Annotated in this window: 48 protein-coding genes and 1 tRNA gene (1 of these 49 running past the window's edge); 28 read left to right on the forward strand and 21 right to left on the reverse strand. The window is 68.6% G+C overall.

What is annotated here, in order from left to right; translation table 11 throughout:
* Nucleotides 1-172 precede the first annotated feature (172 nt).
* Together VGI12_10775 and VGI12_10780 are read left to right on the forward strand one after the other, a co-directional pair.
* On the forward strand, nt 173-331 hold the full coding sequence (locus VGI12_10775) for a hypothetical protein (GenBank protein HEY2433145.1): 159 nt from the start codon (nt 173-175) through the stop codon (nt 329-331).
* Nucleotides 331-819 carry a hypothetical protein gene (locus VGI12_10780; GenBank protein ID HEY2433146.1) on the forward strand — a complete coding sequence of 163 codons (489 nt, stop codon included), beginning with the start codon at nt 331-333 and terminating at the stop codon, nt 817-819. The genes VGI12_10775 and VGI12_10780 overlap by 1 nt, the downstream gene beginning before the upstream one ends.
* Nucleotides 820-1,683: 864 nt before the next feature.
* Here the strand turns inward: VGI12_10780 and VGI12_10785 are convergent.
* Nucleotides 1,684-2,136, reverse strand: coding sequence for a hypothetical protein (locus tag VGI12_10785; protein ID HEY2433147.1), 453 nt, complete (start codon nt 2,134-2,136; stop codon nt 1,684-1,686).
* A 211-nt stretch (nt 2,137-2,347) separates the two neighbouring features.
* Here VGI12_10785 and VGI12_10790 point away from each other — a divergent pair, with 211 nt between their 5' ends.
* The 4 genes from VGI12_10790 (at nt 2,348) to VGI12_10805 (ending at nt 6,340) form a co-directional block, all read left to right on the forward strand.
* Nucleotides 2,348-2,719 (forward strand): hypothetical protein, encoded by a 372-nt coding sequence (locus tag VGI12_10790; protein HEY2433148.1) that lies wholly within the window; start codon nt 2,348-2,350, stop codon nt 2,717-2,719.
* Nucleotides 2,720-2,764: 45 nt separating this feature from the next.
* The gene (locus VGI12_10795; GenBank protein ID HEY2433149.1) at nt 2,765-4,033 is read left to right on the forward strand and encodes an MFS transporter; all 1,269 of its coding nucleotides are present in this window, start codon (nt 2,765-2,767) and stop codon (nt 4,031-4,033) included.
* A 230-nt stretch (nt 4,034-4,263) separates the two neighbouring features.
* Nucleotides 4,264-5,595: a hypothetical protein gene (locus VGI12_10800; protein HEY2433150.1), complete on the forward strand. Its 1,332-nt coding sequence runs from the start codon at nt 4,264-4,266 to the stop codon at nt 5,593-5,595.
* Between the two features lie 103 nt (nt 5,596-5,698).
* Entirely contained in the window at nt 5,699-6,340 is a 642-nt protein-coding gene (locus VGI12_10805) for a class I SAM-dependent methyltransferase (protein HEY2433151.1), read from the forward strand.
* A gap of 20 nt (nt 6,341-6,360) precedes the next feature.
* On the opposite strand, the gene VGI12_10810 is transcribed toward VGI12_10805, so the two are convergent.
* Entirely contained in the window at nt 6,361-6,828 is a 468-nt protein-coding gene (locus tag VGI12_10810) for a cupin domain-containing protein (protein HEY2433152.1), read from the reverse strand.
* 104 nt (nt 6,829-6,932) lie between these two features.
* On the opposite strand from VGI12_10810, the gene VGI12_10815 reads away from it, so the two are divergent.
* Both VGI12_10815 and sigJ read left to right on the forward strand, forming a co-directional pair.
* Nucleotides 6,933-7,571: a hypothetical protein gene (locus tag VGI12_10815; protein ID HEY2433153.1), complete on the forward strand. Its 639-nt coding sequence runs from the start codon at nt 6,933-6,935 to the stop codon at nt 7,569-7,571.
* The gene (gene sigJ, locus VGI12_10820; GenBank protein ID HEY2433154.1) at nt 7,568-8,518 is read left to right on the forward strand and encodes an RNA polymerase sigma factor SigJ; all 951 of its coding nucleotides are present in this window, start codon (nt 7,568-7,570) and stop codon (nt 8,516-8,518) included. The genes VGI12_10815 and sigJ overlap by 4 nt, the downstream gene beginning before the upstream one ends.
* 36 nt (nt 8,519-8,554) lie before the next feature.
* Here the strand turns inward: sigJ and VGI12_10825 are convergent, their stop codons facing one another.
* From VGI12_10825 to VGI12_10835, 3 genes are read right to left on the reverse strand one after another with little or no spacing between them, the layout of a single operon-like run.
* Nucleotides 8,555-14,950, reverse strand: a complete 6,396-nt coding sequence (locus VGI12_10825; protein HEY2433155.1) for a hypothetical protein — start codon at nt 14,948-14,950, stop codon at nt 8,555-8,557.
* A 12-nt stretch (nt 14,951-14,962) separates the two neighbouring features.
* Nucleotides 14,963-15,580 (reverse strand): hypothetical protein, encoded by a 618-nt coding sequence (locus tag VGI12_10830; GenBank protein ID HEY2433156.1) that lies wholly within the window; start codon nt 15,578-15,580, stop codon nt 14,963-14,965.
* A gap of 28 nt (nt 15,581-15,608) precedes the next feature.
* On the reverse strand, nt 15,609-16,211 hold the full coding sequence (locus tag VGI12_10835; GenBank protein ID HEY2433157.1) for a hypothetical protein: 603 nt from the start codon (nt 16,209-16,211) through the stop codon (nt 15,609-15,611).
* Between the two features lie 94 nt (nt 16,212-16,305).
* Between VGI12_10835 and VGI12_10840 the strand changes: the two genes are divergently transcribed.
* From VGI12_10840 to VGI12_10870, 7 genes are all read left to right on the forward strand, one after another.
* Nucleotides 16,306-16,899, forward strand: a complete 594-nt coding sequence (locus VGI12_10840; protein ID HEY2433158.1) for a sigma-70 family RNA polymerase sigma factor — start codon at nt 16,306-16,308, stop codon at nt 16,897-16,899.
* Nucleotides 16,900-16,945: 46 nt separating this feature from the next.
* Nucleotides 16,946-19,444, forward strand: coding sequence for a serine/threonine-protein kinase (locus tag VGI12_10845; GenBank protein HEY2433159.1), 2,499 nt, complete (start codon nt 16,946-16,948; stop codon nt 19,442-19,444).
* 90 nt (nt 19,445-19,534) lie between these two features.
* Nucleotides 19,535-21,034, forward strand: a complete 1,500-nt coding sequence (locus tag VGI12_10850; protein HEY2433160.1) for an N-acetylmuramoyl-L-alanine amidase — start codon at nt 19,535-19,537, stop codon at nt 21,032-21,034.
* On the forward strand, nt 21,031-21,636 hold the full coding sequence (locus tag VGI12_10855) for a GerMN domain-containing protein (protein ID HEY2433161.1): 606 nt from the start codon (nt 21,031-21,033) through the stop codon (nt 21,634-21,636). The genes VGI12_10850 and VGI12_10855 overlap by 4 nt, the downstream gene beginning before the upstream one ends.
* A 44-nt stretch (nt 21,637-21,680) precedes the next feature.
* Nucleotides 21,681-22,412: a ribonuclease PH gene (rph, locus tag VGI12_10860; GenBank protein HEY2433162.1), complete on the forward strand. Its 732-nt coding sequence runs from the start codon at nt 21,681-21,683 to the stop codon at nt 22,410-22,412.
* A complete protein-coding gene (gene rdgB, locus VGI12_10865) occupies nt 22,409-23,014 on the forward strand; it encodes an RdgB/HAM1 family non-canonical purine NTP pyrophosphatase (protein HEY2433163.1) in 606 nt (201 codons plus the stop codon). The genes rph and rdgB overlap by 4 nt, the downstream gene beginning before the upstream one ends.
* A gap of 55 nt (nt 23,015-23,069) precedes the next feature.
* The gene (locus VGI12_10870) at nt 23,070-24,023 is read left to right on the forward strand and encodes a hypothetical protein (GenBank protein HEY2433164.1); all 954 of its coding nucleotides are present in this window, start codon (nt 23,070-23,072) and stop codon (nt 24,021-24,023) included.
* Nucleotides 24,024-24,029: 6 nt separating this feature from the next.
* On the opposite strand, the gene VGI12_10875 is transcribed toward VGI12_10870, so the two are convergent.
* On the reverse strand, nt 24,030-24,503 hold the full coding sequence (locus tag VGI12_10875) for a DinB family protein (protein HEY2433165.1): 474 nt from the start codon (nt 24,501-24,503) through the stop codon (nt 24,030-24,032).
* Nucleotides 24,504-24,601: 98 nt separating this feature from the next.
* Between VGI12_10875 and VGI12_10880 the strand changes: the two genes are divergently transcribed.
* Genes VGI12_10880 through VGI12_10890 form a run of 3 tightly spaced genes read left to right on the forward strand, consistent with a single transcriptional unit; the run spans nt 24,602 to nt 28,123 of the window.
* A complete protein-coding gene (locus tag VGI12_10880) occupies nt 24,602-25,555 on the forward strand; it encodes a hypothetical protein (protein HEY2433166.1) in 954 nt (317 codons plus the stop codon).
* Nucleotides 25,552-26,838: a BamA/TamA family outer membrane protein gene (locus VGI12_10885; GenBank protein ID HEY2433167.1), complete on the forward strand. Its 1,287-nt coding sequence runs from the start codon at nt 25,552-25,554 to the stop codon at nt 26,836-26,838. Before VGI12_10880 ends, VGI12_10885 begins: the two co-directional genes overlap by 4 nt.
* A 55-nt stretch (nt 26,839-26,893) precedes the next feature.
* A complete protein-coding gene (locus VGI12_10890) occupies nt 26,894-28,123 on the forward strand; it encodes an MFS transporter (protein ID HEY2433168.1) in 1,230 nt (409 codons plus the stop codon).
* 28 nt (nt 28,124-28,151) lie between these two features.
* Here VGI12_10890 and VGI12_10895 read toward each other — a convergent pair whose 3' ends face one another.
* On the reverse strand, nt 28,152-29,465 hold the full coding sequence (locus VGI12_10895) for an alpha-L-fucosidase (GenBank protein HEY2433169.1): 1,314 nt from the start codon (nt 29,463-29,465) through the stop codon (nt 28,152-28,154).
* 74 nt (nt 29,466-29,539) lie between these two features.
* Here VGI12_10895 and VGI12_10900 point away from each other — a divergent pair.
* Nucleotides 29,540-29,616, forward strand: a tRNA-Pro gene (locus VGI12_10900).
* A 58-nt stretch (nt 29,617-29,674) separates the two neighbouring features.
* On the opposite strand, the gene VGI12_10905 is transcribed toward VGI12_10900, so the two are convergent.
* Nucleotides 29,675-30,355, reverse strand: a complete 681-nt coding sequence (locus VGI12_10905; GenBank protein HEY2433170.1) for a hypothetical protein — start codon at nt 30,353-30,355, stop codon at nt 29,675-29,677.
* A 140-nt stretch (nt 30,356-30,495) separates the two neighbouring features.
* Here VGI12_10905 and VGI12_10910 point away from each other — a divergent pair, with 140 nt between their 5' ends.
* Nucleotides 30,496-30,708: a hypothetical protein gene (locus tag VGI12_10910; protein ID HEY2433171.1), complete on the forward strand. Its 213-nt coding sequence runs from the start codon at nt 30,496-30,498 to the stop codon at nt 30,706-30,708.
* Here VGI12_10910 and VGI12_10915 read toward each other — a convergent pair.
* Nucleotides 30,705-31,754: a hypothetical protein gene (locus tag VGI12_10915; protein HEY2433172.1), complete on the reverse strand. Its 1,050-nt coding sequence runs from the start codon at nt 31,752-31,754 to the stop codon at nt 30,705-30,707. The genes VGI12_10910 and VGI12_10915 overlap by 4 nt on opposite strands.
* Before the next feature lie 21 nt (nt 31,755-31,775).
* Here VGI12_10915 and VGI12_10920 point away from each other — a divergent pair, with 21 nt between their 5' ends.
* A complete protein-coding gene (locus VGI12_10920) occupies nt 31,776-32,111 on the forward strand; it encodes a hypothetical protein (protein ID HEY2433173.1) in 336 nt (111 codons plus the stop codon).
* 24 nt (nt 32,112-32,135) lie between these two features.
* On the opposite strand, the gene VGI12_10925 is transcribed toward VGI12_10920, so the two are convergent.
* Nucleotides 32,136-34,409, reverse strand: coding sequence for a heavy metal translocating P-type ATPase (locus VGI12_10925; protein ID HEY2433174.1), 2,274 nt, complete (start codon nt 34,407-34,409; stop codon nt 32,136-32,138).
* Between the two features lie 34 nt (nt 34,410-34,443).
* On the opposite strand from VGI12_10925, the gene VGI12_10930 reads away from it, so the two are divergent.
* The gene (locus VGI12_10930) at nt 34,444-36,945 is read left to right on the forward strand and encodes an ABC transporter permease (GenBank protein ID HEY2433175.1); all 2,502 of its coding nucleotides are present in this window, start codon (nt 34,444-34,446) and stop codon (nt 36,943-36,945) included.
* A gap of 127 nt (nt 36,946-37,072) precedes the next feature.
* Here the strand turns inward: VGI12_10930 and VGI12_10935 are convergent, their stop codons facing one another.
* The 4 genes from VGI12_10935 to VGI12_10950 form a co-directional block, all read right to left on the reverse strand.
* A complete protein-coding gene (locus VGI12_10935; protein ID HEY2433176.1) occupies nt 37,073-38,011 on the reverse strand; it encodes a DUF1835 domain-containing protein in 939 nt (312 codons plus the stop codon).
* Between the two features lie 202 nt (nt 38,012-38,213).
* Entirely contained in the window at nt 38,214-40,250 is a 2,037-nt protein-coding gene (locus VGI12_10940) for a sulfatase-like hydrolase/transferase (protein HEY2433177.1), read from the reverse strand.
* 57 nt (nt 40,251-40,307) lie between these two features.
* The gene (locus VGI12_10945; protein HEY2433178.1) at nt 40,308-42,878 is read right to left on the reverse strand and encodes an ABC transporter permease; all 2,571 of its coding nucleotides are present in this window, start codon (nt 42,876-42,878) and stop codon (nt 40,308-40,310) included.
* Nucleotides 42,871-43,173 carry a helix-turn-helix transcriptional regulator gene (locus VGI12_10950; GenBank protein HEY2433179.1) on the reverse strand — a complete coding sequence of 101 codons (303 nt, stop codon included), beginning with the start codon at nt 43,171-43,173 and terminating at the stop codon, nt 42,871-42,873. The genes VGI12_10945 and VGI12_10950 overlap by 8 nt, the downstream gene beginning before the upstream one ends.
* A 128-nt stretch (nt 43,174-43,301) precedes the next feature.
* On the opposite strand from VGI12_10950, the gene VGI12_10955 reads away from it, so the two are divergent.
* Nucleotides 43,302-44,144, forward strand: a complete 843-nt coding sequence (locus tag VGI12_10955) for an alpha/beta fold hydrolase (GenBank protein HEY2433180.1) — start codon at nt 43,302-43,304, stop codon at nt 44,142-44,144.
* Nucleotides 44,145-44,185: 41 nt separating this feature from the next.
* Nucleotides 44,186-44,938 (forward strand): DUF2461 domain-containing protein, encoded by a 753-nt coding sequence (locus tag VGI12_10960; GenBank protein HEY2433181.1) that lies wholly within the window; start codon nt 44,186-44,188, stop codon nt 44,936-44,938.
* 82 nt (nt 44,939-45,020) lie between these two features.
* Here the strand turns inward: VGI12_10960 and VGI12_10965 are convergent, their stop codons facing one another.
* From VGI12_10965 to VGI12_10975, 3 genes are all read right to left on the reverse strand, one after another.
* On the reverse strand, nt 45,021-47,363 hold the full coding sequence (locus tag VGI12_10965) for a DPP IV N-terminal domain-containing protein (protein ID HEY2433182.1): 2,343 nt from the start codon (nt 47,361-47,363) through the stop codon (nt 45,021-45,023).
* A 117-nt stretch (nt 47,364-47,480) separates the two neighbouring features.
* Nucleotides 47,481-48,974 (reverse strand): adenosylhomocysteinase, encoded by a 1,494-nt coding sequence (ahcY, locus tag VGI12_10970; protein HEY2433183.1) that lies wholly within the window; start codon nt 48,972-48,974, stop codon nt 47,481-47,483.
* A gap of 34 nt (nt 48,975-49,008) precedes the next feature.
* Nucleotides 49,009-49,977: a metalloregulator ArsR/SmtB family transcription factor gene (locus VGI12_10975; GenBank protein ID HEY2433184.1), complete on the reverse strand. Its 969-nt coding sequence runs from the start codon at nt 49,975-49,977 to the stop codon at nt 49,009-49,011.
* 202 nt (nt 49,978-50,179) lie between these two features.
* Here VGI12_10975 and VGI12_10980 point away from each other — a divergent pair, with 202 nt between their 5' ends.
* Entirely contained in the window at nt 50,180-50,548 is a 369-nt protein-coding gene (locus VGI12_10980; GenBank protein HEY2433185.1) for a hypothetical protein, read from the forward strand.
* A gap of 13 nt (nt 50,549-50,561) precedes the next feature.
* A complete protein-coding gene (locus VGI12_10985; GenBank protein ID HEY2433186.1) occupies nt 50,562-51,284 on the forward strand; it encodes an SRPBCC family protein in 723 nt (240 codons plus the stop codon).
* 18 nt (nt 51,285-51,302) lie between these two features.
* Here VGI12_10985 and VGI12_10990 read toward each other — a convergent pair whose 3' ends face one another.
* Genes VGI12_10990 through VGI12_11000 form a run of 3 tightly spaced genes read right to left on the reverse strand, consistent with a single transcriptional unit; the run spans nt 51,303 to nt 53,160 of the window.
* The gene (locus tag VGI12_10990; GenBank protein ID HEY2433187.1) at nt 51,303-52,331 is read right to left on the reverse strand and encodes an SDR family oxidoreductase; all 1,029 of its coding nucleotides are present in this window, start codon (nt 52,329-52,331) and stop codon (nt 51,303-51,305) included.
* Nucleotides 52,332-52,351: 20 nt separating this feature from the next.
* Complete coding sequence (locus VGI12_10995; GenBank protein ID HEY2433188.1) at nt 52,352-52,957, reverse strand: response regulator; 606 nt, start codon at nt 52,955-52,957, stop codon at nt 52,352-52,354.
* On the reverse strand, nt 52,954-53,160 hold the full coding sequence (locus tag VGI12_11000) for a DUF2934 domain-containing protein (protein HEY2433189.1): 207 nt from the start codon (nt 53,158-53,160) through the stop codon (nt 52,954-52,956). The genes VGI12_10995 and VGI12_11000 overlap by 4 nt, the downstream gene beginning before the upstream one ends.
* Nucleotides 53,161-53,417: 257 nt before the next feature.
* On the opposite strand from VGI12_11000, the gene VGI12_11005 reads away from it, so the two are divergent.
* Nucleotides 53,418-54,449, forward strand: a complete 1,032-nt coding sequence (locus VGI12_11005) for an aldo/keto reductase (protein ID HEY2433190.1) — start codon at nt 53,418-53,420, stop codon at nt 54,447-54,449.
* 59 nt (nt 54,450-54,508) lie between these two features.
* Here the strand turns inward: VGI12_11005 and VGI12_11010 are convergent, their stop codons facing one another.
* On the reverse strand, nt 54,509-56,767 hold the full coding sequence (locus VGI12_11010) for a DUF885 family protein (protein HEY2433191.1): 2,259 nt from the start codon (nt 56,765-56,767) through the stop codon (nt 54,509-54,511).
* A 130-nt stretch (nt 56,768-56,897) separates the two neighbouring features.
* Between VGI12_11010 and VGI12_11015 the strand changes: the two genes are divergently transcribed.
* Nucleotides 56,898-57,671, forward strand: the 5' portion of a protein-coding gene (locus VGI12_11015) for a hypothetical protein (GenBank protein HEY2433192.1). The gene runs 567 nt beyond the window's last position; only the first 774 of its 1,341 coding nucleotides appear in the window; its start codon is at nt 56,898-56,900; the stop codon falls past the right edge of the window.

Here is a 57,671-nt window from a genome sequence, read left to right on the forward strand (position 1 = left end):
CGAACGCTCCGAGGGAAGCGCAAGTAGAGGAAAAGACATGCCGCCAGGGCGAAGAGGCGCGACGCCACCGTCGCCGTGCTGCTCGTCATTGGTGCGGTGAACGTCGCCAGATGCTGGTCCAGGCGACGGCGCGGCGGCGCGAAAATCCGTGACGCTCTGGCGGATCCGCGCCATGGACGATCTGATGGACGACTATCTGGCGCCGCGGCGGTTGTCGCTTCGGCCCGTCCAGGGTTTTGCCGCGGTCGCGCTCGCGCTCATCGGCATCTACGGAGTCCTCATCTACACCGTGTCGCAGCGCGTGCCGGAAATCGGCGGCCGGCCAGCGTGATGATCGCGATCGTCACCGCGAGTCCCGAGAGCCCGGACGGGCGAAACCACCGAGGAAGGATGCTGGACGTCCTCGTGAGTGCCGCTACCTTCGCGATCTGTTACAGCCTCGTCGGGTCCCTGCGTCACCACTCCACGGGAGGATTCGGGATCCTGAATTCGGTCAGTTGGGGTGTATTTCTGGGCTTCTTCTTTGTCCTGGTGTCCGCCGTCGTCTATCTGCCGATCCTGGTGTCGTCCCGACGACTCTTCGATCCACGCTCGAGAGTGCCGCTTGCAGTCGTGGGGGCGTTCCTCTTCCCAGTCCCGATGCTGGCGTTCCCGCTCCTGCAAGGGCGGCTGGAACCTGTCGGTCGGCTGCTGCTCCGCGATCCCGTCACGCTCGTATCAACCGCGTTCCCGTACGTCATTGCGGGAGCAATTCTCGGATGGCTGATCGCGGCGCCGCGGCACGACGTGCCGCACGGAATCGAGCCCGCAGCAGTCTGACCACCGGGCAAGAACCTATCCGATCACATTACGGCTTGCTGACCGGCAGTGACGCCGGCTGCAACGGCGGGTTGGATGGGGGTTCTCCTATTCGGATGCGGCGCTCGACGTAACGCCTTACGTACGCCGTGATTGCAAGGCGCGCTGGGAACGCGCCGAGACCGGCAATCGCGCCAGCGAGCAGGGCTCGGAACCAGGCGCTGTCGGGAGGCAGGGAATAGGCACGTGCGACGACCGCCGCGGTCGCGCCAAGAGTCATGGCGAGGGCAACCGCCAGCGCTGGAATCCCGATGCGCCATCCACGGAACGCCTCGCGTTGACTCTCGCGCAGAAGAGCCTCCCGCTGGTCAGGACTCCGGGCAAGTAGACTCGGAATCCGACGAGGATCCACGAGTCCCGTCTCGCGGCGGTGACGCCGAAGCGCCTGGGCCAATACCGCGCCCGCCAGGGAACCGCAGAGTACGACGGCGACCTCGACGACAATCGACCCGGTGGTGTCCAGCCGCATCATCTCCCTCCACGTGACCGAGAGCAGGCCGGCATGTCGCGCCGACCCTGCGAGGCTCGCAGCATAACGCGAGACGCGCAGAGCCGCGAAGCATCCCCGCAGCGGGGGGTCGCGCCGTCAGCGATGTCCGATGCGCGCGAAGAACCGGTCGCGATAGGTGTCGGAGATCGGCACGTCGAGGCCGCCGATGGCGATGCGTCCGCGCTCGATCGTCTCGATGCGAGCGAGCGCGACCATGTAGGACTGTGGACACGGCAGATCGAGTGCGCCGCAAGCTGCCGCTCGAAATCCGCAAGGTCTGCAGTGTCATGAGCCGCCGCGTCGGTGCGTGGATCCAGCGAAAATCGCTCGCGCGGTTACTTGACCTTCATTTTCACCGCCCAGATCGGACTGGCTTTGTACCCCGCATCCACCGCAATGCCGAAGTATTCGTGCGTGGATTCGGGCCTCCACCGCCCCTGAGCGTCGGCGGCGGTGACGAGCACCTTGAAGATGCCCGGGACGTTCGTCGGCACCTTCTCGATCGGCACGACTTTCCAGTCCTGCGGAGTCGCGGTACTCGGGGTGTCCGGCGAAGCGTTCCCGCCGAGCCGATAGCCGTGCCACTCGAGGCCCTTCAGCGGCGCCGTGGCCAGTTCGGGAAGGTTCAGATAGATCGGACTGACCCTGGCGACGGAGGGAACGCTGTACTCCGGCAGTTCCGGGTACAGGCGCGGCCCGTAGGTCGTGCCCAGCGTTCCCAGTTTCGGTATTTCCACGAGGTAGCCGTCGGCCTCGATGAAGACGCCTGGCTGCTTGATTTCCGGCATCCCGCCACCACAGCCGGTTGACCCCAGCAAGATCACGAGCGCGGACAGAAGCCAGCGGGCCTGTGACGACATGCGCTCAATCGTATCCTCACACGGGCGTGGCGCTTGCGCATCAGCGGCTGCCCCATGCCATCGTCGAGCCGTGCAACCGTGGCCGGCGATGAGAGATAATCGCGGCCGGAACTGACGGATTCACACTGAGGAGCACCCCATGCCTGTTCGTCGACTCTCGGTATTGATCGTCGCGATGCTCGCTCTGGCCGGGACCGTGTTCGGGGCAGACATCAGCGGTAAGTGGACCGCCAGCTTCGACACGCAGATCGGCCAGCAGAACTACACCTATGAGTTCACCACCAAAGGCGACGTGGTGACCGGCACGGCCAAATCGGAGAATGGGGAATCGGTCCTGCGCAACGTCAAGGTCGACGGCAACAAGCTGACCTTCGTCGAGATGCTGAAGTTCCAGGACATGGACATCGAGATCACGTACACCGGCACGATCGTCTCCGCTGACGAGATCAAGTTCACGCGGCAGGTCGGCGAGTTTGCCACCGAGGAGCTGGTCGCGAAACGCGCGAAGTGATCCCTGGCCCACGGCCAGGGATTCGGCGCCGCGGAGCCTGCCTGCGTGTACCAGATCGACAGTTCCGAGGACGCTCTCCGCGGCGCCACCGAGATGGTGCGCCGTCCCTCGCGGCTGCAGGTCAGCCGCCGGGTGTGGCTGCTCGGCCTGACCAGCCTGTTCACCGATGTCTCGTCCGAGATGGTGGCCTCGGTGCTGCCGCTCTATGCCCTCGTCAAGCTCAAGCTCGATCCGTGGGCCGTCGGGCTGATCGGCGGTGTCTATGTGGGCGGCGCGTCGTTCGTCCGGCTCGTCGGGGGTGGCGTCGCAGACAGCACGGGATCGTACAAGGCTGTCGCGGTCACCGGCTATACCCTGTCGGTGGCATCGCGCATCGGCCTCGTCGTGTTCGGAGGATCCTGGACGAACCTGCTCTGGGTGGTGGCGATCGACCGGCTCGGGAAGGGACTGCGCAGCGATGCGCGCGATGCCTTGATTTCATTTAGCGCAACGCCTGAGCGGCTGGCGACGGCATTCGGCGTCCATCGCGCCCTCGACACCGCGGGCGCCATGCTCGGACCGCTGGTCGCATTTGGATTGCTGTGGGCGGCACCCGATGCCTACGACGCGGTCTTCGTGGTGAGCGCGTGCACGGCGGTGGTCGGCCTCGCCATCCTGGTGCTGTTCGTCGAGGATGTCGGCGCCGACGCTCCCGCGGCGGGACGCCGGGAGCGTCCGACGCGGCGCCTCGTGATGCAGACGCTTCAACTCGCGGGCATCCGCCCGCTGCTCGCTGCCGGCGTCCTGCTGAACGTCGCGATCATCAGCGATGCGTTCTTCTTCCTCACGCTGCAGCGCCGTTTTGCCTTGTCGTCGAGCTCCTTTCCCCTGTTGTACGTGGCCACCTCGGCGGTCTACATGGTGCTGGCTTTGCCAGCCGGCCTGCTTGCCGATCGCGCCGGACGGCTGCGCGTCTTTCTCGGGAGCCACGCGGTGCTCCTGATGGCGTACGCCGCACTGCTCCTCCCCTCACGAGGCCGTGTCGAGATCGCCGGCTTCGTGGTGCTCTTCGGAGCGTACTATGCCGGAACGGATGGCGTGCTGATGGCGCTGGTCGGCAGCCGGCTCCCAAGCGCGCTCCGCGGGACCGGCATGGCCTCGATGACCACGCTCACGGGCCTGGCCCGTTTCGGCGCCTCGCTGCTGTTTGGATGGCTGTGGACGTGGGGAGGGCTCAATCGCGCCGTGGGCATCACCGCAGCGTCATTCCTCGTCGCAGTCGTGCTGAGCACGTTCCTGCTGCAATCGAGGCAAACCCGGACCTCCTTCAGTTGACGACACGCCACGATCCTGACGCTGCCGCTGGCGAAACGCCTCAGCCGCCCCGGCTCTCGACGCCTGGCGGCCGGAGCGGCCGTCGTGCGCTGTTCGCCCTCATCGCTCTGGCCTGCGCGCTCGTCAGCGTCCTCTACGTACACAACGTTCTGGATCGACAGCGGGCGAGGCGAATCTCGCGTGCGGGCAGTCGTGCCGTCGAGGCTCGCACCGGCGACTCCCTCGCAACCGTGCCGGGTTCGCTGGTGCTGTTCAGCAGTCTCGTTCCGGGCGACGGTCTCCGCTACCGAGTGGCGCTGGCATCGATCGCGGAGCCGACCGGTCCCCGCGCGCTATCGGGCCTGGTGTGCGAGCAGGTGTACTTCGCCGGCGCACACGGCGTCTGCCTTGGCGAAGGGGGCGGCCGGACGGCGCTCGACTATGGGGTCACCGACACCCACGCTTACGTCTTCGGATCCGATTTCCAGATCCGCTACGACATTCCACTGGGCGGCGTCCCGAGCCGTGTGCGTGTTTCGCGCGACGGACGCGTCGGCGCCGCGACGGTCTTCGTGATCGGCCATTCGTATGCGGACGCCGCCTTTTCGACCGCCACGACGCTGATGGACCTGACGACCGGGCGCACGATAGGCAATCTCGAGACGTTTGCGGTGTGGCGCGACGGACGCCCTTTCCAGTCCGTCGACTTCAACTTCTGGGGCGTCACCTTCGCGCCCGACGGCGATCGCTTCTATGCATCGCTCCGGAGCGGCGGCCACACCTACCTGGTGGAAGGCTCCATTGCCGCGCGCCGGATGCAGACGCTCCGCGAGAACGTCGAGTGTCCCTCGCTGTCTCCGGATGGAACCCGCCTGGCGTTCAAGACACGCATCAGGAGTACGGTCACTTCCGACTGGCGCTTCCACGTGCTCGATCTCGCGTCGATGCGGGACACGGTACTGGCCGAACCGCGCAGCATGGACGATCAGATCGAGTGGCTCGACGACCGCCACGTCCTCTACGGTGACGGGAACACGATCTGGATGTCCAATGCCGACGGCACCGGATCCCCCCGCCGCGTCCTGAGCCAGGCGATGTCAATGTCCGTGCTCCGCGATGCAGCGGTCGGCAGGACGCTTGCCGGTTCCGCCACGACCGCCCTGACGCTGCCCGTGGCGGATCTGGCCGTCGCGATTCGGGCGTCCGGGCCCGAGGGTTCCGTCGGAGCGACGGTGCCTTACACGGTGACGGTGGCCAACAACGGCCCGGCCGATGCCACCGCATTGAAGATCGACCAGATCCTGACGGCGGGTCTGACGCTCGCTGGTCCGCTGAGAATCACGACCGCCGGCGAGAGCTACGGGTGCTCGCAGTATGACGAGGGGCACACGTCCTGCGACACCGCGAAACTGGCGCGAGGCGACGTCTGGACCATCTCGTTCGACGTGCGCGTCAACGCTCCCGGACCTCAGCGCGTGCAGGTGTTCGTCAGCGGCGCCGAATCCGACCCCGACGGGACGAACGACAGCGCCGAAGTCAGTACGACGGTCGGGAACGTCCCGCCGACGGCACCGCGGCGGTAGTTGGACCGGCCGCTCCTGTTCTGTATATTCAGGGCAGGAGGAGACCGTCACAATCCCGCCGACGCTCGCCCTGATCATCAAGCTGGCGGCCAGCAGCGCCGCCATGGCGCTCCTCATCGGACAGTGCCGCAGACCTCGATGGTGGATCGGCCGCGTCTATCTCGACGTCATGAACCGCACCCACTCTGGCGTCACAGACTGGGGCCTCGGCCGCGTCTCGATCTCGCCCGGCGCGACGATTCTGGACGTCGGGTGCGGCGGCGGTCGCACGATCCAGAAGCTCGCCGAAGCGAGTGGCGGCCGCGTCTGCGGCGTGGACTATTCCGCGGCGAGCGTTGCGGCGGCGCGGCGCACCAATGCCGCCGCCATCGCCGCCGGGCGCGTCGAGATCGTCGAAGGCTCGGTGTCGCGCCTGCCGTATCCCGACGCCAGCTTCGATGTCGTCACCGCCGTCGAGACGCACTACTACTGGCCGAACCTCGGTGAGGATCTCCGGGAAGTCCGGCGCGTGCTCGAGCCCGGCGGCCAGGTCGTCGTCATCGCCGAAGTGTACCGGCGGAAAAAGCCGGCCTCGGCGTTGTTCGGCCCGATCATGCGGTTGCTCGGCGGCAGATACGTCACGGCCGACGAGCATCGCGCCGCCCTGATGCAGGCGGGCTTTGTCGAGGTCGCAGTCCACGAAGACCGCCGGGGCTGGATCTGCGCGACCGGCCGCTCCCCCATGTCGCCGTCGCCCGCCGCCTGATCGTCGTCGCGGCCGGACCGCTATTCCGACTGCTTGCTCACCGAAAAGACGATGTAGGCGGCGTCGGTCGTCCCCACGTTGTGCAGGCCGTGGGTGAGGTTCGAGGCGCTGAAGATGATGTCGCCCGGACCGACGGGGATGATGGTGCCGTTGTCGTCGTATTCCAGCGAGCCCGACTGGATAAAGAGCCATTCGCTGTTGGGATGATGGTGGGGCGGGTGCGGCATCTTGCCGGCAGGCAGCACCGTCTCGTGGATCTCGACGAACTCGCCGGTGGGCAGCGTTCCCGACATCACGCGCCGCTGGATGCCGCCGTTGTCGAGCTTGACGGCCGGCAAGTCCTTGAAGCGAACGACACGCGATTTCGAGAGCTCGGCAGTGGTGAGTCTCCCCTGCGGCGGCGTCTGGGCAGAGGCCTCGTTGGCCGCCATCAGTATCGCCAGGGCCGGGAAGAGCGCGAACAGTTGGCGACGATCCAGATCGGACATCGGCATTCCTCCTCCAAAAAGTGAGCACAACCATACACGTCTTTGACCGTATGTCACATTTCTCCGGCCTGTCGCGTCTCACCAGGAGAGACTGGAGCACTGAGATGATCAAGTGGACACTGCACAGCGCCATTGCCAGGTTCGAGCGGGCGTGGGGCTACGACGCCAGCTATATGCACGAGATGATCGACGCGAGTCCGCGCGCCGCGTGGCTCTTCTCCCGCGTCGCCGCCCTCGGTCGATTCCGGCGTGACGTCCCGATCGACGCGTGGTGCGCGGCCGGCCTCACGGCGGTGCGCCACGAAGACTGCGGCCCGTGCACGCAGCTGGCCGTCGAGATGGCGGAGCGCGCCGGCGTCAGTTCCGCGGTGCTGCGGGCGGTGCTCACCGACAACGCCGCCGCGATGCCGCCGGACGTGGCGCTCGCCTGGAGCTTCACGCGCGCCGCGCTCGCGCACGATCCGCGCGCCGACGAATACCGCGAGGCGATCGTGCGGCTGTGGGGACGCCGGGCCCTCGTCAGCCTCGCCTTCGCGATGACCGCGGCGCGCCTCTACCCGACCGTCAAGTACGCGCTCGGTCACGGCCACGCGTGTATGCGCGTCGTGGTCGGCGGCGAGCCGCTCGTTTTTGATCAGAAAGGGGCTCAGAAGGGGGATCAGAGCGGGGATCAGACGGGGGATCACCGAAGGGATCACGGCCGGGCCGCGGCACGGCGCGGATCGGCGGTCGGCACAGCGTGACCGGCGCCAGCGCGACGCCGGATCCCGCCGCGAGTTTCGAGCCGGACCGGCGCCGGCTGCGCGGCCTCGCCTACCGGATGCTGGGATCGATGGCCGACGCCGAGGACGCCGTGCAGGAGGCGTACCTGCGCTGGCATGCGGCCGCGCGTGACCGCGTGCTGGATCCGCGAGCGTTTCTCATGACCACCACCACCCGCATCTGTCTCGATATGCTGACGTCGGCGCGCGCGCGGCGCGAGGAGTACGTCGGCCCGTGGCTGCCCGAGCCGGTGCTCGACACGGCGGCGCTCGCGCCCGACCGCCGCACCGAATTGGCAGAGGACCTGTCGGTCGCGCTGCTGTTGACGCTCGACCGCCTGTCCCCGCTCGAGCGCGCGGCCTTCCTGCTGCACGACGTCTTCGATTTCTCGTTCGACGAGGTCGCCGGCGCGCTGGAGCGGAACCGGGCGGCGTGCCGTCAGCTGGCCGCCCGCGCGCGTGCGCACGTGCGCGCCGTCCGGCCGCGCGGGGCGGTCGCGCCCCCGGTCCGGGCCGGCGAGGTCGACGCGAAACACGTGCAGCTCATGTCCACGTTCGTCGCTGCGACGCGGTCGGGAGATCTCGACAGTCTGATGCGGCTGCTCACGAGCGACGTGCGGGTCGTGACCGACGGCGGCGGCAAGGCCGCGGCGCCGCTCAACGTGATCGACGGGGCCGATCGCGCGGCGCGTTTCCTGATTGGCGCCGCGCGCAAGGGGTGGCGCGACGACTTCCGGATGCGGGTGTCGGCGATCAACGGGCTCCCCGGGGTGATCGTCGACGCGCCCGACGGACCGGTCCAGACGGCGGCGTTCGAGTTCGACGGCGATGCCATCCGGGCGCTCTACGTGATCCGCAATCAGGACAAGCTGCGGCATCTGCCGGCGCCGGCGGCACCCGACGGCGGCGACGGCCGATCCGCCGGCTGACGCTCCCGCCGCCTCACGCGTCCCCACGCCGTGCGTTCACGGCGTGATCTTCAGGGTTGCGGCGAGCAGCCCGAGCTGTCCCTTCACGTTCTGGAAATGCCCCGCCACGATGAGCGCCAGCTCCTTGACCGCCGGTGGCACGTCGACGACCACGCGGATGCGCGTCGACGCGCCAGCGTCGAGATCGCCCACCTTGAGCGGCAGCGAAGGCTGCAGGAGCCTTACGATGCCGAGCCCCTTCAGCGGGATCGGCAGCGCCAGATCGAGGAATACGTTCCTGGCGTTCCCGTCGCCGTCATTGACGAGGATCAGATCGATGTACTTGCGCGTGCCGGAGACGGTGCCTTCTCCGGCCACGCGCACGTCCACGTCAGGCCTGCCCACGATCACCGTGACGGTGGAAGTGGCGCTGCCGACGTTGCCGGCTGCGTCCCGGAACCGGAAGGTGACCGTTGTCGTGCCGAGCGGAAGAACCGTGGACGCCGCGATCGGATTGCCGTTCACCAGCGGGGCGAGACGTGTCGGCGCGGCGTCGAGGTTGTCGGTCGCGCTGCCGCCGGCCAGGAAGGCGGCGAGCGCCGGAGAGTCGGCGCCACTCGCGCCCGATGCGGTCGTGGCCGGAACGGTGATCGCCGGCGGCGCCGTGACGATCGGCGGCTGCGTATCGCTCCGCTTCGCGACCACGAACGGCGACAGCGAGAAGACCCGGCCGCACACACCGACGCCGGGCGTCGCACAGGCGATCGTCACCTCCCGCCATCCCGTCCCGTCGTCGTGCAGCATGACGGCATCGGCGGGGAACGTTCCGCCGATCAGGATGTCGATCGCGGTGCTCGGCGGCATCAGCGCCGTCGTCACCACGTCGTAGACCGGCGAGAGCGCGACGTAGCTGCCGAGCGGCCGTGACGCCTGGACGATGTCCGCCGTCGCGAGGCCCGCCTGCAGAATCGCGCTGATACTCAGCGCCACCGGCGTCGCATTGCCGGCGCTGTCGACCAACGGCAGCAGCACGCCCGGCCGCGTGATGCTGGTGCCGAAGCTGTTGACGACCGTCACGCTCGCCACCTCGGATCCGATGTTGCCCGCCGCGTCGCGATAGCGGAACGTGACGAGGGTGAGGCCGACCGGGAAGAGCGTCGTGTCGGTCGCGACGGTGCCGTCGGACAGCGTCGGATCCAGTCGCGCCGGCGCCGGGTCGGTATCGTCGGTTGCCGAACCGCCGAGCAGGAACACGTGGATCAGGTTCGAAGCGCCCGAGTCAGGCACGTCGCCGCGGGCACCACCCGCTTCGGTCAGGTGCACCGAGATGTTGGCTGGCAGCGTGACGACCGGGGGAATGGTGTCGGGCACGGTGGCGGCGACCGTATCGGTGACCGTGATCGCTTCCTGGAGATCGACGTCAGGGTTGGTAATCGTGTCGGTCACGTGGATGGTCTCGGCAATCAACACGTCGGGGTTGATCGTCACCGATGCCGAGTTGTTGCCGGGGCTCGGGTCCGCGTTCGCGCTCGCCGCCGTGAACACGGCCGTCAGCGGACCGAGCGCGGTCGGCGTCAGTGTGACGGTGAAGTCGCTCGTTCCGCGCACGTGGAAGTCGGTCACCGCGCAGGTCAGTACGTTCGCGGCGACCGAACACGCGCCCTGCGGGGAGGCCGAGTTGAACTGCAGCCCTGTCGGGACGCTGAGCTGCACCGCCGCTGTCGCCGCGGCGAACGGCCCGTGATTGGTCAGCTCGACCGCGAAATCGAGCGGCACGCCGGCGTGCGCGCCGGCGTCGGGATTGGCCAGCGCCGCGGTGAGGACGAGGTCGGTTATCGGCTGCACGATTGCCGTCGCGGTGTCCTGGGTCTGATTGAGCAGATCGCGGACCGTCAACGTCAGAGTGTGCATACCCGCGGAGAGCAGTATGTCGGCCGCGGCGGAGGTCGCGAGCGTGACCCCGTTTTCGGACCATGTGAACGTCAGCGGATCGTTGTCGGCGTCGGAGCCGATCCCTGCGACGTGGACGACGCCGCCGTCGGCGCTCGTCGCCAGAGCCGAGTACGGGCCACCGGCGATCGCCACCGGCGGTGTATTGACCTGGAAGCTTCCTTCCGCGTGATTGTTCGCCATCGCGGGATCGGGGACCGCCGACGAGACGTCGAACCGCGCCCTCGCGGTTGCGCCGGCCGTGAGGCCGCGGAGCGACACGACCAGCCGCGCGGCGCCTCCCGATGCGAGCGTTCCGGCGTCGCATGAGACCTGGGCTGGATGGAGCGTCGCCGGGAACTGGCAGCTGCCCAGACGATCGTCCACGGCGGCGATTTCGAGCGCCGGATCCACCGAGATCGTCACGGTCGTGCCGGCCGCATCGTCTGGTCCGAGATTACGGATGATCAGTGTGGCGTCTGCGGTGCCGTTCAGCGGGACGCGCGTCGGCGCCGACGCGAACAGCTGTACGTCGGCCGACTGCGGCGCCTGGACGGCCCCCACATGGCGGACCTCATTCAGCAACCCAGTCACAAAGAAGAACCCGCCGGTGCCGTCGGGCAGCACGTCGATGACCCGCACCGCCGCCGCCGACAGGCCGAAGCCTTCTCCTTGCAGGTAGTAGCCTTGTCCGGCGTTCTGCCCCGCAACCGTCGCGGTGGGGTTGAAACCGGCGACCGTCGTGATGATCTCGTCGGCGTCGAGCCCGGTGACGACGTGGTCGGCGCCGGCGGCGATCCGTCTGATGCGCGGATCGGAGTTGTCGCCGACGAGGACATCGCCATTGGCCGCGACGGCGATGCTCTCGATCGTCTGGAACGTCGCGGCCGCTACCGGGCCGCCGTCGCCGCCATACGGCAGCGGAACGCAGGTCGTCAGCGCGCACGTGTTGATGACCGAGATCTGGCTGCTGTCGTCGAGCGTGCGGTTGGCGCCGGCCGAGATCCGCAGCAGCTGCGAGCTCTGCGCCGCCACGTAGACGTCGCCATTGGGGGCCACGGCGATTCTCGCCGCGGTGCCGAACCCGCTCTGCAACGCCGGCCCTGGAATGATTGTCGAGGTGCCGTTGCCGGCGACAGATGCGATCACGCCGGCGGCGTCGATCCGCCGGATCCGTCCCGTGAACTCCGACACCAGCAGGCCGCCCGCCGCATCGAATGCGAGGGCGACCGATCCGTTCAGGCTGGCGGCTGTCGCCGGTCCGCCGTCGCCGCGGGTCCGGCAGAATCCGTCGCCTGCGATGTTGGTGATGATCCCGTCGGTGCCGATCCTGCGCACCTGACAGAACTCGGCGACGTACAGATTTCCTGTCGCGTCGAGTGCGATCTGGTGTGGATTGGTGAGATGCACGCTCGTCGCCGGCACGCCGGACGGCGACGGAATGCCGAACGAACCATCGGTATCGACCTGAAACGTGCCGATCACGTCGTCGCCGGCAACGTGCGCAATCGCTCCGGTCGTGAGATTCACCCGATTCAGGGCCCCGTACGTCGTGATGTAGAGCGACCCGCCTGCCGTGTCGATCGCGGTGCCGCCAAACAGCCCGAGATCCAGGCCTGTGCCCGGATCATGCGGACCGGCGATGGTCGTCGCCACGTTCCAGGCGGCCGCCTGCGTCATCAGCGCGAACGTTCCGTCGAGGGTCGCCGTCTGTCCGCAGAACGTCGCGCCGGTCGACGCGCCGCTGATGTCGTGCCACGCCGTGCCGTCGTGGAAGTAGAGACGCAGCGACGCGCGGTCGCCAAGACTCATGCCGGTCGTGTCGAGGCAGAGCGTGTAGGGTCCGGCGCCCGGAACCGTGGTGTGCAGCTCGTAGTAGTAAGGCGGACTCGGCATCTGCAGGCCGTCGGGGACGGCTGGCGTGCCGATGTTCGTCCGGATGTTCATCGTGGTGACGCCGCCGCCTGCGGCGTTCTCGATCGTCAACGTCGCCGGCGGAGCGAATTCGGGCAGCGGCTCGCCGAGGTCGAGGAGTACTGCCGGGTGCACGACGACCGTCCCGGTGCCGGCGGTGACGGCGCCCACGACCGTGACATTCGCGGACGCCGACGCCGAGCCGCCGCGCCCGTCCGACACGGTCACCGTGACGGTCGACGCGCCGATCGGGAAAGGCACGGGAGCGCTGTAGAGGCCGCTCGATCCGGGCGTCCCCGAAACCGGTCCAAGCGGGCCCGTAAAGGTGACCGTCAGAGGATCGTTGTCGGGATCGTTGGCCTGGGCGAACAGGTACACCGTCGCGCCGGCGGGACTGTCGGCGCCGCGTTCGACCGGCGACAGATCCTGCAGCGTCGGCGGATGGTTGACACCTCGAACGCCGTCGATCTTCATCAGGAGCAAATCGTCGCCACCGGCCGGCGCGGTTTGAAACGCACCGGCGGTCGCTCGATCGCTGTTGCTCGTGACCTCGACCGCGAGGACGGCGTCCGGCGTCAGCGAGACGGCGTGCGGATCGCGCGACGCGGTGCCGTCGAGCAGCGTGGAGAACAGAATGGAAGACAGGTCGGGAGCGAAGGTCGTCAGAAATGGCAGCGGCTGCGATGCGCTGGGCGTCGCGTCGAGGAGTCCTGAGACGCTCGGAAACGGAGCCGACGCCCACATGCCGGCGATCGACACCGACGCGTCGCTCGCCAGGGCGAGGCGCGGCGGCATCCCCCGGAAGGCCTGCCCGGTCGCGAGGGCCGTGTTCACGAGCAGCTGATCCGAACCCGACTGCGAGAGATCGAACCGCGCGAGGAAGTACGCGCCGCCGCTGCCGTCGAGCGGTCCCGACGGGCCTGGCAGGTCCGGGCTCGTCGTTTCGCCCACGACGGTGACCCGGCCTTGCGCGTCCACGGCGATGCCGTCGATTGCGTCGAAACCGCTGCCGCCGAAGTAGCTGCCAGAGGTGAGCGACGCGGGGCCCGAGTTGGTGGTGTCGATCGCCATCAGGAATGCGTCGTTGCAGCCGACGGCGGTGGCGTCCGTCGTGCAGGCCGCCGAGTAGGCCGAGGAAGTCGTCGGCAGCAGCCGCGAAGTGGTGCGTCCGCCCACGTATGCGTGCCCGTTGCCGTCTACCGCGAGCGCCATCGCCGCGGGATCGGCGTCGGGCAGATTCGTCAGGAACGTCCCGTACTGCAGGTGTCCGAGGGAGTCGTATTTCACGAGCACCGACTCGGACTGCCCGAGGCTGAAGAAATTGTCCTGCGTCACGCAGCGGCCGCTGCTCGGCGTCGTTCGGAAGCCGCCCGGGTAGGGATACGGCGAGGGCGTCTGCACGCGGCCGTTGAAGCACGCGCCGACGACGTAGATGTAGCCGCTGGCGTCGGCCGCCACCGACTGGACCGGACGAAATCCTTCGAGCGCCGTCAGCAGCACCGACGACGACTTGACGGGCGCGACGCTGTCGTCGAGGGTGCGCAGCGTCTTGACGAACGTGCCGTCGACGCTCTGAAAGACCGTGTGGACGAGTCCCGTCGGGGCGAGCGCCATCGCGTCGCAGAGCACCGGACTGCCGGTCACGCTCGCCGAATCGAGATAGACGACTGAGTACAGGAGATTGCTGCCGGTGGCATCGAACTTCGACACGAAACAGTACTCGGGCACGCCGGTCAGGCGCCCCACGGCCGACGTGGTCGGAAAGTCGAGCCTGTCGGTCGTCGCGCCGAACACGTAGGCGTCGCCTGCGGCGTCGGCGGCAATCGACACGATGCGTTCGTTACCCGGGGATCCGAGATAGGTCGCGTACTCGATGGTCGGATCGATGACGAGCGGCCGCGATCGGTCGTAGCCGCCGACGTGGAACCCGACCTGCCCGTCGCGCAGCACGAAGCCGCCGCGCACCGGCCGGCGGGCGCCGCCGGCATCCTGATAGATGAACGGGCGCTTCAGCCGCACGGTCGCTCCGTCGATGGCTATGACGAGCTCTCCGCTGCGAGCCACACTGACGGTGTCGGCGCCGCCGAATGACAGCGCGATGGCGGCCGGATCGCCGCCCGGCGCGACCTCGAAGTCGAACTGGATGCGGTCGCGGTCACCATGAAAGACCGCGGCGATACCGGGATACAGCCCGTCGTACCTGGCGCGCTCGAAGTGCGCCGCCGACAGCAGTTCGCCGGTGCCTCGCTGCGCGAAGTAGGTCGTCGCCGTCCTCGGCTGGTCGCCCCGGACGGTGGCCGAGCCGCTCGCCCCGGCGAAGGCGAGCGTCAGCGGATGCGAGACGCCGTTCAGCGCGAGCGTCGCCGAATGCTCGCCGAGAAACATCGTGTACCCCGGAGCTCTCGCCAACAGTCGGACCTGCGGGTCCGTCTCGCCGGCGTTGGCCTCGAACGCCACGGCCGGGCGCGGCCTCCCGATCCGCTCGTTGGCTCGCGACTGGACGCGGGATCCGGCGGCCAGCGGCGCGATGAACGTGACTGCGCCGGCCAGCGCGGTCACCGCCGCCCCGCGGATACGCCTGCGACTCCGCTCCGATGATGCCGGCACCATGGATTCCTCGCGCTAGGAAAAGCTGAACGTGACGATCACGTTGATGATCTGGTTGGGCGTCACCGCGACGCGCGCGATTGCGTGCGACGTGAACAGGGTGCTGAAGAGCGTCTGCGGTGTCTTGCCCGGCAGCAGGACGTCTATGCCCGTCCCGACGAGGCTGAAATACGAGACCGCCGCCGGATTGCTGACGACCGCGTATCCGCTGAGCTGCAGCGTACCGGTCGGGGTGCCTGTCGCCGCATCGAGCGGCAGCGTCAACTGCAGGTTCGGATAGGCATCCTTGCCCGATCCGCGTTCCGGCGTGTTGATCGCGCAGCCGTTCACGCCGAAGTCGTTGACGCAGGGAGACTGTCCGCCGACGGTATCGACGAGATAAATGTACCAGTTGGAAACGGTCGCCTTGGCGAGGATCGCAGCGAGCAGCTCCTGCCCATGGGCCGCGAGGCTGTTCTCGAATTCCTGGCGCGACGCGAGCGAGCCGTCACCGTTGTGGACCTCGATCACCCAGTGGCCATGAACCTTGATGTCCTCGCTGGGGCCCTTCGCCGGCGAAGTTTGCGCGAGCACCGGCAGGCTGCAGAGAAGCACCGCCGGCACCGCGCCGATCAGCGCGCGCGTGATGGTCACGAGATACTCCTGACGCCAATCGTCCTGCTCAGGACGAGAAGCTGAAGGTCACGACGACGTTGATGGTTTGATTCAGTTTCACGGTCACCTGGGGCAGCGTGTGCGAGGTGAAGGACGCAAAGTACGTGGTGTTGTCGGGGCGGCGCAGCGTGGCGCGCGTCGAGACAAAATTTATGGAGGTCGCGGCAGGATTGGTGACGAGCACGTGCCCGGTCAGCTGCAGGGTCCCGGCCGGCTCCTGCGATGCCGCGTCGATCGGGACGTAGGTCTGAAGGCTCAAGCTGGATTGACTGTTCTCCGGGTTCCCGGAGTTTGGTTCTTCGATGAAGCACGGCACGACCGCGGCGACACTGTCCACGCACGGTGCGGGTGAACCGGAGATCTGGATGTCCCAGAACTGCACGGTCGCCTTCCCCAGAATCAGCGACAGGATGCCTGGGCCGCGGCTGGTGAGCGCATTGTTGAACTCGTGCCGCGATTCGAGCGACCCGTCCGGATTGCGGATCTCGATCACCCAGTGGCCGTGAACCTTGATGTCCTGGTGGGCGCCGCCGCTGTTCTGGGCCCACACGGGGCTGGCGGTCATGAGTACGGCCGCGACCACGGCCTGCCACGGTGTGACTTTCCACATCACTGCGTCCCTCCGTCTTCCGGGTGAAGCTCGCGTAGTTACGCGCGTTTGCCGGAAAAGCGGCTCAGCGGGTATGCTCGACCCCGTACCAGGCATGCCCGAGGGCCAGGACGGAACTGACGTCACGCGGCTGCTCCAGGAATGGCGGGACGGCCGTCAGGATGCCCTGGACCGTCTAATGCCGCTCGTCTACAACGAGCTCCACCTGATCGCCTCGCGGCACATGGCCCGCGAATGGCGGGGAGGGGCGCTGCAGACCACCGCGCTGGTCAGCGAGGCCTTCCTCAAACTGGTGGGCCAGCGCGATGTCGACTGGCAGAACCGGGCGCATTTCTTTGCCATCGCCGCCACGGTGATGCGGCGGGTCCTCGTCGACAACGCCCGCCGCGAACTGCGTCCCAAGCACGGCGGCGGCGCCGTCGCGGTGTCGGTCGACGATGCGCCCCCCCTGGCCCAGGCGGTGAGCCTGGACGCTGTCGACGCACTGGCGCTGGATACGGCGCTGAAGAAGCTGGAAGTGTTGGACCCCCCCCAGGCTCGCATCGTCGAGCTGCGTTTCTTCGGCGGCCTCACGGTCGAGGAGACGGCGGAAGTGGTCGGCGCTTCGCCCGCGACCGTGAAACGCGAGTGGGCGCTCGCCAAAGGCTGGCTGTACCGCGAGCTGACCGGCGCGTCGGGAGCGCGCTGAGCCGGATCGGTGCGATTCCGCGCGTAAGGGACGAAGGCGCCGCGCGATGCAGAACGTCACCCCGGAACTCTGGCTGCGCGTCAAGGACGTGGCCGCCACGGCCCTCGAACTGAGCGGCGCCGACCGCGGTGCCTTCGTCGAGCAGGCGTGCGCCGGCGACGAAGCGCTCCGCGCAGAAGTCGTGTCGCTGCTCGCCTCGACCGACGCCGCCGCCCCGTACTTCGAAACGGTCGCGATCGGCGGCGTCGCAAGTCTCTACGACGCCGGCAGCCGGATCGGCGCCTACCGCATCGTCCGCGAGCTGGGCAGCGGCGGCATGGGAACGGTGTACCTCGCCGAACGCGACGACGGGGAGTTCACGCAGCGGGCGGCGATCAAGATCGTGCGCGGCGGATTTGCGAACAGCTTTCTGCTGGAGCGATTCCGGGAGGAACGTCGGATCCTCGCTTCGCTCGATCATCCCAATATCGCCCACCTGCTCGACGGCGGCACTACCGAACGCGGCCTGCCGTACGTGGTGATGGAGTTCGTCGAAGGGCAACCGATCGACGAGTACTGCGTCACCCGGCAGCTGCCTCTCAGGGAGCGGCTCGCGCTCTTTCAGCACGTGTGCGACGCCGTGCAGTACGCCCACCACCATCTGGTCGTCCACCGCGACATCAAGGCCGCCAACGTCCTGGTGTCGAGCGGCGGCGTGCCGAAGCTGCTCGATTTCGGCATCGCGAAACTGCTCGACGCCGACCCCGCCCTGCCGCACTACACGGTGATTCGCGTGATGACGCCGGAGAGCGCAAGTCCCGAGCAGTTGAGCGGCCGTCCGGTGACGGTGGCGGCGGACGTCTACGCGCTCGGCGTGCTGCTCTATCGCCTGATGGCCGGCGTGGGGCCGTACGGCGACTCCACGAAGTCGGACGTACAGCTGATCCGCTCGGTGTGCGAGGTCATGCCGGACCGCCCGAGCGCGCGGTCGTCGCAGACGCCCCGCATCCCCTCCGACGTCGACATGATCGTGCTCAAGGCGCTGCGGAAGGAGCCGGAGCGCCGTTACGCCTCGCCGTTGCACTTCGCCGAGGACATCCAGCGGTTTCTCGATGGCCGGCCGGTGCTGGCGTCTCCCGATTCGGTCAGCTACCGCGTCCGCAAGTTCGTCGGGCGTCACCGGGTGGCGGTGGTGGCGGCCTGCGCCGCGGCGATCGCCATCGGGACCGGCGTCACCGCGGCGATCTGGGAAGCGCGCGTCGCGGAGCGCCAGCGCGTCAAGGCCGAACAGGAGTTCAACGCGGTGCGCGGCTTCGCGCAGGCGATGCTCGGCGAGATGCACGACGCGGTCGTGAAGCTGCCCGGCTCGACGGCCGCCGATGAGATTCTGCTGCGGCATGCGACGACATACCTCGACGCGCTGTGGCCGCAGGCGCAGAGCGACGAAGGGCTACGCCGCGAAGTCGCGCGCGGTTACGGCATGCTGGCCGGGGTGCAAGGCACCTACGGTCTGGCCAACATCGGTGACCAGGCCGGCGCGCGCGCGAGCCTCCTGAAGGTCATCACCCTGCTCGATCCGCTCGTGGCCGGCCCGCGAGCGACGCTCGCCGACCGCCTATATCTGGCCAAATCGTTCGCCGTGCTGGTACAGACCGATACGACGCCAGCGATGGCAACCGCACATCTGGCGCGCGCCCGCGCCATCGTCGAGGCGCTGACGCCGGCGGAGCGGGTGGAGCCCGAGGCGATCCAGATTCGCGAATCGGTGTGGTCCGTGATCGCGAACGCGCAGATCGAGGCCCATGACTACGCCGCGGCGCTCGAATCGCAGCAGCGCGGTCTCGAAGCGGCCACCGAACACCTGCGCGCCAGCCCCGACAACCTCGCCGCGAGCAGAAACCTGTCGCTCTCATACAAGCAGGTCGGGGCGCTCCTGGAGGTGCTCGACCGCGCCCCTGAGGCCGTCGCGCTCTACGAAAAAGCGGTGACGCTCGACGAGGATCGCGTGCGCAAGGACCCGGCGACGCCGCTGTGGCGGCTCGATCTGTCGTTTGCCAAGGGTTCGATCGGCTCTCTGGTGGGAAACGCCGGCGATCTGGTCCGCTCCCAGTCGCTGTACGAGGAAGCGGTGGCTCTGCGCGAAGACGTGGTCAAGCAGGATCCGGCCAACGACTTCGCGCTCACCTCGCTGGCGCGCGGCTACGATCGTCTCGCCCGCCTGCACGGCCAGCGCGCCCAGATCGCCGAAGCCTTCGACTACGCCCATCGACGGCTGGACATCTTCCGGCGGCGCCTGCAGGCGCACCCCGAACGCGAGCGGGTCTGGCGGGACTACACGGCGGCGCTGGCGAGCAGCGCGGAGGCGTGCCAGAACGCCCTGGCGGTGCCGGCGATCGGCCGCGATCTCCGCCGCACGTTCGTCCCGCAGGCGACCGCCATGCTCGATGCGATCGACGCAACCCAGCAGCGCTGGATCCGCGAGCACCACGCCGGTCCGCTCCCGCCGGCCGCCGACGCGGTCCAGCAGCAGCGCGCAGACCTGCTCCATCTGCTCGACGGGCGCTGACCGGCCGCCCGCCGTCACCGGCCGCTCGAGGTGCTGCATTCGCCTCCGGTGCCGCGCGCCGCGCAACTCTCGCTGTACAATTGACGCGCCTTGAAACCCGTCGTCGCGGTGGTCGCAGCCGCGCTGTGTCTCATCTCCGCCGCGCTTCCGGCTCAGCAGTCCGCCGCCCTTCCCTACACTGTCGTCACGCACGAGGGTAAGCGGCCGCTCGCCGTACGCACGATCAGCGGCCAGGAGATGTTCGCGCTCGACGACCTTGCGCGGCTGTTCAACCTGAACGTGCGGGAAGACCCGGCAGCCGCAAGCCTGACGATCGCCGCCGGCCCGCAGACGATCCTGCTCTCGACGCAGCAGCCGCTGGCCTCGATCGGCGGGCGGATGACCTCGCTGCCGTCGGCGCCCGTGCGCGACGGCAAGATCTGGTACGTCCCCGTCGACTTCGTCGGGCGGGTGCTCGCGACGGTCTCGGCGGTGAAGATGGACCTGCGCAAGCCGTCGCGGCTGCTGCTGGTCGGCGACGTACGGATGCCGCGGGTGGCGGCGCGGGTCGAGCCGCTCGGCTCCGAGACGCGCGTCACGATCGATGTCGCGCCGGCGACGCCGCACACTGTCGCGCAGGAGGGCAGCCGGCTCGTCGTCCGCTTCGACGCTGACGCCCTCGACGCGCCGGATCTGCACGCCAGCACCACCACCGACATGGTGCAGGGGGTGCGGCTTGGCGACACGGCGCAGACGATTGCGATCGATCTCGGGCCCCGCTTCGCCAGTTTCCGCGCCGCCGATCAACCGGGCGCCAGCGGCGCAGGCAGAATCGCCATCGATCTGCTGCCGCAGGTCGAGGCGGCTCCGACCGTCACGCCCGGTCAGGCTCCGCCGCCGCCGGAGACGCCGCCGCTCCTCGACCTGCCGCCCCCGGGGGGCCTGCGGACGATCGTCATCGACCCCGGCCATGGCGGCGACGACCTCGGCGCCCGCGGCGTCCAGGGCACGCTCGAGAAGACCGTGACCCTGGCGATCGCGCGACGAGTCAAGGCGGCGCTCGAAGCGCGTCTCGGCACGCGCGTGCTGCTCACGCGCGACAGCGATCAAGCGGTCGGCCTCGACCAGCGCGCCGCGGTCGCCAACAACAACAAGGCGGATCTTTTCGTCAGCCTGCACGCCAACGCCTCGCTGCGGCCAGGCCAGATCGGGGCGGAGGTGTTCTACCTGGCGATCGAAGGCTACGGGGAAGCGGCGCAGCGCGCTGCACAGGCGCCCCGCGAGGCGCTGCCGCTGCTCGGCGGGGGCACGCGCGATATCGAGATCATTCCCTGGGAGCTTGCGCAGGCGCGCTACATCGACCAGGCGGCTGCGTTCGCGCGGGCGATCGAGGGTGCCCTGCAGGAGCGCGTCAAGATGACTCCGCAGGCGCTGCAACAGGGGCCGTTCCGGGTGCTGGTCGGCGCCAACATGCCGGCGGTGCTGATCGAGCTCGGGTTCCTGAGCAACTCGCAGGAGGAGCAGCAACTGCTCGCCGACGATCACCAGGCGGCGCTGGCGCAGGCCGTCGTCGAGGGAATCGTACGCTATCGCGCGGGTGCCAGCCGGTGAACCGGCCCCTGGCGCTGCGCGCGGCGCTCGTCGTCTTCGCTGGGGTGGCGGCGTGGCTGTTGTTCTTCGGTCTGCCGCGCTGGTACGCGGCGCGCCGGACCGCAACCGTCGCCGCCGTGACTGCCGGCGCGGCGCCAGCCCCCGCCGCCGCCGTCCGCAAGATCACCGCGACGCTCTACTACGTGAGCGACGACGGCCTGATGCTCGGTCCGACCCAGCGCGAGGTGCCGTTCGCCGCCAACGTCGCCGACCAGGCGCGCGCCATCGTCGAAGCCCAGCTCGCTCCGTCGCCGCCGCTCGTGTCGGCGGTTCCACCCGAGACGAGGCTGCGCGACGTGTTCGTCACCGAGCGGGGAGACGCGTTCGTCGATCTGAGCGGCGAGGTCGCCTCGAAGCACAGCGGCGGCTCGCTGGACGAGCTGTTGACCGTCTACACGATCATCGACGTGCTGACCGTGAACCTGCCGGCGATCAAGCGCGTGCAGATCCTGATCGACGGACGCGAGGTCGACACGCTGGCTGGCCACGTCGACCTCCGCCATCCGCTCGCGAAAAGCCTCGAACGCGTCCTGCAGCCTGACGCATCCGACAAGCCGCGCTGACGCAGCTGTCAGCGGGCCGCCGTTGCGGCTAGACTGGACAGTGCATGACACGCATTGACGGACGTTCTCCCTCGGATCCCCGCCCGACCACGATCACGCCCGGGTTCCTCGCACACGCCGAAGGCTCGGTGCTCATCGAGGTCGGCCGGACCCGGGTGATCTGCACCGCCAGCATCGAGGACCGCGTCCCGCCGTTCCTCCGCAACTCCGGCAAGGGCTGGGTCACGGCGGAGTACGGCATGCTGCCGCGCGCCACCTCGACGCGTACCCAGCGCGAGGCGAGCGCCGGCAAGGTCGGCGGACGGACGCAGGAAATCCAGCGCCTGATCGGACGCTCGCTGCGGTCGATCGTCCGGCTGAACGAGATCGGCGAGCGCACCATCTGGATCGACTGCGACGTCATCCAGGCGGACGGCGGCACGCGGACGGCATCGATCACCGGCGGGTTCGTCGCGCTCGTGCTGGCGCTGCAGCGCATGCGCGAGCTGGCGATGATCAAGGCCCTCCCGATCGTCGACTACGTCGCCGCCACGAGCGTCGGTATCGTCGACGGCACGGCGCTCCTCGACCTGGCCTACGAGGAGGATTCCAAAGCGGACGTCGACATGAACTTCGTCAAGACCGGCGAGGGCAAGTTCATCGAGCTGCAGGGAACCGCCGAAGGGCAGCCGTTCGATCGCCGCGCGCTCGATGCCCTGATGGGGCTCGCCGACGACGGGATTCGACAGCTGATCGACAAGCAGCGGGAGATCATCGGAAAGTTTCTGGGCAAGTGACCGGCGCGCCAGCGCGCACGCTGCTCATCGCCACGACGAATCCGGGCAAGCTGCGGGAGATTCGCGGCATGCTCGCCGGCGCGCCGGTGGAGCTCGTCTCGCTGGAGCGCTTCCCCGACCTGCCGGCGCCCGACGAGCCCGGAGAGACCTTCGCCGAGAACGCGCGCATCAAGGCGCTGTACTACGCCGACAGGACGGGGCTGACCGCGGTCGCAGACGACTCAGGAATCGAGATCGACGCGCTCGGCGGCGCGCCGGGTGTCCACTCCGCCTACTGGCACGGGCACCACTACCCGACCAAGTTCGCCGTCATCTACCAGGCGCTGGAGGCAAAGCACCTCGAGACCAGCCCCGCACGGTTCGTCGCGCATGTGACGGTCGCCGAACCAGGGCGGGTCCTGTTCGAGGCGACCGGGACCGTCGAGGGAGAGATCGCCCGCGAACCGCGCGGAACCGACGGCTTCGGTTACGACCCGATCTTCTTCTATCCCCCCTACGGCTGCACGCTGGCCGAGGTCGACGGCGAGAAGAAAGCCGCCGTCAGTCACCGCGGCCGCGCGTTCCGGCAGCTCTCGACCTGGCTGACGCACCTCGGCGATTGACGCGGCCGCCCGACCGTTTCCAACCTTCTGACGCGCCGCCCGCATCTAAGCGGGCATGAAGTCACTTCTTCTTGCCTTGTGCGTCACGGGCAGCCTGCAGTCCGCCGCCATTCCGGCGGGGATCCAGGGCACCTGGACCTCTGATGCCGACAACTCATGGACGCGCGACTCGAGCGAGCGATGGATCGCCGTACAGCTCGACCGCGGCAGCCGCTCGACGAACGGCCTCAGCCTGCCGGAGCGGGACGTGCCGATGCTCGCCGACCAGGCCGGCGACGGGCCGATCCACTTCACGGTGCGGCGCGACGCCGGAACGTTCGACTTCACCGGCCGGGTGAACCGCGGACGCGGCGCCGGCGACTTCCGCTTTTCCGTCAGCAGCGACTACGTGTCGGGCATGGCGGCCCTCGGCTACAGGGGTCTGAACGACGAAGACGCCTGGAAGTCGGCGATTCACGACGTCTCGCGCGGTTTCGCGCAGGACGTCAGGCAACAGGGGGCGGCCGCGCCCGACATCGACACGCTGGTGAAGATGAAGATTCACGGCGTCACGCCGGAGTACATCAAGGCCATGCGCGATCTCGGGTTCAAGGACCTGTCGGTCGACCGCCTGGTCGAGCTCCGCATTCACGGCGTCACCCCGGAGTTCGTGAAGCAATGGGCGGATCTCGGCTACAAGAACCTCGACGCGCAGGACTACGTCACCATGCGGATCCACGGAGTGACGCCGGCGATGGTCAAGGAGCTGGGCGACCTCGGCTACAAGAACCTCGCGGTCTCCGATCTCGTCAAGCTGCGGATCCACGGCGTGACCCCGGACTACATCCGGCAGATGCGGGACGCCGGCTATGGCGGACTGGCGGTCGAAAAGCTCGTCGCGTTCCGCATCCACGGCGTCGACGAGGGTCTCGTCCGCGCCGCCCGGGACCACAACTTCACGAACCTGTCGGCGGACGACTTGATCGATCTCGCGATTCACGGGCGGCGCTGGCTGCGCAGCGGGCACTAGCCTCGTTCATTTGATCTGCTGCAACTGCTTCAAGTGATGGATGTCGTGGCCCGCCAGCTGTGCGGCCACCCAGAACGGCGTCAGCTCGCCGTACTCGGGGTGCGAGAACGTCCGCTTCCGCTGCGCGGGCGTGAGTCCGGTGAAGAGCGCCAGGTTCAGGCGCCTCAACGCGAGATACGCCGCTAACGCCGTCGGGCCGTCGACGTGGTCGTCGAGCGGCATCCAGGCGTCCTGATTGAACGGCTGCGCGACGTAGCCGTCCTGGCTTGCCGCGAACCGGACCCTGGTCGTCAGGGCCAGTTCCGTCTGAGCCAGATGGATCAGCACCCGCCGCGCGCTCCACTTCCCCGGCGCGTAGGTCCTCTCCCAGCGGGTTTTCGTCCACTTCGAGGTCAGCCGTTCGATCTTCTTCGGTGTGGCGGCGAGCGATGCCAGGAGATCGGCTTTTCCGAGATCGTCAGCGTAGGGATTCTTGTGCATGTGGAAATGTGGAAATGTGGAAATGTGAGAATGTAAATCAGCGTCCCTCGATTTCCAAATCTCCACATTTCCACATCTCCACATTTCCACATTCCCCCATGTCTTTCCTGTTCGCCTTCCTGCTCCAGGCCTCGCCGCCTGTCCTGACCGATCTTGATCGCTTCATGGCCCAAGCGCTGCAGCGGCGCGATGTCGATCGCCAGGCGCTCGGCGACTACGTCCTCGACGAAGTCGAGGTGTTCGACATCCTCGGCCCGGGGCGGGTCCCGCTCGTCCGCATGCGCCGTGAATACACGTGGTTCGTCCAGGACGGCATCCACGTGCGGAGTCCGCTCAAGTTCGACGGCGTGCCGATTTCCGAGGCGGATCGCCGCGCCTACGAGCAGCGATGGATCCATAGCGAACAGAACCGCCGCGACTTCCGCACCAAACGCGACGAGCAGCGCGCGCAGGAGGGCAAGGGACCGGCGCTCGGCGTCCCGCCCGTTGACGAGCCGCGCTTCATCTCAGAGTCGTACTTCATGGACTTCCACTTCGAGCCCGGCAACTACTACCTGGCCGGCAAGGAGGCACTCGACGGCCACGAGGTGTTGAAGATCGACTACCTGCCGCGCACGCTGTTCGACGAAGGGCCGTCCGAACTCGACAAGGAGCAACAGGCTGAGCGCAACGCCGGCAAGAGCGCCGGCCAGCAGGAGCGCGAGCGCCGGCAGCGCGAGCGCGAAAAGAAGCTCGACGCGCAGATCGGCTACAAGCTGGACAAGACGTCGCAGGTCACGCTGTGGGTCGATCCCGTGACGCATCAGATCGTCAAGTACACGTTCGACAACGTCTGGATGGACTTCCTGCCGGCCGGCTGGCTGGTCAAGATCGACGATCTCAAGGCGCAGATGGAAATGGGCCAGCCGTTCGACGGCGTCTGGCTGCCGAAGACCATCCGCATCCACGCCGGCTTGACCGCCGCGGTGGGCTCGCTCGAGTTCGAGTACCGCCGCGAGTTCTCCAACTATCGCAAGGCCGACGTCACGTCGAAGGTCCGGGTGCCGAAGTGATCGGCGGCGTGCTGCTGCTGGCGCTGCTGGCGGCCGTGCCTGCCGCAGCCGGCCAGGAGGGGGGGAAGCAGGAGACCGCGGCACCGGCCGCGGCCGACCGGATCGGCGAGATCCGCGTGCACGGCAACGCGACGCTGAGCGACGCGGCCGTCATCGCGCTTGCCGCGGTCTCGTTGGGCGACAGCCTCGACCAGGCGGGGCTCGACGCGATCGAGGCGCGGCTCCGCGCGAGCGGCCGCTTCGATGCGGTGCAGGCACGCAAACGCTATCGCACGCTCGAGATGACCGACGTCGCCCTCCTGCTGGTCGTGCACGAAAAGCCGGGACTGTCGCCGACCGGCCAGCCGCCGAGCGCGATGCGGCGGATGCGCTCGAAGCTGATGTTCTTCCCGATCCTCGACTACGAGGATGGCTATGGCTGGACCTACGGTGGCCGGACCGGGCTGGTCAACGTACTCGGCAAGGGGACGCACGTGACCGTGCCGCTCTCGTGGGGCGGCAGCCGCAACGCCCAGGTCGACGTCGATCGCGCGTTCGACGCCGGTCCACTGACGCGAGTCACCGGCTCCTACGGCATCCTGCAGCGCGAGAACCCTCACTACCTCGCCGACGATCGCCGAACGTTCCTGCGCGGCCGCGTCGAGCGCCGGCTGTTCGACGCCCTCACGCTCGGCGGCGGCCTGGCGCGGTCGGACATCACCTTCGCCGTTGCGACCGACCGCGTCTGGACGGCGGCGGCGGACGTCACCGTCGACACGCGCCGCGACCCCGCGTACCCGATCGACGCCGTGTTCGCCAGCGCGTCGTGGAACCGGCTGAACCCGATCGGCACCGCGAGCTTCGGCGCCCGCGGCATCGACCGTTACTCCTACGAGGCGCGCGGCTACAAACGGCTGTTCCGGCAGAACGTGATCGCCGTCCGCGCCCATCTCGACACGGCTTCGGCATCGCTGCCGCCGTACGACCAGTGGCTGCTCGGCGGCACGGCGCTGCGCGGCCTGGACGCCGGTGCCTTGGCCGGCGACGCGCGCGTCTTCTGGGCGGCCGAGCTGCGGATGCCGTTCACCGCTCCGTTCGACGCCGGTCGGTTCGGCGCCAACCTGTTCTTCGAAGGGGGCGCCGCCGTGCCGTACGGCACCGACCTGACGCAGCAGCGGCAGCTGACGGATGCCGGCGGCGGCGTCTGGCTCACGATCGCGATCGTGCACCTGAACTTCGACGTCGCGCACTCGCTCGACGGCGACGGCACGCGCTTTCATTTCGGCACCGGGTTCACCTTCTAGGACCCGCCGCGGCACGCCCGGATGCGGCGATCAGTTCGAGTATGCTGCTCGGCGGATGTCCGACGCCGCCAGCCAGCGCAACGCCGTCCTCGCCGGATTCCTCGGATGGACGCTCGACGCATTCGACTTCTTCATCCTGACGCTCGTCCTCGAAGACCTGGCGCGGGCATTCTTTCCGGGCGTCCCGCTGATCGACGCGCGCCCGCGCATCGCGCTCGCCATCACCATGACCCTGGCGATGCGGCCGATTGGCGCCATCGTGTTCGGCCTGATGGCTGACCGCTACGGCCGCCGGCTGCCGCTGATGCTGAACGTGGTGTTCTACGCCGTCATCTCCGTCCTCTGCGGCTTCGCGCAGTCCTACTGGCAGTTCATCGCGCTGCGCATGCTGTTCGGGATCGGCATGGGCGGTGAATGGGGTGTCGGGGCCTCGCTCGCGCTCGAACACGCCTCGCCGCGGCTGCGCGGACTGCTCTCGGGGCTGCTGCAGGAGGGCTACGCGATCGGCAATCTGCTCGCGGCGCTGGCGTTCCGCACGATCTATCCGTGGGCCGCGATCCACTATCCGGGCAACGCCTGGCGGGTGATGTTCTTTCTGGGGGGACTGCCGGCGCTGCTCTCGCTCTTCATCCGGCTCCGCGTGAAGGAGTCCGACGCGTGGCGCGAGCACCGCACCGACTGGGCGGAGTACTGGCAGATCGTGTTCCGCAACGGCCGCCGCTTCCTCTACCTCGTGCTGCTGATGACCGTCATGAACTTCATGTCACACGGCACGCAGGACATGTACCCGACGCTGCTCGGCACCTTCGGCTACGACAAGGCGCGGATCGCCGACATCACGATCCTGTCGATGATCGGCGCGGTGCTGGGCGGCCTGGCGTTCGGGTTCTATTCCGATCGCGCCGGCCGGCGGCGGGCGATGATCACGGCGTCCGTCTGCGCGCTGGCGGTGCTGCCGATGTGGCTCGCCGGCTTCACGCCGCTGGCGATGATCGCCGGTGTCTTCCTCATGCAGTTCTTCGTGCAGGGAGCGTGGGGCGTGATTCCGGCGCACATCAACGAGCTGTCGCCGTCGGCGGCGCGCGGCTTCTTCCCGGGGTTTGCCTACCAGCTCGGCGTGATGTTCGCCTCGTCGATTCCCTTCATCGAGTCGTGGCTCGGCGAAGCGTTCAGCTACACGCACGCGATGGGCGGCCTGATGGTGGCGGTATTCATCGCCGCCATCATCGTAGTCGCCGCCGGGCCAGAAGCGAGGGGCATCAGCTTCCGCAGGCCCACCGCCTGATCGCCCTGCGGGCGGAGTCAGAATCCGGTCATCTGGCCGGCGGGCCGGCGACCTCCAGCACGATGATCGTATCAAGAGGGTCGAGCGTGGCCGGCAGCGTCAGCACCGTGCCGAACTCGCCGCTCTTGAACGGAACGGCCTGACCGCCGTTCAGCAGCCGCGCCGTCTGGATCGCCGACGCCATCGGCGGCAGCAGCAGCGACGTGTCCGACGCGTCGAGCACGTGCACATAGACCCGATTCCCCTTGCGCGTCGTCACCCCCCACGGGTGCGGCGCGATCGGACCGCCGCGCGTGCCGAAAATCGACTCGCCGTTGCGGCTGGTCCACTCGCCCATCTCCCGCAGCCGGCTGACGAACTCCGGCTGGATGCGGCCGTTGGCCATCGGACCGACGTTCAGCAGGAAGTTGGCGTTGGCGCCCGCGGCGCGCACCAGATACCGCACCAGATCTTTCGTCGACTTGTAGCGGCGATCGGTGATGTTGAACCCCCATGCCCCGTTCATCGTCTCGCACGTCTCGAGCGGAAGCTGCCCGATTTCCGAGTCGGCGTTGAAGCCCTGGCTGCGCCCTCCGGGCAGATCCTTCTCGAACATCTGGAAGTCTTCGCCAGGATTCGGACGCTTGTGGTGATTCGATCCGATTAGCGCCGCCGGCTGGAGCTGGTGGATGAGCGAATACGTCTTCTGGAGCTGCCAGTCGGCGTCCGGCTTGTCCCACCAGCCGTCGAACCAGATGCCCGCCACGTCGCCATAGTTGGTCAGCAGCTCGCGCAGTTGCGCGTTCATGTAGTCGAGGTAGGCGGGCCAGTTTCCCGATTCCGGCCGGCCGGCGTCGTGTCCGGTGTTGCCGCGAGGGAAGTAGTCGGGATTGTGCCAGTCGAGCTGCGAATAGTAGAAAAAGAGCTTCAGTCCCTGCCGCCGGCACTCCTCGGCGAGCGCCTTCAGCGGATCGTTCTTGTACGGGGTGCGCGCCACGATGGTGTAGTCGGACACTTTCGAGTCGAACATCGCAAAGCCGTCATGGTGCTTGCTGGTGATCGTGATGTACTTCATCCCGGCGCGCTTGGCGAGCGACACCCATTCGGTCGCGTCGAAGTCGATCGGGTTGAACTCGCCGGGCAGCTTCTCGTAGTCGGCCACCGGAATCTTCTTGTTCTGCATCACCCACTCGCCGTCGCCGAGCACGCTGTAGACGCCCCAGTGGACGAACATGCCGAACCGCGCGTCCTGAAACCACACGCGCGCGGCGAGGTTCGACGCGGATGGCGTGTAGCCGTTCTGCGCCGAGAGCGGTGCAAGACAGGCCACGGCGACCAGACAGGCGAGGAAGCGCGTCTTCATGGAGCCGGAGCCTATCAAATGCTGCGTCCGGTCGGGCGGCTTCTCTTCAAAGAGCAGTACAATGAGAGGCGAGTCGGGGCGTAGCGCAGCCTGGTAGCGCATCTGGTTTGGGACCAGAGGGTCGGGGGTTCGAATCCCTCCGCCCCGACCAATCTTTTCCGCCTGACACCCACGGTGTGCCCTGTGCGGCTGTCAAGAACCTGGCGTCATCAGGTCCAGCGCTCGTCCCAGGACGGCGGGATCAGCCGCGCGTGCCTTACGGCGTGGATCGCCGCGTCGGCGGCGGCGGCGAGGACGGCGCGGGCGTGGGCGTCGAGCCCGGGCAGCGCCGACACCGGCGGCGGACGGCCGATGAGCGTCTCGACGATCACGAGTGCCGCGAGCGCTGAACCGGACGCCGATGGGTGGAATCCGTCGGGGCCGTACAAGGCGAGCGACGGATCGCGGCGCCAGGCCTCCTGCCAGGCCTCGCCGACCGGGAAGAGTATCGCGCCGACCGCGGCGGCGGCTCCAGCGTACGACGCTTCCACAGCGGGAAAATCGGTGGCGCGCGCGCGCGACGGCCACACCATGTAGACGGCCGTCTTCGCGCCGGCGGCACGGATCTCCGCATCGAACCGGCGGACGTACTCGTCGAGCAGCACGCGCGACTCCGGCAGCGCCGAAGGCCCCTGCTGCAGGACCACGAATGTCCAGCCGCGGCGCGCGATCGTCCGCCGCGCCTCCCCGTCCCGCCAGTGATCCTCGAGGCTGAAGTCCGGCTTCGCCACCGCCGAGCACTCGATGCGAACGCCGGCGGCCCGGCCGAGCGCCGCCACGGTGGACGGCAGATCGTTGGCCGCGGTCAGGCTGTTGCCGATGAAGAGCACGCGGATCGCCACATCGAGCATGTCTTACCCCCGGAGCACGCGCGGCGTCAGCGTCAACAGTGCCTCAGCGACGATCATCACGGCGAGCTTCTGAAGTATCATGGATGTGTCTTATATCGATACGTATCGAGCACCTGCGGCGCGGGCGCGAGGAGGTTCTGATGGCACACCGATCACGACCGACGACCAACAAACGGCAGCGCGAGCAGGCGCGCATTGCCAAACGCAACGACAAGGCGGCACGCCTCGCAGAACGCAAGCGTGACGGCGACCGCCCCGACTCACCGGCCGGCGTCGATCCCGATATCGCCGATATCCAACCCGGTCCTCAGCCGCTCGCCGACTGGCAGGTCGGCATCGACGAAGAGAGCTAGTCGACCCAGTCCGCGATGAACACGTTGGTCTCCCCTTCCACCTTGCCGTTGCGGTCCGACGCGAACACGAGGTGACGGCCGTCCGGTGAGAACATCGGAAAACCGTCGAAAGTGTCGTTGAAGGTCACCTGCTCGAGACCCGTCCCGTCGACATTCATCAGAAAGACATCGAAATCGCGCTGCTTCGGATCCTTGACGTTCGAGGCAAAGACCAGCCGCCGTCCATCGGGATGCCAGGAAGGCGCAAAGCTCGCCGCCCCCAGCCGCGTCAGCTGACGATCGTTGCGGCCGTCGCGGTCCATCACGTAGATTTCCAGTTTCGTCGGACGCCACAGGTATTGCTTGAGGAGCGCGAGATAGTCGTCGAGCTCGGCACCCGCTGCCAGCGGCCGCCCGCGATACGCGATGCGTGAGCCGTCCCACGAGAAAAAGGGACCGCCGTCGGGGCCCGGCCGGCGCGTGAGCCGTGTCGTGCCGGTGCCGTCGGCGTTCATCGTATAGATCTCCATGTCGCCGTCGCGCACACTGGTGAACGCGATGAGGCCGTCGGGCGCGATCGTCGCCTCGGCGTCGTAGCCGGCCGTCGTGGTCAGTGGCCGCAGATTCGTGCCGTCGGCGTTGGCCCGATAGATGTCATACCCCTCGTAGACTGGCCACACGTAGCCCTTGTCGTAGCTCGGTTTTGGCGGGCAGGCGGCGCCCGCGCGGTGGGTCGACGCGAACAGGATTTCCTTCCCCCCCGGATAGAAATAGCCGCAAGTCGTCCGTCCCTGTCCCGTGCTGACGCGGTGCACATCGGTGCCGTCGATGCGCATCGTGTAGATCTGGTCGCACTCCGCGCCATCGCGCGTCGACTGGAAGATGAGATGTGTGCCGTCCGGCGAGAAATAGGCCTCCGCGTTCTCTCCCCCGAACGTCAGCTGCCGGATGTTGCGCAGATGGCGCTCGGCGGGCAGTTGCGAAGCGCGATCCCCGCCGGCTCCGGCGTGCACGGTCACCAGAAGGCCGGCGACTAGTCCGAACGGTAGAAGGCTGAGCTGGCGCATGCGTGCTAGATTACCCGAAAGATGCGCGTCCTTTTCGTGTGCCGGCTGAACCGGCGGCGGAGCGCTACTGCGGAACGCCTGTTCGCCAAGGATCCCGGCCTCGAGGTGCGGTCCGCCGGCACCAGGGAAGACGCCCTCGTCCGCGTCAACGAGCGGATGCTCGAGTGGGCCGAGGTCATTTTCACGATGGACGACGGCCAGCGCGCCGCGCTCGAGCTTATGTTCCCGGCCCATCCCGCTCTCGGCAAGATCGTCTGCCTCGACATCGCCGACATTTACGCCTTTCTCGATCCCGAACTGGTCGCGTTGTTGCGCGAGCGCACCGCCGCTCACCTGGTCGGACGGGCTGGCGGGTAGTCGAACATCGCTCCGGCGCGCCGCTCAACGCCGTTTGAGACGCAGCGCATTCCCGATCACCGACACCGAACTCAACGTCATGGCGGCGCTCGCCCAGATCGGACTGACCAGCAGGCCGACGAACGGATACAGCGCGCCCGCCGCCACCGGCACCCCGATCGCGTTGTAGGCAAACGCCAGGAACAGGTTCTGTCGGATGTTGCGCATCGTGTCGCGGCTCAGCCGGCGCGCCCGCACCAGTGCGCGGACGTCGCCGGAGACGAGCGTGATGCCGGCACTCTCGATCGCCACGTCGGTCCCGGTGCCCATCGCGATGCCGACAGCCGCCTCGGCGAGCGCAGGCGCGTCGTTGACGCCGTCCCCCGCCATCGCGACGACCGCGCCGCCCGACTGCAGGTCACGGATGATGTCGCGCTTGTGCGCCGGCAGCACGCCGGCGAACACATCCGGTTCGGCAATGCCGAGCACGCGGCCGACCGCGACGGCCGTCTCGCGCGAGTCGCCGGTGAGCATGACGATGCGAAGGCCGTCGGCGCGCAGCGCGTCGAGCGCCTCGCGCGCCGACGACTTGATCGGATCGGCGATCGCGATCGCGCCGGCGAACCGTCCGTCCGCCGCGACGTGCACGAGCGTCGGGGCCGCGGCCTGCGGCGCGTCCATCGGCGCCGATGCGGGCAGGTCGACACCGTGCTCCGCCAGAAACCCGCGGCTGCCCACCAGCACGTCCCGGCCGCCGGCGCGGCCGCGCACGCCCTGGCCGGGTGTCGACTCGAACGCCTCCGCCGCCGTCCAGCTCAGCGCCCTCTCGCGCGCGGCAGCGAGAATCGACGCCGCCAGCGGATGCTCGCTGGCCTGCTCGACCGCGGCGGCGAGCGCCAGGATCTCCTCGGGTGACGAGGGGCCGCTGAACCCGACCACGCGCGGCCGCCCTTCGGTGAGCGTGCCGGTCTTGTCGAGCACGATCGTGTCGACCCGCTCGAGGCGCTCCAGCGCTTCCGCGTGACGGACGAGCACCCCTTCGGAGGCGCCGCGGCCGGTGCCGACCATGATCGCCATCGGCGTCGCCAGCCCGAGCGCGCACGGACACGCGATGATGACGACCGAGACCGCGCTGACGAGCGCATGCGCGAGCCTCGGTTCGGGTCCCCATACGCTCCATGCGACGAACGCCGCCATCGCCACCGCGAACACCGCCGGCACGAACCAGGCCGCCAGACGATCGGCCAGGCGCTGGACCGGCGCCCTCGTCCGCTGCGCCTCGGCCACCATCTGGACGATCTGGGCCAGCAGGGTGTCGCGCCCGACCCGTTCGGCCCGCATGACGATGCTGCCGGTGCCGTTGATCGTCCCGCCCGTGACGCGGCCGCCCGGCTCCTTCTCGACCGGCGTCGGTTCGCCGGTCAGCATCGATTCGTCGATCGTCGTCCTGCCCTTCGCGACGATCCCGTCGACCGGCACCCGTTCGCCGGGCCGCACCCGCAGCGTGTCTCCGACCTGCACGTCGGCGATCGCGATGTCGTTCTCCATCAGACCGATCACCTTGCGCGCCGTTTTCGGCGCGAGGCCGAGGAGTCCCTTGAGCGCCAGCGACGTCCGGCTGCGCGCGCGGATCTCGAGCACCTGGCCGAGCAGCACCAGCGCCGTCACCACCACGGCGGTGTCGAAGTACGGCGCCACGACCCCGTGCATGCGGAAGCCGTCCGGGAACAGCCGCGGCACGATCGTCGCGGCCGCGCTGTAGGCGTACGCCGCGCCGACGCCGGCCCCGATCAGCGTGAACATGTTCGGACTGCGATTGACGAACGACTCGCGGGCGCGGACGAAGAACGGCCAGCCGGCCCAGAGCACGACCGGTGTGGCCAGGGCTAGCTGGATCCAGTTCGCCAGCCGCGGGTCGATGCGCGCATGCACGGCCGCGGGCGCGATCATCTCGGCCATCGCGAAGAGCATCACCGGCGCACCGAATCCGACGGCGATCCACAGCCGCCGCGTCATGTCGACGAGCTCGGGATTGGGCCCGTCCTCCAGCGTCACCATCGCGGGCTCGAGCGCCATGCCGCAGAGCGGACACGCGCCCGGTCCCTGCTGGCGAACTTCCGGGTGCATCGGGCACGTATAGATGGCATCGGGATCGCCCATCGTCTCGGGCGGGCGCGACCGATCGACGTACTGCGCTGGATCGGCGACGAACTTGGCCCGGCAGCCGGGATTGCAGAAGAAATAGGTCGTGCCCGAGTGATCGGCGCGCAGCGGCGACGATTCGGCGACCGTCATTCCGCAAACGGGGTCGATGGCCATTCCGGTGATTATGACGCCAGGGGCGAGCTGCGAGGTGCGACCGGCCGTTAACCTTTCGACGCTCGACTACGTAGTAACCGGAGTGATGCTCGAACAACTCTCGCAGGACGTCCGCTATGGCTTGCGGCTGCTCGGCCGCAGCCCGCTTTTCACGATGACCGCTGTCGTCTCGCTGGCGATCGGCATCGGTGCCAACACGACAATCTTTTCGATCGCCAGCGCGCTGCTGCTGCGGCCGCTGCCCGGCCTCGTCGAGCCGTCGCGGCTCGTCGACATCGGCCGTACCCAGGACGGGAACGGCTTCGACACCGTGTCCCACCCGAACTACCGGGACGTGCGGCAGCGCGTCACGACCGTGGCCGACGTCTACGCCTACCGGATCGAGCCGCAGCCCCTGAGCCTCGGCGGCGAGCATGAAGCGGAGCGCATCTTCGGCTTCATGGTCAGCGGCACCTATTTTCAGGCGCTGGGCACCGTCGCACTCCGCGGCCGCTTGTTGAACGACAACGACGATCGGCCGGGCGGACCGCACGTCGTCGTGATCAGCGACGAGCTGTGGCGGCGGCGCTTCGGCGGCGCCGCCGACGCCGTTGGGCGCGTCGTGTCGATCAATGGCTTCCCCGTCACGATCGTCGGCGTGGCGCCGCCGCAGTTTCAGGGGACGACGGTGCTGCGCGCCGATGCCTGGCTGCCGCTCGCGATGTCGAGCCTCGCGGCGCCGCGCATGCCGGCGTCGCTCTTCACCTGCCGGGAGTGCGTCTGGCTCGTCATGGGCGGACGGCTGAAGCCTGGCGTGACAGTGGGCCAGGCCGACGCCGAGCTGCGCGCGATCGGCGCGGCGCTCGCCAAGGACTATCCCGACGCCAACCACGGCAAGAATCTCCGCGTCCTGAAGACGTCGGTCTTTCCGGGGGAGATCGATCTCATCTCCGGATTTCTCGCGCTGCTGCTCGGCATCGTCGGACTGGTGCTGCTCGCGGCGTGCGTCAACATCGCCGGCATGCTGCTGGCGCGGGCCGCGACGCGCCGCCGCGAAATCGCCGTCCGCCTCGCGATCGGCGCGGGCCGCGCGCGGCTGGTGCGTCAGCTCATCACCGAGACGCTCGTGCTCTTTGTCGCCGGCGGGGCGGCCGGTCTGCTGCTGACGCGGTGGCTGACGCGGCTGCTTCTGGCGGTGCTGCCGTCGCTGCCGGTGCCGATCGGCATCGACTTCGTCGTCGACTGGCGCGTCATGGCGTTTGCGGCAGCGCTGTCGCTGACGGCGGCGATCCTGTGCGGACTCGCGCCGGCCCTGCAGACGTCGAAGGCCGAGCTGGTGTCTGCGCTCAAGGCCGATGCGGAGCACCGAGCCGAACGGCTGCGCCTGCGCAGCGTGTTCATCGTCGCGCAGGTGACGGTGTCGCTGGTTCTCGTCATTGCCGGCGCGCTGTTCGTGCGCGCGCTCGGGCATGCCGCCAGCATCGATCCGGGATTCGACACGCGGCGCGTGGACGTGGTGACGCTGGATCTGTCGCTGAGCGGCTATCAGGAGACCGAGGCGCTCGCCTTTGCGGATCGACTGCGCGAGCGCGTGCGCGCGATGCCCGGCGTCGAGCAGGCGGCGTTCGCCGCCAACCTGCCACTGAGCGGTAATCGCATGGGCCTCGGGACGCTGCGCGTGCCCGGGCTGCAGCCGCCCGGCGGCCAGCCATCGTTTCCCGCCGACTGGAACGCCGTCTCGCCGGACTACTTCAGGACGCTGCACATGCGGCTCACGAGCGGTCGCGACTTCACGCCACTGGATCGCGCTGGCGCCCCCGGCGTCATCATCGTCAACGAAACGATGGCGCGCAGCGTCTGGCACACGACCGACGTCCTCGGCCGGCAGTTCGAAAGCGACCTTGGCCCCAACGACACGTCGAGGATGCTGACGGTCGTCGGTGTGGCGCCCGACGCGCAGGTCGACACGCTCGGACAGACGGCGCGGCCATTCGTCTACGTGCCCGTCGCGCAGCGCTACGTGACCCGCCTGTCGCTGCTGGTAAAATCGTCCAACGACGGGATGATTGCGCAGGTCAGGACGATCGTTCGCGAGTTGAACGCGAATCTGCCGGTCACCAACGCGATGCCGCTCGACCAGGTTACCGCCATCCTTCTCGTGCCACAGCGGATCGCCGGGGCGCTGGCCGCGAGCCTGGGCCTCGTGGTCCTGCTGCTGGCGGCGATCGGCATCTACGGCGTGACCTCGTACGCCGTGAGCCGGCGGACGCGCGAGATCGGTATCCGGATGGCGCTCGGCGCCGACGGCGCCCACGTGCTGCGGATGATCATCCGCCAGGGACTGGTGTTGACCGCGACCGGCGTCGGATTCGGGCTGGCCGCCGGGGCGGCAGCGGCACAGGTCCTGCGCAGCCTGCTGTTCGGCGTCAGCGCCCTAGACCCGATCGCGTTTGGTGGCGCGGCGCTGCTGTTCGTCGCCGTCGCGCTCGGCGCCAGCTACGTCCCCGCCCGACGCGCCTTGCGTGTCGACCCGGTCCGGGCGCTCCGCGCCGAATAACATCCCCACATCCCCACATTTCCACATTTCCACATTTCCAAATAAACTCGGTGTATGTCAGCAATCAACGGTGATAAGTCCAGATCGTCGATCAGCCGCAAGCGTGGCGTGGCGCGCCGCGCCAAGATCAAGGCGCTGCTCGCTGGACGGAAGAGCCCGTCCAGCGCCAGTCCTGCCCCGGCGACAGCCGCGTCCCCCCGATCCCGCGCGAAGGCGCGTTGAGCGCCACGTGATCGGCGCGGCCGGCGAGCACTTGCCGGCCCGCGCCGGTGATCGTCACGGTACCGGACGCCAGTCGGGTCGGCTCGTCGCGGACGACCGTCAGCAGTGGATGCGGTCCGGCGGCCAGGCGCGTGACGATCGTCCAGAACGTCGAATCGCCCATCCAGATATCCTCTTCGAGACGCGAGGCGGCGACGAACGCCTGCTCGGGTGGACGCGGACCTTCCGACAGCACTTCGAGCAGCTGGCGCTCGCTGCGCGCGAGACCATTCGAGGCGGCGGGCAGCTCCTCCAGCAGGCGATGCATGGCGCGGGGCAGGAAGACGAGCGGACCGGCATCACGCGCGAACGGCACCCACAGCCGCGGATCGTCGCCGCAAAACGTCGTCCAGGCGGCCGCACCCGCCGCGAGGTCCTCGGGCGTGATCGGACGCCGGGACGCGAACTTCGCCGGAAACTGCGGCGGCCTGAGCAGGCCCAGGTAGTCGGTGCCGATCACGATCGAGTAGCGCGTGCGCGGCGCCTCCGGCCGCGAGAGCCACCAGAGATGGTGGATGAGCAGCAGCTGATCGTGCAGATCGTGCTCGAACCAGAACACGACCTCGTCGTGCGAGGCGGCGGCGGCGAGCCGATCGCCTTGCTCGCGGAAATCGCGCAGCAGCTGATCTTCGCTGATGCCTCTGTCCGACGCGAGATAGGCCGCCCGGACGCGATACCAGTTCTCGCCTGCCGCCAGCACGATCGGGCCTTCGTGCAGCACGTCGTCCCACGACATGGCCGTGCCTGGGAGGCCCGATTGCTCGAGTGGCCCGCGGGTCGCTTCGCCGTTGGTGACGTGCAGCATTGGTAGGACGTTCTCCTGGGACGCGCAGCGCCCGGAACATCGCGTCGGCCAGATCGGCTTCCGCTTCTCGTTCTCACGCCGGCCGCCGCCGGCCGCCGGTTTCGGGCCGCCGGCTCTCACACGGGCCGACTCGCATCCGCGAGCCGGCCCTTCTTGCTTGACCACGGACGCCCCGCGGTGTGCCTCTCACCGCCACGGCCCACTAGCGCGTCAGCGCCGCGAGCAGCTGCGTCGCGGCGCCGCGCTCACGCGAACCTGGCACCGCGTCGCCGACCACGCGCTGGTATGCCTCGATTGCCTTATCGCGATTGCCGCTTTCCTGATACGCAATACCCAGATTCAGCCGCGCCTCGACGAAGCGCGGCGAGCCCGCCAGGGCGCGCTCGAACCAGGCGATCGCCTGCGCCGTCTGGTGTGCCTGCACCAGCAGGACGCCCATGCCGTTGGCCGCGTCCGCGGATCGCGGGTCGAGCTCGAGCGCGTGCGTGTAGGCCTGGGTCGCGCGCGTCGCGTCGTCGGCGTCGCGGCGCGCGTTTCCGAGATTGGTCCAGAACACCGTGTTCGACGGATCCTCTTCGGTCGCCCGTTCGAAGGAGCGGACCGCCTCGTCCTTCTCCCCTTCCTGCACGAGCAGCAGGCCGAGCCCGTTCGAGGCATCGGCATTGGCCGGCTGCAGCGCCAGCGCGGCGCGCTCGGCCCGCATCGCCTCTTGCCGCAATCCGGCGGCCTGCGCCGCAAGGGCGAGATCGTGATACATCGTGGCGTCGCCTGGCCAGCGCGACACCAGCCGCCGGTAGAGATCGACCGCCTGCGAGGCGCGGCCCGTTTCCTTCAACGCGCGGGCGTAGGTCGCCTGCAGGACCGGTGAGTCCGGATAGCCGCGCGCCAGCATCGTGAGCTCCGGCAGCGCGCCGCGCGCGTCGCCCGACGAGAGACGCCCCAGCGCCCGCTCGAACGTGTTCCACGCGGCAATGGCGTGCGCCGGGTTTGGCGCCGATTCGTCGATCGGCGCGGTGGTCCCCGATACGTATCCGAGCGCCCGCAGCCGATCGGCGGAGTCGGACGGCACCGGCGCGGCGTTCGATCGTGTCGCCCCGAGCTGCGCCAGACGCCGGCGTGCAGCGTCGGCGACGGCGAACCTGCCGCTGGCGACGTTGTGCGCTTCGCCGGGATCGGCGCTGACGTCGTAGAGCTCGGTCTCTGACGACGCGATCAGCTTCCACTGATCGAACGCCAGCGAGGTGAGCGCGTGCCATCCGGCGCTGCGCGGATAGATCGTCTCTGCGTAGGCCTCTCCGCCGTTGCCGAGGGGTCCTCTGCGCATTCCGGCCGGGACCGCCACGCCGGTGGCCTGCAGCAGGGTGCCGGCAAGGTCGGCGAGCGAGGCATTGGTGTCGATGACGCCTCCGACCGCCAGATGGAGGGTCGCGGCGATCGGCGGCGGAGCGGCTAGCGTCAGTGGGACCCTGATCGTCGAGTCATAGGCCAGCATCCCGTGGGTGAGCTCGCCGTGATCGCCGAGCCCTTCGCCATGGTCGCCGGCCACCGCGACGACCGTCGAGGATGCCCGCCCGCTCGTGCGCAGCCAGTCGAGCAGCCGCCCGACCTGGGCGTCGGCGAACGCGACCTCGCCGTCGTAGGCGTTGCCGTGCGCCCGCGCCAGGTACTCCGGCGGCGGATCGTACGGCGCGTGCGGGTCGTAGAAATGGACCCACGCAAAGAATGGCGCCGTCGACGACTGCGCCAGCCAGGCGAGCGCCGCGTCGGCCACCCGATCGCCGCGCCGCTCCGCCTCGAGCCGCGCTTCGCCGCTCGAGCCGCGCGGAACGCGATCGTCGTAGGTGTCGAAGCCGCCCGACAGGCCGAAGCGGCGATCGAGGACGTAGGCGCCGACGAACGCGCCGGTCCGGTAGCCGGCGGCGTGGAACGCGTGCGCGAGCGTCGGCCGCAGCTTCAGGACGTCGCCGTTTAACCTGACGCCGTTCTCGGACGGCAGCGTTCCGGTCATGATGGCGGTGTGCGACGGCAGCGTCAACGGAACCGTCGTGCGCGCGTGGGTATAGCGAGTGCCGCGGGCCGCCAGTGCATCGAGATTCGCGGTCAGCCCGCGCCCAACCCGATCGGCGCGCAGCGTGTCGATGGTGATGAGCAGAACGTTTGGCTTCTCAGCTGGCGGCTGCCGCGAACCGCCGCCGCACGCAGCCAACAGGGAGAACACGACCGACAGGGGACGCTGCACCTGCCGATTATGGTCGAGACGCGCCTCCCCCGCCGAAGCCGGCACCCGATACGACCGCTACTCCACGCGAATCGCCCTCAGCGGATCGACACGGGCAGCGCGGCGCGCCGGGACGTAGCTCGCCAGCATCGCCACGGCAAGCACGACGCCGAGGACCGTCGCGTACGAGAACGGATCCGCCGGCGATACTCCGAACAGCGCGCTGCGCGCCAGGCGCGCGACCACGATCGCGATGGCGGTGCCGGCGGCCAGCCCGGGCAGCGCCAGGCGCAGCCCGTCGCGTAAGACCATCCGCAGAATCTCGCCCGGCGCTGCGCCGAGGGCGATGCGCACGCCGATCTCGGGCACGCGCTGCGTGACGGCATAGCTGACGACCCCGTAGATGCCAAGGAGCGCGAGCGCCAGCGCCACTCCGGCGAAGCCTTCGACGAGCGCCATCGCCAGTCGGCGCGGCGCAAGATGGTCGTCCATCAATGTGTCGAGCCACTGGACATGGTCCACCGCGACAGTCGGATCGACGGCGGTCACCGCCGCGCGGATCGCCGACACCAGGGCGCCGCGATCGAGATCGCCGCGGACGAGGAACGACGACTCCGTCGTGTCCTGCGCCAAGGCGTTGTAGGCCTCCGGCAGCGCTTCCTGTTCGGGTCCACTGTGGCGGACGTTGCCGATGATCCCGACGATCGTCCGCCACGCCGCCTTCGGGTTCGGCCCGAGCCGGATCCGCGCGCCGACGGCGTTTCCGTCCGCGAAGAACCTATCTGCCAGCGCTTTGTTGACGACGACAATCGGCTGCGCCGTGCTGCTGTCGGTCGCTGAAATCCAGCGTCCCTTGAGGAGCGGAATGCGCATGACCGACAGATAGCCGGGAGTCGCCTGCCGGTAGCCGACCTCGGGCGGCTCGCCGGCGACCGGTCGATTCTCGATCGTGAGCCACGACGTCCATCCGTCGCCCGTCAGGGGTACGTTGTTGATCGCACCAGCCGCCTCCACGCCGGGCAGCGCCGTCACGCGCGTCGTGAGGTCCGCGTAGAACTGCGCCAGCGACGCGGCGGTCTGGTAGCGCGCCTGCGGCAGCCTGGGATCGATGCTTACGACATGGCCGACCGCGAAGCCCGGGTCGACCTGCAGCACGCGGCGGAAGCTTTCGAAGAGCAGCATGCCGCCGGCCACGAGCACGACGGCTGCCGTCAGCTCGGCGACGACCAGGGCGCTCCGCAGGCGGCGTCCGTGCGCCGTCGCGCCGCGGGCGCCGGCGCGGAGGTCCTGCTGCACGTCGGTGTGCGACGCCCGAAGTGCCGGCAGCAGCGTGAAGAGCAGTCCGGTGACGATCGACAGGGCCCCCGCAAATACGAGCACGGGCAGATCGACGCCGACGCGCGAGATGCGAGGCACGTAGTCGACGGCCAGCCTGGCGATCGCGCCCGTGCCCAGCCACGCGATCGACAGCCCGAGAGTGCCGCCGGCCATCGCCAGCAGGAGGCCTTCCGCCAGCAGCTGCCGCACGATGTGCGCGCGGCCGGCGCCGAGCGCCGCACGCACGGCGATCTCGCGCCGCCGCGCCGCGGCTTGCGCCAGCATCAGGTTCGCGGTGTTGACGCAGCAGATGAGCAGCACGAGCACGACCGCCGCGCCCAGATAGACGAGCGGCGGCCGGACGTCCCCGACGATCGCGTCCTGCAGGCCGACCATCGTCGTGCCCCTCTGGTCGTTGGTGGCGGGATACGCTCGTTGCGCGCCGGCGGCGACCGTCTCGAGATTCTGGCGCGCCCGCTCGAACGTCGTCGCGCCGTCGAGGCGGGCCACGACCGACAGCATGTGCAGCGAGCGATTGCTCATCAGCTCCGGTCGCTCGGCCAACGGCCGCCACACGTCGACAGAGCGGTCCGGGAACGCGAAGTCCGGAGGCATGACGCCGACGATGCGGTACGGGCTGTCGCCGACATGCACGACGCGATCGATCACGTTGCGATCGCCGCCGAAGTGCGTCATCCAGGCCGCATGGCTGATCACGAGCACCCGTTGGGCTGGCGGCTCGTCGCCGCGCGCAAACCCGCGTCCCAGCATCGGCGGCGTGCCGAGCGTGTCGAAGAAATTCGTCGTCACCACGGCTGTCGTCGTATAGAACGACTCGCCGCCCACGTCCACCGGCCCTTGCGACGCGCGCCAGGCTGCCATCCGTTCGAAGCCGTGCGCCTGGGTCCGCCAGTCGTCGAAGTTGGCCGGGGCAACCGGGTAACGCGGCCGTCGATTGAGGCGATCGTTTTCCCAGACCATCACCAGCCGCGACGGATCGCGAAACGGCAGCGGCCGCAGCAGCACGGTCTGGATGACGCTGAACATCGCCGTGGTCGCACCAATGCCGATGGCGAGCGTCAGCACGATGGTGATGGCGTAGACCGGGCGGCGAACCAACAGCCGCAGCGCGTAGCGGAGATCCTGGCTGATCATGGCGAGACTCCACTGTTGACGGAAGAGAAACCAGGCGTCGGGGACGGCGCCAAAGGCGCGGCGGGCAGACGGGTCGATCGCCAGTTCGGCCTCCCACTCGGCGCGGAACTCGCGGCGACGGGTGTGAGGGACGAGGCGCGACGCGAGCGCGACGAGCTGGCGCGGCAGATCACGCATGGCGGGTCCGGGAGTTGAGACGACCGAGGTTTTCGAAGCGTTTGAGAGCGGTGCTCAGCCCCTCGCTGCCAGCCCTGGTGATCTCGTAGTAACGGCGCGCCGGCCGCTGCTCGCGGCGGGCGATCTTCTCGCTCTCCCAGCTCGATCGGACGAACCCGAGCAGCTCGAGGCGTCGGAGCGCCGGGTAAACCGTGCCGGTCTGGAGGCCCGTGCGATCGGCGATGTCGAAGCCGTAGCGGCCGCCGTCGGCGATGGCCTGGAGGACGAGCGTGGTCGGGAACGTGATGTAGCGCATCAGGCAGGAATCTATATATCGTAAATTCTACATAGGTGCAACCGGATCGCCGGCGCGCGTCACAGCATCCGTCCCAGGACAGTGGAACGTGCCGTCGGAGCGAACCCGAAAACGCGTAGCATGAGCGCATGCGACACGCATACGTGCTGGCGGCAGCCGCGGCGCTGCTGCAGGCCACGACGGTCGGCGGCCAGGCGCCGGCGGCGACCCGCCTGGAGCCGGCGAGCGTCAGCGTCCGCCAGCTCACTTATGCCCAGCCTGACGGCTCGCGCAATAGCGCCACGCTCGTGACGCCCGCCGCTGCGCCAGCCGGCGTGCGCCCGGCGATCCTGTTCCTGCACTGGTACGAGCCGCCACGGCCGACATCCAACCGAACGGAGTTCTTGGCGGAAGCTGTCGACCTCGCCGGGTCTGGCGTCGTCTCGCTGCTCATCGATACACCATGGGCCCGGGAAGGCTGGTTCCAGACGCGTGACGCGGCCCGCGACTACGACTTCACCCTGGCGATGGCAGCCAACGTCCGCCGCGCCCTCGACGTGCTGCTCGCTCAGCCGAAGATCGACCCCGCCCGCGTGGCCATCGTCGGACACGACTTCGGCGCGATGTGGGGCTCGCTGGCGGCTGCCGACGACGCGCGCGTCACGCATCTGGTCTTCATGGCCGGCTCCCCCTCGTTCTCGACGTGGTATCTGTTCACGCCGAAGCGCGAGGGTGCGGAGAAAGACGCGTTCGTCGCCAGGCTGGCGCCCCTCGACCCGGCCAGGTCGATCGCCAGGTTCGCGCCGCGGCCGGTGCTCCTCCAGTTCGGTACCAACGACAAGTTCATCAAGAACGAGGATGCACGAGCGATGGCCGATGCGCTTTCCGGACCGAAGACGTTCAAGACCTACGACTTCGAACACGAACTCACCTTCCAGGCCCGCGTCGACCGCCTCGCGTGGCTCCGCGAACAGTTCAGCCTGGCGCGCTGACACGCGCCCGGGGCCGGCGCGAGCCGGACTAGAATTCCTACGTGCGCGGTGACAGCAGCAGCCCGTTTACCAGCAAGACGCTCAGTTTCCTGCGTTCGCTGAAGCGCAACAACCGGCGCGAGTGGTTCCACGCCCGCAAGGACCAGTATCAGGAACACGTCCACCAGCCGATGGTCGCCGTCATCGAACGCCTGGCGAACGATTTCCGGACGGTCGCTCCCGAGCTGATCGCCTCGCCCCGGCACTCGCTCTTCCGCGTCTATCGCGACACGCGGTTCAGCCACGACAAGCGGCCGCTGAAGACGCATGCGGCGGCGGTGTTTCGACCGAAAGACCTTCCCAAGCCGCAAGGGGCGGGCCTCTATTTCGAAGTCGCGCCGGACTGGGTGTGGATCGGCGGCGGCATGTGGCGTCCCGAGCCGCCCGAGCTCGTCCGGCTGCGCGCGCACATGGCCCGGACGTGGCCGCGGATCCGGACGATTACCCGCGCCGCCGCGTTCCGCACGCGCTTCGGCGAGCTGCAGGGTAACGCCACGACCCGCGTGCCCCGCGGGTATGCCGCCGATCACCCTGCGGCGGACTTCCTGAAGTTTCGCCAGTTCCACGGCGGCGCGGAGTTCCCCGCCGCGTTCGCGCACAGCCGCGAGTTCTATCCGACACTGCTCGCCACGTTCAAGGCGTTGATGCCGCTTGTCCGGTTCCTGAACGCGCCGCTCGTCGCCGGACACAGAGAGAATCAGCTGACCCTGGCCGCTGGAATGGAGACAGAAATCCGCCGACGTCGCGCTCGCTAGACGACGCCGGCACGTGCCGCACGCGATCGGCGCGCAGCCCAGGCGCTGGCCGCCGCAGCGCAGATTCTGCGCACCCCTACGATCATCTGGTGGTCTGACCCCCGTCTGACCCCGGTCGGACCCCGGTCTGACCCCGGCCGCCGGGCCCCCGGCCGCCGGGCGGCAGATTCGTGACGAAATAGCGCGCGATCAGTTGATAGATGTGCGGGGTCGTGCCAGGGCCTTCCGAGATGGCGTGCGTGCGATTGGGGTAGACCATCAGGTCGAACCGCTTGCCGAGCTCGACGAGGCGGTTGACCAGCCGCTCCGTGCCCTGGTAATGCACGTTGTCGTCGCCGGATCCGTGGACGATGAGCAGGCGACCTCGCAGGCCGGCCGCGAAGTTGATGGACGAGCCGCGGCCGTAGCCGTCTTCGTTCCTGTCGGGCACGCCCATGTAGCGTTCCTGATAAATCGTGTCGTACAGCTTCTGATCGGGGACAGGCGCCACCGACACGCCGACCTTGAACACGTCAGGATCGCGGAACATGCAGTTGAGCGTGTCCGAGCCGCCGCCGCTCCAGCCCCAGATCCCGATGCGATCCGGATCGACGTAAGCGCGCGAGGCCGCGAAGGCCTTCACGGCCGCCGCCTGCTCCGCCGCGGCGAGTTCGCCGACCGCTCCGTAAATCACCTTCCGCCAGGCGGCCCCCTTCGGCGCCGGCGTGCCGCGGTTGTCGAAGCTGACGACGAGATAGCCCGCGTCGGCGAGCGCGCGGTGGAACAGCGTGCCGTCGCCGCCCCATCGATCGGTCACCGTCTGCGCGGCCGGCTCGCCGTAGACCTGGACGATGACCGGATACTTCCTGGACGGATCGAACGCGCGCGGCTTGATCATCCAGCCGTCGAGCGTCACCCCGCCGCCCACCGCCACGCGCAGGGACTCGACCGGCGGCTGCAGAAGGCCGGCGAGCGCCGCCTGCAGCGCCGAGGGATCGGTCAGCGTTCGCAGCAGCCGGTGGTCCGGCAGCGAGATCACGTCCATCGCGGCGACGCGGTCGAACGACGAATAGGTGTGAAACGCGAGCCGCGCGCCGGGGGCGGGCGTGTAGGTGTGCCATCCGGGCCGATCCGACGGCGTGACGCGCACCGGCGCCGAGGAGCCGTCGAGCGGCGCGCGATAGAGGTAACGCTCGGTGGCGGCGTCCGGCGACGCCAAAAAGTAGACAGTGCCGGCGTCCTCGCTGACGCCGACCATGTCCGTGACCTCGGCGTCGAAGTTCGTGATCAGCGCCGCCGGGCCACCCGAGCGCGGCACCCTGTAGATGTGCCGCCAGCCGTCACGCTCGCTCAGCCACAGAAACGCCCGGGCGTGATCGATCCATTCGATCTCGCTCTGCACGTCGACCCAGGTGGGATGACCGTCCATCTCGTAGGCGCGATCCTGGAACACGCGCGTGACGCCGCCCGTCGCCGCGTCGGCGAGGAACAGGCTGTTCTCGTTCTGTTCGCGGTTCAGTTGCTGCATCGCGACCGTCGAGGCGTCGATCCAATCCAGGCTGGCGACATACGTGTTGCGGGGATCGCCCGGGAGGCGCACCCAGCTCGTGGCGCCGCCAGTCGCCGGAACGAGGCCGACGCGGACGGCGGAGTTGGCCGTGCCGGGTTTGGGATAGGCGTAGGTGGTCGTCGTTGGATAGAGGGCTGAGGTGTCGTTGACGAGCGTCATGTTGCCGACGCCGCTCGTGTCGAACTGCCAGTAGGCGATGCGGGCGCCATCAGGACTCCACTGGAAGCCGTCGCGGATGTCGAGCTCTTCCTCGTTGACCCAGTCGGAGGTGCCGTTGACGATGGTGCCGGCGGTGGCCGGCGCCCAGGCGGCACCGCCGGGCGGCGCGGTGCCGTCGGTGGTGAGCGGCGTGATCGCCCCGGTCGCGATCTGCTCGACGTAGATGTTGTTCTGGCGCACGTAGGCGACCCGCGCGGCGTCGGGCGAGAACTTCGCGAACATCAGCGAGGATTCCGGCGCGTCGCCGCCCAGCTTCTTCTGCGAGCCGTTCGCGACGTCGATCACGTAGTAGTCGCCGCGCGTCTCCTGGCGCCACACCTTTCTGGTGTTGGTGAAGACCAGCAGCCGGGTGCCGTCGGCCGACCATGCGTAGTCGTCGACGTCGAGCGGCGTCCGGGCCTGCACCGACCGTGCGCCGCTGGCCGCGTCGTAACGCGCGATCTCGCTCCCTTGCCCGCGGCGTTCGACGATCGCGTAGGCGCTGCCGTCGGGCAGCCAGCGCGCCGGCCCGAACCGCGGCGCCTCGTAGGCGTGGTCCTTGTAGATTCGGTCGATCTGGGTCTCGAGCGCCGTGCGGACATCGGCCTGCTGAGCCCCAGCGACCGCCAGCAACGCGACCGCGATCGCCGCCGTCGCGAACGAGCGAGAAGAAGACATGGCGCACAGATTACTGCAGCGTCGGCCTCGGCAGCCGCCGGTTCGCAACCAGCGGCCGCAAAAAAGAAAAGCCGACGCCAAAGCGTCGGCCTTTCAGTCTGCCGTCTTCTCTCAGCGTCAGTACCGATAGTGCTCGGCCTTGTACGGCCCCTCGACCGGGACGCCGATGTAGGCGGCCTGTTCAGGGGTCAGCGTGGTCAGCTTCACGCCGAGGTGATCGAGGTGCAGCCGCGCGACCTCTTCGTCGAGGTGCTTCGGCAGGATGTAGACCTTCTTCTCGTACTTCGCGTTGTGCTGGTGCAGCTCGAGCTGCGCAATCACCTGATTGGTGAACGACGCCGACATCACGAAGCTGGGGTGACCGGTCGCGCAGCCGAGATTCAGCAGGCGCCCCTCTGCGAGGATCAGCACGCTCCTGCCGCTCGGGAAGCGGAACTCGTCGTACTGCGGCTTGATCTCGATCCGCTCGATGCCGCGCTTCTTCAGCCCGGCCATGTCGATCTCGTTGTCGAAGTGACCGATGTTGCCGATGATCGCGTTGTGCTTCATCTTCGCCATCATGTCGACGGTGATGATGTTCAGGTTGCCGGTCGCCGTGACAAAGATGTCGGCGGTCTCGACGACGTCGCCGACCGGCTTGACTTCGTAGCCTTCCATCGCCGCCTGCAGCGCACAGATCGGGTCGATCTCGGCGACGATCACGCGGCAGCCCTGCCCGCGCAGCGCCTGCGCACAGCCCTTGCCGACCTCACCGAAGCCGACGACGACGGCGACCTTGCCGCCCATCATGACGTCGGTGGCGCGGTTGAGACCGTCGATGAGCGAGTGGCGGCAGCCGTAAATGTTGTCGAACTTGCTCTTGGTCACCGAGTCGTTGACGTTGATCGCCGGGAACAGCAGCGTGCCGGCCTTCATCATCTCGTAGAGGCGATGCACGCCGGTGGTCGTCTCTTCCGAGACGCCCTTCATGTCAGCCGCGACCTTGGTCCATCGCTGTGGGCTCGCCTTCAGCTCCTGGCGCAGCAGCTCCAGGATGACGCCCCATTCTTCGGGCTCCTTGTCGGCGTCGAACGCCGGCACCTTGCCGGCCTTCTCGTACTCGACCCCCTTGTGCAGGAGCAGCGTCGCGTCGCCGCCGTCGTCGACGATCTGGGTCGGGCCGGATCCGTCGGGCCACATCAGCGACTCGCTCGTGCACCACCAGTATTCCTCGAGCGTCTCCCCCTTCCAGGCGAAGACCGGGGTGCCCTTGGGATTCGCCGGCGTGCCGCCGGTCTCCGGGCGGCCGACCACGACAGCCGCGGCGGCGTGATCCTGGGTCGAAAAGATGTTGCACGACACCCAACGCACGTCCGCGCCAAGCTCGGTGAGCGTCTCGATCAGCACGGCGGTCTGAACAGTCATGTGCAGCGAGCCCATGACCCTCGCGCCGGCGAGCGGCTTCGCCGCGGCGTAACGCCGGCGGAGCGCCATCAGGCCGGGCATTTCGTGCTCGGCAAGACGGATCTCCTTGCGACCGAAGTCGGCAAGGCCGAGATCCTTGACCTTGTGCGGCTCGCGGCCAACCTTCACCGCGGCGTCGAACGGATGCGTTTCAACAACTGTCGCCATGCTCACTCCTTGTTGCGAACTGTCAACTACCAAACTATTTCTTCAGCGCCGACGCGACGAAAAGCGCCGGCCCTTTTGCCTGCGGATCGACCGGCATCGGCACGATCCGGACGTCATCGAATCCCGCGCCGCCGAGCAGCCGTCCGAACTGGTCGCCGCCGAACCCGAGCCAGACGTGCCCCATCTGCTGCTTGTAGTCCTCGCGATCGTGCGGCAGCATGTCGCACACGACGAGACGGCCGCCGGGTTTCAGTGTTCGCGCCGCCTCGCTCAGCGCCGCGGCCGGATCCGGCACGTGGTGCAGCACCAGAATCATCACGGCGGCATCCAGCTCGGCATCGCCAATCGGCAGCGCCTCGAGATCGCCGCGGCGGACGTCGACGTTCGGCAGATCGCGAAGCCGCCGCCGCGCCGCCTGCAGCATGTCGCCGCTGCGATCGACCGCCAGCGCGCGCGCGACGAACGGGGCCAGCGCCGCGCTCGTTTCGCCGGTGCCGCACCCGAGATCGCCGACCGTCCATGTTCGATCGAGCAGCGCTGGCAGCGCCTGCAACGCCGAGGCGCTCCCAAACAGCTCGCGCCGCAGCCGATCCCACTGGCCGGCTGCCGACGCGAAGAACTCCTCCGACTTCGTCTGCCGGCGCGCCAGCACCCCCTTCAGCCGGCGGCCATCCTGATCGGCACCAGGCGTGGTCGCAATCTGGTCGCGAAGCAGCGCCCAGAGCCGACGCGTGGACGCGGCCCGCTCGTTGGCGCCAGAGCCGTGGCGCAGACGACCGTCGAGCGCCAGTGTGTAGTAGCGGCTGGTGCCGTCGCGCCGCGACGAAACCCAGGCCGCATCGGACAACGTCTTCAGATGGCGGCTGACGGTCGACTGCGGCAACTGCAGGATCGTGCAGAGCTCAGACACCGTCAACTCCTGGCGCTCGAGCACCAGCAGCATGCGCCCCCGCGTCGCATCGGCCAGCGTCGTCAAATCGTCGAAGATGGCGGGGGTATTCATCCGTATATCCGGATTAACAGCTTAATCGTTACGGCCGAGTCATGTCAAGCGACATGCGAGCCACGTCTGGGGCGCGCCCCGCAGGGACGCGGAGGGCGGAAGACGGTTACTGGGCTGGCCGCAACCTGCAGCAATTCAAGACTCAGCCGTGGCACTTCCTCCCCGCTATCGCGGGCATGTGTTGTGCACCTCGAGGCGTGCTATGGCTGACGTTTCCAAGAACCTCACGATTGCCCGCGCGCCGGTGAATGTCTGGGATCGCCAGACCTCCGCGCTGCAGGCGTATGACCACGAGCGATGGATCACCGCCGCCTGGGGCAGCACGGTCGCGGTGATCGGGGCCCGCCGCGGCGGCTTCGCCGGCGGCCTCCTCGCCACACTCGGCGCCACGCTCGCCGTGCGCGCCGCGATGGGGCGTCACGACTACCGCCTGGCGCGCCATTGGATCGATTCCGCGCTGCGCGACCGCGGCTGGGTGGGCAAGGACATCGTCAACGACGCCGCGGAGGAATCGTTCCCCGCCAGCGACACGCCGTCATGGACGGCAGACATCGGTACGGCGCGACGCTAAGGGGGGCACCACGATGAACATGGACCTGGTCTTTCCCGAGGACGACGCGGACGTCGTGGCCCGCTCCGGCCGCAACATCAGCGGTCTCGAGAAGTGGGTGTCGATCGCCGCCGGAACCGGACTCGCGCTGTACGGCCTGTCGCGTCTCAGGGGCAACGGCTGGCTCCTGGCGGGGGCCGGCGGCCTGCTGCTCCGCCGCGGCATCACCGCGCACTGCGACGTCTACGAGGCCTTCGGCGTCAACACCGCCGTCAGCCCGCAGAACACGCGCGCCTCCCTCGGCGGGCCGCGTGGCATCAACGTGCTCGAGAGCGTCACCATCCACCGCTCGCTGGAGGAGTTGTACCGGTTCTGGCGCAACCTCGAGAACCTGCCGCAGTTCATGCGCCATCTCGCCTCGGTCGACAAGATCACCGACACGATTTCGCACTGGCGCGCCCGCGGCCCGGCCAGCATGGTCGTCGAGTGGGACGCCGAGATCTACAACGAAGTCGCCAACAAGCTGATCGCGTGGCGCTCGCTCGAAGGCGCCGACGTCGTCAGCGCGGGATCGGTCAACTTTGCCCGCACGGCCAATGGAATGGGGACGCGTGTCACCGTCCACCTGCAGTACAGCCCGCCGCTCGGCAAGCTGGGGGCGGCCGTCGCGAAGATCTTCGGGGCCGACGCCGCGAGCGAAATCCGCGAGGATCTCCAGCGCTTCAAGCAGATGGTCGAGAGCGGACAGAAGGCCTGAACGGATCCCGGGCGCGCCTCACGCCTCGTTGTTGGCGGCCGCGGCGCGATCGGTGAGCGCCGCCGCGATGGACGGCGTCGAGCGGGCAGCCAGCGTGTCGCGACCGCAGCGGACGCGGTTGCCCTCGGGATCGGACGTGGCTTCCGGCAGCAGCCTCGACACCACCATCATCGCGCGCGCGACGGAGGCGGGCGCCACCGTATTGCCGACCGCGAGCAGCGCCGCCGGCGCCGTGAGCGTCAGCGCCGGGTCGCCGTGCCGGCACGCCTCGACGATGCGCGCGGCCGCACGCGCGGCGCCGATCGTCAGTCCCGGCACCGAGCTCGCCGCCCTGAACCAGGTGAACTCGGCGTCGTGCCGACCCTTGAACTGTGCGTTGATCGGGGAGCCGGTGCGCATCAGGCCCGGCGCTACCGTCGTCACGCGGATGCCATAGCGGGCGACTTCGGCGCGCACCGCATCCGACAGACCGGTCAGCGCGAACTTGCTCGCGGAGTACGGCGCCAGGTGCGGCACCGCCACCTTCCCGCCGATCGACGCGATGTTGACGATGCGGCCGAAGCACTGGTGGCGCATCGAGGGCAGCAGCTCCAGCATCATGTGCAGCGGACCCCAGAAATGCGTCGCCATCGCGTTCTCGAAATCCTCCTCGGTCATGTGCTCGAGGGGACCGACCTGGATGATGCCGGCGTCGTTGATCAGCGCATCGACGCGTCGGAATCGATCGAGGATCGCGTCGACGGCGGCGCGAACGTCGCTGCGACGGCGCACATCGCATTGGAAGGTCGCGACCGAACCGCGGCCGCGCCCCGTCAATTCGTCGCGCGCGCGATCGAGTTCTCCGGCGTCGCGCGCCAGCAGCGCCAGATGCGCTCCTTCGTCGGCCAGCCGGCGGGCGATTTCGAGCCCGAGCCCCCGCGATCCGCCGGTGATCACCACCACGCGGTCGTCGAACGAGATGGCGAGGCGCGCGCGCGCCAGGCGCATCGCCAGCCATGCGGCGCCGAGCCCTGCGGCGCTGGCGATCAGGGATGTCCGTCTCTTCACGTCACGTCTCCAGATTCTCTCTAGCAGGGGCGCTTGAACGCACCGTGCGGGGTGCGGGCCAGGAAGCCCTCCGTCACCAGCGCGATCAGGATGCTGTCGCACGCGTCGCGGTCAAGGTCGAACACCAGCCGCGCCTGCTCGGCCGTGAGTGACAGACCTGGCAGCGCGGCGAACTCCTCGCGCACCCGCACGGAGGCGGACGCATCGATGGACCTCAGCGGCCCGATCGTCGCGCGGCTCCCCGCCCGTGCCATCGCGCGCGACACTTCCCGAAGCACCGCCACCGGTAGGCACGGCTTGAGCAGCACGCGGTCGACCCCGGCCTGAATCGCCTCGCGCTCGACGTGGGGAGTGGCGTAGCCGCTGACCATGACGATGCTGATGCCAGCGGTGCGCGGATCGGCCTTGAGCCGGCGGGCGACCGTGATGCCATCGACATCGGGAAGCACGTAGTCAGTCAGGAGGACGTCGGGAACGATCTCGACGGCGGAGACGATCGCCTGCGAGCCGGTCCCGGCTTCGGCGGTCCGATAGCCGCTCGTGTCGAAACACGCGCGATACAGCTCGCGCGTGTCGCGGTCGTCGTCGGCGATAAGGAGGAACGGGTATTGACGCGCCCCGCTCACTTCCCTGCGTCCCCCCTCGACCCGAGCCCGGCGCCACCCGTGAGCTCGCGCTCGGCGGCCAGCCAGTCGTCGAAGTCTCTCCCGTCGGCGCCGCCGCGCGCCAGGAACAGCTCATAGGCCCGCATCGCGATCCGCCCGCGATGGTCGACGCTGCTACAGTTGTCGTATTCGCGGACGGTCGCGGGCGCACCCCTGGAAGGCATCGCATCGGTCTGTGCCGAAATCGCATCCGAGGCGGAGGGCATCCGCCTTCTTTCTCTGGCCATGCGATCGCTGACATCAACCCCCGTGCCAGCCTGGTGCGGGCAAAGCCCGGCCGAGGCCAAGGGCGGGGCCGCGCAAGGCGATGTAAATCAATACGCACCGCATCGAATGGATTACAGGTGGCCGACCCGGCTGAGCCGGAGTTCGGGCGGCTGTGTGGCCCGTCGTTCTCGATCGGATAACATCACGTCACTTCATGGAACAGCGATTTCTCGGCAATTCCGGGCTGAGTGTTTCGGCCCTGACGTTCGGCACCATGACCCTCGGCGGGCGGGACCGCTTCGCGAAGATGGGGAACCTCGGTGTCGACGACACGGTCCGCATCCTCGGCATCCTGCGCGACGCCGGGGTCTCGACGCTCGACACCGCCGACATCTACTCGGTCGGGGGCGCCGAGGAAGTGCTCGGGCAGGCGCTCAAGGGGCAGCGCGACGACTTCGTGCTGGTGACCAAGGCGTATCAGCGGATGCATGCCGGCCCGTTCGGCACCGGCCTGTCGCGCCGCTACCTCGTCGCCGCGTGCGAGGCCAGCCTGCGCCGCCTGCAGACCGACTACCTCGATCTCTATCTCTGCCACGAGCCGGACACGTTCGTGCCGGTGGAGGAGACGCTGCGGGCTTACGACGATCTCGTGTCGGCCGGCAAGGTTCGCTACATCGGCTGCTCGAACCACGCCGCGTGGCAGGTGATGAAGGCGCTCGCCGCGTCCGATCGGATCCTGGCGCCGCGCTACGTCACGCAGCAGGTGAACTATTCGCTGGTCGCCCGCGACGTCGAGCACGACATCGTGCCGCTGGCCCTCGACCAGCGCTGCGGACTGATGGTGTGGAGCCCGCTCCAGGCGGGTCTGCTCACTGGAAAGTTCCGGCGCGACTCGCCGAAACCGGAGGTCGCCCGGATCAATGATCTGGGCGTTCCCGGCACGGTCGACTTCGATCGTCTCTATCGCATCGTCGACGTGCTCGACGCCATTGCCCGCGAGCGCGCCGCGACGATCGCCCAGGTGGCGATCAACTGGGTGCTGCACAAACCCGGCGTCGACACGGTGATCCTCGGCGCCCGCAACGAGACGCAGCTTCGCGACATCCTCAAGTCGGCAGACTTCCGCCTGACGCCGGAGGAATCCGCCCGGCTCGATGAAGTCAGCGCCCTGCCGGAACCGTATCCGCAGTGGCACCAGCACAAGTTCGGCATCGAGCGGAACCCGCGGCTGCCAGCGCAGCGATAGTCACCGTTCGCAATTGCCGGCGCTGGCTCGAGCCGCAGGCGGCAACCCGCAACCGGCAACTATTTCTCCGGCAGCTCTCCGTAGAACCTCCAGTTGACGTCCATGTCGCGCGTCAGCTTCTGCCTGGTCATGCGCAAGCGGAGCAGCGCCATCGGCATGTTCCCCTGACGCATGATCTCGTCGTGGAAGGCCCTGTTGGTCATCGCCTTCGAATCGACGAGCTCCCTGCGCAGGCCGCGCAGCTGCAGACCGCCGAGCAGATACGCCGCCTGGTAGAGGGGCTGGTTCTGGTACTGCGCCGACTCGAATGATCGTCGCACTTCCGCGGCGGCGTTGTCGCGCTCGTGGCCGACCTTGTCGACCAGGAAGTCGACCGCCTGACCCGGCGTCCAGTTGCCCATGTGGAAGTTGAGCGAGAAGATGATCCGGGCGCAGCGGTGCATCCGCCAGAAGAGCGCGCCGACCTTCTGCTCCGGCGTCCTGTCGAATCCGAGGTCGTACATGGTCAGCTCCCAGTAGAGCGGCCAGCCCTCGCCGTAGAACGGGCCGCCGCTCGTCAGGAACGGCCGGTAGTCGCGGTAGCGCGAGTTGAGATAACCGACGAGATTGTGCCCAGGAATCATCTCGTGGAACGCGGTCGCGTGCGAGAAGGCCGGATTGTTGCCGCGCATGCTCTGCATCCGCGCGTCGAAGTCCATCGTGTCGGTCGGATACGAGACGAGGATGTGATCGCCGCCGAGGAAGAACGGCGACGTCAGCTGCATCTCCGGCGACATCATCGTCATGTGCAGCGATTCGGCGGCGACGCCAGGGACGGTGATGAGGTCGTTGGCCCGCAGGTAGACGACGGCCTCGTCGAGCAGGTCCATGATCATCCGCGGCTGGCCGCCCGGCGGCACCGCCGACTGCTTGACTTTCTCGAGCGCCCGCTTCCAGTCGTCGCCGAACCCCATCTGGCGCGACGCCTTCTTCATCTCAGCCTCGCACCAGGCGAACTCACGGTTGGCTAGCGCGATCAATTGCTCGGGCGTGTACGGGATCAGGTTGTCGCGGAGATCCGATATCAGGCCGTCGCGCCCGCGCGGCTTGCCGAGGATCTTCGAGTCGTCGGGACGAAACGGCGGCCCTGGCGGAATCGACTCGTGCTCGTGCGCGATGTCGGTCTCGGCGCGCCACTTGATATAGAGGTAGTCGACCTGGGCGTTGCGCGACAGCGCGTCGAAATCGAGGGAATTCAGGGCCTCGAGCCAGGCTCGGTTGTCGCGGGTCGTGGACGAAGCGGCCGACAGCGGCTCGGACGGCGCGGCGCCACGTCCGGGAGCGTCCGCTGCGGCGTCCTGCCCGCGTCCGCCGCGGCCGCCGTCACGCCCGGCCTGCCGGGTGTTCTCGGCGTTGAAGCGGGCGACGATATCGCGCAGCTCGTCCTGCGGGAGCGCCAGGATCTCGGGCAGATCGGGGACCGATCCGATCTTCGGCGCCGCCGCCGCGGCGATCGGCGCCACCGTGGCCGGCGACGGCGGCAGGCCGGGATCCCCAGCCTGCTCGCGCAGGAACGCGGCATAGTCCTGCAGCGTCGTGTCCGCCTGCTTGTAGGGAACGCCCATCCACCAGGAGAAGACCGGGTCGTAGCCGTTGTAGAAAGAGAACCACTCGGTGATCGAGGCCCGCATCGACTCGGTCGCTTGGGCTGCCCGCGCCGCGGTGGCGGCGTTGGTCTTCTCGGCGGGCGCGGCCATGCGCGCCTGCAGATCGCGCCGCACGTCGGTCAGCACGCGCGCGGCCTGTTGTGCGTCGACGTCGGCGACGCGGATGCGCGCTTCGACCATCGGCACCAGCGCCGGGAGGAACGGCAGCGACGGCGCCATCTGCGCCAGTTCCAGATTGTCGGCCTCGAGCTGCGCCAGGTTGGCGGCGAGGGTCGCTTTCAGCGCGGCCAGATCGGCGGTAGCGGCCGGCGTCAACTTACTCGCGGGTAGCTTGTCCAGCGCGGCCTGCCAGTCGAGATCGAAGCGCTTGAGGCGGGCGAGCCGGGCCGTCGACACTGGCACCGGCCGACCGGCGGGGGCGTCGGCGGCGCCGCCGCGGCCGCGTCCGCCGCGCGCGCCCGGCATGTCGAATCCGCCCGGCCCGGCGTAGTCGAGATTGAGCGCCTGGCGGTCGAGCGTATAGCGCGTCGTCACCAGCCGCATTTCACTCGCCGGCGCGACGAGCAGCGGCTTCAGATCCGACGGCACCGCCTGGCGCTGCGCGTCGACATGCGCGCGCAGCCCGCCGGCGACAAGCCCGACGGCCAGCAGGCCTCCTACGATCTGTCTCACGGGATCTCCTTCGAGAATCGAGCCGACGACGTGTGCACGCCCGGCGTCCGGGTCTGTCGCCCGGTGACGGCGCGACGGTAACATCTTCTGCCAGTTGCGGGGCGGCGTAGCGTCAGCTACGGTCCCGATCATGGTCATCTGTCAGCGTCTCGCGTGTGTGCTTGCCGCAACCCTGATGGCCTCCGGAGCGGCGGCGCAGACGCCGTCGTCTCCCCCGACGTCGCCGCTGGCGGTCCATCTAGGTGATACCGACCTGCGCCTGGGCGGCTTCATCGATGCCGTGGCCCTCTTCCGATCGACCAACGTCGGCAGCGGTCCGGCGACCACCTTCGGGACGATTCCCTTCGAGAACACTCCGGCGGGCGCGCTCAGCGAGACCCGGTTCTCGGCGCAAAGCTCGCGGGCCAACCTGCTGGTCACGACCGCCCTCGGCGGCGCCGCCGTCAAGGCTTTCCTCGAGGTCGACTTCCTCGGCTCGGGTCCAGGCAACGCCTTCGTCTATTCGAATTCGCACACGCTGCGGCTGCGTCATGCGTGGGCGCAGTACGTGCGCGGGCGCTTCGACTTCACCGGCGGACAGACCTGGACGCTGCTGACGCTCAACCGCAACGGCCTCTCGCCGGTCTCGGCCGACGTCATCACCTCGCAGAACCTCGATCCCAATCTGCAGCTCGGGATGGCGTGGGCCCGCCAGATGCAGTTCCGCTTCGTGGCGCACGCATCGAAGACGGTCGCCGCCGGCATCTCACTCGAGAATCCGCAGCCGTTTGTCGGATCGGCGGTGGTCCTGCCCTCGTCCTTTCCGGCCGGCGAAGTCGACGCCGGCTCGACGCCCGGTGCGCCGAGCCCCTACCCCGACATCGTCGGCAAGATCGCCTTCGACCCGCAGGTCGGGGGGCGGCAT

The sequence above is a fragment of the Vicinamibacterales bacterium genome (assembly GCA_036496585.1).
Taxonomy (GTDB): domain Bacteria; phylum Acidobacteriota; class Vicinamibacteria; order Vicinamibacterales; family 2-12-FULL-66-21; genus JAICSD01.

Coding starts and splice junctions, on each gene's coding strand:
- VGI12_10965 (HEY2433182.1), bottom strand. CDS start 47,363: ATGTCTTCTTCTCGCTCGTTCGCGACGGCGGCGATCGCGGTCGCGTTG.
- VGI12_10985 (HEY2433186.1), top strand. CDS start 50,562: ATGAACATGGACCTGGTCTTTCCCGAGGACGACGCGGACGTCGTGGCC.
- VGI12_10835 (HEY2433157.1), bottom strand. CDS start 16,211: ATGTGGAAAGTCACACCGTGGCAGGCCGTGGTCGCGGCCGTACTCATG.
- VGI12_10955 (HEY2433180.1), top strand. CDS start 43,302: ATGCGACACGCATACGTGCTGGCGGCAGCCGCGGCGCTGCTGCAGGCC.
- VGI12_10915 (HEY2433172.1), bottom strand. CDS start 31,754: ATGCGCCAGCTCAGCCTTCTACCGTTCGGACTAGTCGCCGGCCTTCTG.
- VGI12_10840 (HEY2433158.1), top strand. CDS start 16,306: ATGCCCGAGGGCCAGGACGGAACTGACGTCACGCGGCTGCTCCAGGAA.
- VGI12_10935 (HEY2433176.1), bottom strand. CDS start 38,011: ATGCTGCACGTCACCAACGGCGAAGCGACCCGCGGGCCACTCGAGCAA.
- VGI12_11000 (HEY2433189.1), bottom strand. CDS start 53,160: ATGCCTTCCAGGGGTGCGCCCGCGACCGTCCGCGAATACGACAACTGT.
- VGI12_10780 (HEY2433146.1), top strand. CDS start 331: ATGATCGCGATCGTCACCGCGAGTCCCGAGAGCCCGGACGGGCGAAAC.
- VGI12_10890 (HEY2433168.1), top strand. CDS start 26,894: ATGTCCGACGCCGCCAGCCAGCGCAACGCCGTCCTCGCCGGATTCCTC.
- VGI12_10975 (HEY2433184.1), bottom strand. CDS start 49,977: ATGAATACCCCCGCCATCTTCGACGATTTGACGACGCTGGCCGATGCG.
- rph (HEY2433162.1), top strand. CDS start 21,681: ATGACACGCATTGACGGACGTTCTCCCTCGGATCCCCGCCCGACCACG.
- VGI12_10875 (HEY2433165.1), bottom strand. CDS start 24,503: ATGCACAAGAATCCCTACGCTGACGATCTCGGAAAAGCCGATCTCCTG.
- VGI12_10845 (HEY2433159.1), top strand. CDS start 16,946: ATGCAGAACGTCACCCCGGAACTCTGGCTGCGCGTCAAGGACGTGGCC.
- VGI12_10950 (HEY2433179.1), bottom strand. CDS start 43,173: ATGCGCTACATCACGTTCCCGACCACGCTCGTCCTCCAGGCCATCGCC.
- ahcY (HEY2433183.1), bottom strand. CDS start 48,974: ATGGCGACAGTTGTTGAAACGCATCCGTTCGACGCCGCGGTGAAGGTT.
- VGI12_10910 (HEY2433171.1), top strand. CDS start 30,496: ATGGCACACCGATCACGACCGACGACCAACAAACGGCAGCGCGAGCAG.
- VGI12_10880 (HEY2433166.1), top strand. CDS start 24,602: ATGTCTTTCCTGTTCGCCTTCCTGCTCCAGGCCTCGCCGCCTGTCCTG.
- VGI12_10825 (HEY2433155.1), bottom strand. CDS start 14,950: ATGGTGCCGGCATCATCGGAGCGGAGTCGCAGGCGTATCCGCGGGGCG.
- VGI12_10810 (HEY2433152.1), bottom strand. CDS start 6,828: ATGTCCGATCTGGATCGTCGCCAACTGTTCGCGCTCTTCCCGGCCCTG.
- VGI12_10870 (HEY2433164.1), top strand. CDS start 23,070: ATGAAGTCACTTCTTCTTGCCTTGTGCGTCACGGGCAGCCTGCAGTCC.
- VGI12_10925 (HEY2433174.1), bottom strand. CDS start 34,409: ATGGCCATCGACCCCGTTTGCGGAATGACGGTCGCCGAATCGTCGCCG.
- VGI12_11005 (HEY2433190.1), top strand. CDS start 53,418: ATGGAACAGCGATTTCTCGGCAATTCCGGGCTGAGTGTTTCGGCCCTG.
- VGI12_10980 (HEY2433185.1), top strand. CDS start 50,180: ATGGCTGACGTTTCCAAGAACCTCACGATTGCCCGCGCGCCGGTGAAT.
- VGI12_10805 (HEY2433151.1), top strand. CDS start 5,699: ATGGCGCTCCTCATCGGACAGTGCCGCAGACCTCGATGGTGGATCGGC.
- VGI12_10895 (HEY2433169.1), bottom strand. CDS start 29,465: ATGAAGACGCGCTTCCTCGCCTGTCTGGTCGCCGTGGCCTGTCTTGCA.
- VGI12_10815 (HEY2433153.1), top strand. CDS start 6,933: ATGATCAAGTGGACACTGCACAGCGCCATTGCCAGGTTCGAGCGGGCG.
- VGI12_10790 (HEY2433148.1), top strand. CDS start 2,348: ATGCCTGTTCGTCGACTCTCGGTATTGATCGTCGCGATGCTCGCTCTG.
- VGI12_10920 (HEY2433173.1), top strand. CDS start 31,776: ATGCGCGTCCTTTTCGTGTGCCGGCTGAACCGGCGGCGGAGCGCTACT.
- VGI12_10945 (HEY2433178.1), bottom strand. CDS start 42,878: ATGCGTGATCTGCCGCGCCAGCTCGTCGCGCTCGCGTCGCGCCTCGTC.
- VGI12_10785 (HEY2433147.1), bottom strand. CDS start 2,136: ATGCCGGAAATCAAGCAGCCAGGCGTCTTCATCGAGGCCGACGGCTAC.
- VGI12_10775 (HEY2433145.1), top strand. CDS start 173: ATGGACGATCTGATGGACGACTATCTGGCGCCGCGGCGGTTGTCGCTT.
- VGI12_10905 (HEY2433170.1), bottom strand. CDS start 30,355: ATGCTCGATGTGGCGATCCGCGTGCTCTTCATCGGCAACAGCCTGACC.